The following is a 46,964-nucleotide window of genomic DNA, read 5'->3' on the forward strand; positions in this document are numbered from 1 at the left end:
GCGGTCTTGATCTGTATCCGGTTCAGGCTACCCATAGGAAAGTCGGATGAACCAAAAATTAGGGCGCTGATTTATGAAGTGAGGTGACAGGATGGCGCATATCTTTACAGACTTTCGCTTGACAAAGGATATGAGGTCATCGGCGCATCAAGAGATGCCATAGCCTCTTCTTTCAGCAACCTGAAGAATTTCGGCATTTTGAACAAGGTGACCACTGCTTCGATGGCCATTACTGATTTTCGAAGCATCCTTCAAACCTGAATCCGCCACATATTATTGGCTCGGCGTGCTCAAGTAAAAATTGAGACAATCATTGATAACATGTGCATCTCGGCCAGTAATGTAATTCCCGCTTACTCACCATCAATTATTCGGTATCATTTTTCAACTATTTCTTCACTGACGGCCATATCTACCAAGACTGTATGGCTGGCTATGAATATTGTCAGGTATTACCTTCTATGCAAAAAATCGCTCTAATCACTGGTGTGACAGGACAAGACGGCGCTTACCTGGCCGAATTTCTGTTGAAAAAAGGCTACATCGTGCATGGCATCAAGCGCCGTGCTTCTTTGTTCAACACAGACCGCATTGACCACTTGTATCAAGATCCTCATGTCAGCAATCGCAATTTCATTTTGCACTACGGTGACATGACTGACTCAAGCAGTCTGATTCGCATTATTCAGCAAGTTCAACCAGACGAAATATATAACCTAGCCGCGCAAAGCCATGTGGCTGTGTCGTTCGAAGAGCCGGAATATACTGCCAACTCCGATGCATTAGGTGCCTTGCGTGTGCTTGAAGCCATTCGCATTCTGCATTTAGAAAAGAAAACACGTTTCTATCAAGCTTCGACCTCTGAACTATATGGCTTGGTGCAAGAATCGCCACAAAAGGAAACCACTCCATTTTATCCACGCTCACCTTATGCAGTGGCCAAATTATATGCCTACTGGATAACCGTCAATTATCGTGAGGCCTATGGCATTTATGCCTGCAATGGCATCTTGTTCAACCACGAATCTCCCATACGCGGCGAAACCTTCGTTACCCGCAAGATTACCCGCGCCTTGTCGCGCATCAAGCTGGATCTCCAGGATTGCCTCTTTCTGGGAAATTTGGATTCCTTACGTGACTGGGGACATGCCAAAGACTATGTTGAAATGCAATGGCTGATGCTGCAACAGGACAAAGCTGAAGATTTTGTCATCGCCACCGGTGTGCAATACAGTGTGCGTGATTTTGTGATTGCGGCAGCAGAAGAACTCGGCATCCAAATACATTGGGAGGGAACGGGCGTAGATGAGAAAGGCTATGATGCAGCAGGAAAATGCATCGTGGCAGTTGATTCACGCTATTTTCGGCCGACCGAGGTCGAAACCTTGCTGGGGGATGCGACCAAGGCGAAAGAGAAGCTGGGATGGACGCCAAAAATCACTTTCAAGGAGCTGGTGGCCGAAATGGTAAGAGAAGACCTCAAGGGCGCTGAACGAGACGAACTGGTCAAGAAGCACGGGTTCTCAGCGTATGATTATCACGAATAATCCGATCGACAAGCAAGCCAAAATTTATGTGGCTGGCCATCGCGGGATGGTGGGCTCGGCTATTGTGCGCCGTTTGCAGGCTGGCGATTACGCCAATATTTTGACCAGAGCACACGCTGATCTGGATTTGACGAACCAGTCTGCAGTTGCTGAATTTTTTCTGAAGCAAAAGCCTGATTACGTTTTTATGGCTGCCGCCAAGGTGGGGGGTATTCATGCAAACAATTCCTGTCGCGCCGATTTCATCTACCAGAATTTAATGATGGAGGCGAACATCGTGCATGCGGCCTGGCAGGCTGGGGTGCGACGTTTACTGTTCCTCGGCTCCAGCTGTATTTATCCACGAGATTGTCCGCAGCCAATCAAGGAGGAATACCTGTTGACCGGCCCTCTGGAGCAAACCAACGAGCCTTATGCGATTGCCAAAATTGCGGGCATCAAGCTGTGTGAAAGTTACAACCGCCAGTATGGCACCCAATATGTTTCGGTGATGCCCACCAATCTCTATGGACCTAATGACAACTATGACTTGAACAACAGTCATGTACTGCCAGCGCTAATTCGTAAGGCGCACGATGCCAAACTGAGTGGCGACAAAGAACTCGTGGTGTGGGGTAGCGGCAAGCCGATGCGGGAATTCCTGTATGTAGAAGACATGGCGGATGCTTGCGTCTTTCTGATGGAAAATGGTGTTGCCGATGGCTTGTTCAATGTAGGCACGGGTGAGGATGTAACGATTCGTGAATTGGCTGAAACCGTGATGAGTGTGGTTGGGTTCAAAGGCGGGATCGTGTTTAATACTTCCAAACCTGATGGTACACCACGCAAGCTGTTGAACGTCGATCGGATGCGTGCCTTGGGTTGGCAAGCAAAGACTGAATTACGTGAAGGAATTGCCAAGGCATATAAAGACTTTACGACACATGACAGACAATAAGATATGTCTATTGATTCACTAGTTGCAATCGTCATTCCATCTCAACTATCAATTCTAAAGCTGATCTTCGGCACCTAACCGCGCTTCACTTTTGCTTTTGTTGGATCCACTAATAACGTCTCTCATTTTGCCCAGGAAAATCTCTTTCGAGAACATCTGAGCGCGCGCTTCACAGGCATCCCTCATCTCAAGTGCCACGCCCTGTGACAGGCGACTCACAGCCGCACACATGGCGCTGACCGACACTGGCGCAGGCAGCAAAAATCCAGTCTCGCCATCCACGATAGTCTCAAGCAGTCCACCTTCGGCCACGCCAATTACCGGTTTACCGGCAGCCATCGCTTCGATTGGCGACATGCCAAAATCTTCGTCGACGGGAACATAAATTGCAGCCAGAGCGTTGCCGATCCAATCCAGCAACTGCGCCTCGGTTTGCCATCCGGTGAAATGAATATTTGGCACACCGTTTGCCAATTGACGCAGCCGCTCATTTTCCGATCCACCCGATGCCACTACCAGACGTTTGTCCGGCATCTTTCGAAACGCTTCGATGATCACATCAACCCGTTTGTTTGGTTCCAGCCGCGCCAGAGACAAATAATAATCACCGGTCCCAAGCCAGTGAAACCGTTTGACATCAACCGGCGGATAAATCACTACTGAATCCAGTCCAAGATAATTCTTCAGCCGTCCCTGCACATTGTGCGAGTTCGCGATGATCTGGTCCATCTGATGCAAGGACAACTCGTATTCCCGGCGCACCAAGCCAAAAAATACCTTCAACATCGGCCGCATAAACCATGATGCGCGCGCAAGATATACATCTCTCAAATCGTACAAGTAGCGCGGCGGCGTATGGCAATAGTATATTTTTTGGCCGGTTCGCTGATTTTTCACCGCCAGGGGCGCATAAAAACCGCTATATATAACCGTTTCGGCATCGCGCAAAAAACCGGTGCGAAACCTGAAATTTAACATCGCGCCGGCGATACGTCCAAACCAGCGATCCACGCCGGACGACAATGAAATCGCATCAATACTTTCCTCGCCGCTCATATGCAAAAAATCCGGATAGCAGCGCGATATCACCACACGATAATCGGCAAACTCCTCAGCCAGCATTACCGTCACCCGCTCTGCCCCGCCAGCCACCTGGAAATAGTCATAAAGAATGAATCGACCGCTGTATGGGGGCTTTCTCATATGGTCATTCTTCAAAAATACGTGTTCAGTCCCAACCATACAGGATGTCTCTGTACGCCAGCACACGATGCTCCCACGAGTAGCACTCAATGGCCACGCGGTCAGCGCAAAAAGAATTCTGGAGCTTGCCGTTGCGCCAATCATTACGAAGAATACTGAGTACGTCGGCAATTGCATCTTCGGTGTTTTCAACCACTACCCCGGCCTTCACGGTCTGTATCAATTGCGCGCCCGGATCATCCCTCCCCGTCTTGATATGCAGCACAGGTTTTGCCGCACCAAGATACTCATATATCTTTCCCGGCAACTGATAGGCCTGCAGGTTCCCGATATTCAGCAGGACATCGGCTTGATGCTGCAATTCTACGCACGCGAAATGATCAATTTTTCCTATGAAGCGAACATTTGGGATGCCGTAGAATATCTTTTCAAACGCGGCGTTGTCACCGACAATCGTCAAGCTCACATCGCTCGCAGATAGACGCCTCATTGCTCTTGAAAAAATTTCCGGGCTGCGAAAGTCGGAATAAAAAGTACCGGTAAATACGATATTCATGCTGCCGGCCGGCAATACATCAACTGTTCGGCTCGCAGTCGCACTCTGCACGGAAAATCCCTGCGGCACACAAATGAATTTTTGCGGGTCCGTAATGTGATGTCGACTTCGAAGCAGATCCTGCACATGCTCATTCGTCAAAACAACCCGATCAGCCTGTTTCAACGCATAGCCCTCGAAGGCGGAATCCGCCTTGCGGCGCCAGCGCGGCGTATACGGCGCGAGAATCGGATCAGCCAGATCAATAATCCATTTGGCGCCGGATTTTTTCCGGGCAAACAATCCAAGAAGAATATCCACCCCAGGTTCATGCGAACTGATCACTGCATCAAATTGATGCTGAGCGAGCAGGGCAGACAACTTGCTGCGAGCGAATGGATACCACTCTGTACGCAGATCCGGAAATATCAACGCATTCAAAACGCGCCGCAACAAAATGGATATGCGCGATGTAAATGAATTTCTCGATGAGGGCAGCAATGAAGTTTCAACCCGCGCCAACGGCTGCACGTCGGCAACTGCGGGAAGCGGTTTTGATTGCGTCAAGCGCCGCCGCTTCAGTTCTTGGGCAATCCCGGTAAAAGGCCCGGGCCAGACCCGATGCAAGACAATCTTGTCGTGCAGACCAACTGGGAAATCTGGCATTGCAGACATTTCCGGGCAAAGAACATGCAGCTCTATTCCCAATTCGGCAAGACCGTTCGCTATATAAAACCATCGAATGGACTGCGCCGCAATAATCGGAGGAAATTCGTACGCAATTAACAGAACTTTCAAGTCAACGGCCCGGCCAAAGCGTCCTTCAAGATCGCAACGATGCGCGCTGCCGCATGACCATCCCCATAAGGTGAGACACCCCGCGCCATAGCACGATAGGCAGATTCATCATCCAGCAGACGCTGCGCTTCTAAAACGATTGCGTCGAAATCAGTACCGACCAGTTTCACCACGCCTTCTTGAACAGCCTCTGGACGCTCGGTCTCGTGCCGAAGCACCAGCACTGGTTTCCCCAAAGCAGGTGCCTCTTCCTGCACACCACCCGAATCACTCAGTATCAGATACGCACGTTTCATTACCGCCACAAAAGGCAGGTAATCCAAGGGATCGCATAACACCACACGGGGGTGTTTCCCCAGCAACCGATGAGCAATCTCATGCACATTGGGGTTCGGATGCACGGGATACAATACCTGTACATCCGGATTGCGCTCCAGCAATGTAAGCAGCGCACGACAAACTCGCTCGAAAGGTTCGCCAAAATTTTCCCGGCGGTGTGCCGTTACCAGAATCAACCGCTTGGTCGGGTCAAGCACAACCGGCAGTTCCACATCCCGGTCCGCCACACTGAGCAGTGCGTCAATCACCGTGTTGCCTGTCACTGCAATATCCGCATCCGATACACCCTCACGCAACAAATTCTGACGCGAGCTTTCGGTAGGTGCGAAATGCCACTTCGCCAGCCGCCCGGCAATGACGCGGTTCATTTCTTCCGGGAACGGATTCTGCATATCCCAGGTACGCAGGCCAGCCTCTACATGTCCGAATGGAATCTTGTGATAGAAACAGGCCAGAGCCACCGTCATTACGGTAGTTGTGTCACCTTGGGCGAGAACAACAGCGGGATTTTCTGCAAGTAGCACATCATCCAGATCGAGTAACAGTCGTGCCGTGAGCGTAGTCAATGCCTGATTTGGCCGCATGATATCGAGATCAATATCAGGTTCCACATTGAACACCTTCATCACTTGATCCAGCAAGTGGCGGTGCTGTGCAGTTGCCAGCACACGCACATCCAATGTTGGTTCTCGCTTGAGAGCGAGAATGATGGGTGCCATCTTGATGGCCTCGGGTCGTGTTCCAACGACACAAATAACTTTATGGTTCATAGGCATTATCCAGTGAAGCGAGGCCGCTCAACTATGAGTTGCGGTCAATTTTTTTGTCGTTCTAAAACAGCCATATTGCCAAGTAAGAGCGGGGGCTCATCCGCGTTAAAGCCTACTTTTTTGGGTCTTTCGGTAGCAAATATCTGCATTTTTGAAATTCGCCAACATAGCTCACAGCACCCGCGTAGTAAAAATATCCATCAGGTTGGCTAACTCTGGTCAAAACAGCATAATCAGCAACAGCCAGCTAACGGGTGTCCCATGGATCCAAGAGCCCAACTCCTGTTGCCTGAAAGTCGGCGATGTTGCGAGTGATCACGGTCATGCCATGCACCAGCGCCGTGGCAGCTATCAGAGCATCGCGGTCGGAGCAGGGATCGGGCACGTGCAATTTGACGCAGCGCTGCGCGACCAGCACATCGACCGGGAGAATCCGCCCCGAAAACGTCAGCAATACCTGGCCCTCGTGCCAAGCCCGCAACAGGGTTCCCTGAGTAGGATCGCGCCGCTCGACCAACTGGATGCTAATTTCTAGTTCCAGGATGGTGATGACCGACAGAAACAGGCTATTCGCAGACACGCTGGCTGCCCACGCGATAACGTTTTTGTCGGCCTTGCCCGCCTTGGCTTTGCGCAGCTCGGAAACGACGTTGGTATCGAGCAGGTACATCAGGACAGGTCCGCCGGTTGATACAAGGGGCCGCTCAAGCGGGCAGGCTCAAAGTCGATGTCGCCACCCACGGGCATCGCCAACAACTCAACGATGCTGGACTGGCTGTGGGTGAGCCGGCGGTAATCCTCAATGGTCAACAGTACATGCGCGGGACGGCCGCGATCGGTAATGAACACCGGACCGCTACGAGCGGCCTTTTTGGCCCGGCTTGCATCGTGGTTAAACTCTCGGCTAGAAAGGGTAGTGATAGTCATGGTGGTAACCTCCTGCATTAATGTAGATACGTTACTACATCATGGCGTCGAAAGCAATTGACTTCTGTGTTTCGTTGCTACAAGGGTAGCTCGGATGGTTTGATAGAGTTTAATTCGTCCCAGCCACCTTTTATCGTAGTCTTCTTTAGCGCGAGGATGACTGGAGCCATTTTTATGGCCTCTGGTCGTGTTCCAACGACACAAATAACTTTATGGTTCATCACCACCCCTTTTGTTGTGATCACCACCGAGTCAATTACCCTGAATGCGCTTAAAAACAAGCACACCAATCGATGGCATGTCCTTAAACAACACGAAACCTTTCCCGATCATTCTCTGCGACAAACACCGATTTAATGCTTCCATCTGCATTTGCCCGAGATAGCTTGTGGCACCGGACACCGAGGTTACCTGTCCATCAGAGGCAGCACCCGAAATCACCAAATAATCTGCACTGTCCATATCAATAGGGTACATGGAAAGAGACCTCGACCTGTAAAGCACAGGCATCACCCCCTCAATGGCACTTACCCTTGAACCTTGTGGAATAAGCGCATCCAGAGATCTGAGTAAACCTGCCGCAAATCTCTCGTAAGAATGCTGCGGGTCAGCGTAATAACGAGAGATTGTTCCAAGAACACCGCTTTTAACGGAAGCAAGAAAACTCTTTTCGAATTTTCCCGTATAGGGATTGAGGTAACCAGCTACCAGAAGAACGTAGACACCAACTATAAGCGGCAAGGCAGCGTGCCAGATACCCGCATTAAAACGGTTAATCAGCCGCAGGTAACCAATCGATGCCACAAAGATAAGAAATGGCAAATACATCGCGTGATAATGCGTCGACCATCCGTTCAGTTCCGCACCGCCAACGGTAATCAGAAAACTTGGAATCATTACCGCAATTCCAAGGGCAAAATAGCGGAAGCCAGAAAATGGAGCAAAAATCCCCATGAAGAGCAGATTAACCAACATGAATGGCACCAACCCCGGGGCCTGCAGCCTCTGCAGGGGATCGTGCAAAATCACCATGGCGTTGTCGAGCAGCCCCCCACCTCCCTCAATACCTTCAAAAACAAACCTGAAATAAAAGAAAAGGTACGCTCCAAGAAGCATGAGAAGTGCCAGCATGGAATTCCTGATTTCGGTGGACTTTCGCACCTGTGGGAAAAAAAGCAGGAAAAATACGATCTCACCCATCATCATGATGGCGGCGCGTTCCGTGAACAAGGCAGCCACAATAGTCGATGCAACAAAACCTGCCAGTAGGCGCCTGACCGTCTCCTCCTCATCCCTGCAAACAATAGCGTGCATAAAATAAAGCGACAACAAGGCAAACGGCATGTACAACCTGTCAAGGTAATAATCACCAACAGCCGAATAAGACCATGCCGGATAGAGCGCCACGCACAGCACAAAAGCCAGGCTGGGCAATCCCTGCCCCCCCTGCTTTCTTAAAAAAACAAAAGGTATGATAAGTAACAGAACATGTGCCAGCGCGTTCAAGAATGCAAACGTAAGTTCAGGGCCAGCGAATGCAGTAAGGAGCGAGATCGGATAAAGGGCGGTATAGGCATGGTTATCGAGGACGTTATATGCCAGCGGCTTCTTCATTTCTAAATCTGACTGACAAAGCGTTTCGACGGGCACTTTCAATGTCTTCAGCGCATCGGGCCAAGAGGCTACCGTTCTGGATGTGGGTTGACCGCTCTCGAGAACGCTCAGGGAACTTTCAAACAGGAAAACGGAATCTAGGTGTTTAAGCGCCGTGATGCGATAGAAAAAATTTGAAAAGACTACAACAAGAACCACGCACGTTGCCGCGACCACCCACTTCTCAATGCTTTTCATAACAATCTGTTCCTGAGCTTGTAGAAAATTGTGACGAACGCGAACCGCTCATCGGCAATTGCCGCTCAACAATGTACAAAGGCCTTTCTTTCACGTCGTCGTAGATACGCCAGAGGTATTCTCCGATTATCCCGAGCATCATCATAATCAAACCGCCCACAATCAAAAGTGTAACCATGATGGGCGCCCAGCCGGCGAATGGCGTCTGACCCTGAAACCAAGCGCCTACAATCACCACTGCATATATCAAGCCTGCCGATGCTGTCAGGAAGCCCAGACTGGACATCAAGCGGATAGGCAGATATGAAGAATCGAGAATCAGGTCGGTAAAATATTTAAACTTTTTCGCAAACGTCCACCCCGATTTGCCATGTGTTCTTCGCTCGCGTGCATAGGGTATGAAAACAGTGGGCAGGCCAAGCCAAAGTACATCGCCCTGAAAAAAACGATGCCGGCCATTGAAAGAACGCAATAGCTTAGTTGCTCGATAACTCAGTAGCAAATAATCGAACCCACCTGCAGGGATGCGCGGATTCGCTCTCCGCGCAAAACCGTAAGCGATCCGAGAAAACAGGGTAGCGGCCACATCATCGTCCCTACTTTCCCGGTGAGCAATCACGATTTCCTGCCCCGTTTCCCACTGGGAAACCATCTGCACCATAACCCCGACAGGGTCCTGAAGATCAGCCGAAATGGTAATGACAGCATCCCCTTGGGCAGCCTCATAACCCGCGAGAATTGCACTAACCTGTCCGAAATTCCTGGAAAGTTTAACCAGGCTTACATGATCCGGGTTTCCCGCCCGAACACGCTCCAACTCCTCCCACGAACCATCCTGAGACCCATCATCTACGAATACGATTTCAATATCCAGATGAGGGAAACTTTGCTCCCTGACTTGAAGAATCCGCAGACAGGTTTCGCTCACAGTCTCGCGGTTCTGGTAAACCGGAACGACAACTGAAACTCGCTTTCGCTGGCCTAAGGAAGTGATACTAGAATTATTTTTATTCATGCAGACCTGAAAGAAAAATGTCGGTGACCAAAATAGGAAAACACCGTCACGATTAGCACAGAAATGGCCTGAGCAACCATCAGTCCCATCCCCAACTCCACAAAGAGAATCAACAACAACGCATTGCTCGCCATTCCAGAGAGATTCACAATAAAAAATCGCAAATATTCGTTCCACCATGGAGCGGTCGAACGAAACACAACAAAGCGTTGACCAATGTAAGCATGTGTAAGAGAGAGCATAAAACTTATTCCAAGTATAACTAGGTAGTGAGTAGATTCACCCAGAATATAATTTACTAGACCAAAAAGTAGATACCCTACGGCGGTGTTGTAAAGACCGATGAGCAGATACCGTACGGTACGGGCATTTATGTTTACAAGTTTCACAATATTACCTGCTGGATTGTTCCAGCTCCTGCCGAAATTGTCGCTCCAGCTCTAATAAATCTGTCTTGCGTTCCTTGGTCCGTCGCGCTGGGACGCCAGTATATATACCAAAAGGATTACAGTTTTGATTTACCAGCGTTAGTGCGCCAACAGCAACCCCTTCTCCAATCGTAATGCCCGGCAAAATTACCGCACCGCTACCGACAATTGCATGTTTGCAAATCTTCACATCCGCGACCTGCATGTTGGTATAACGGGCAGGCACCATTGGATTTGTCATTGCTGCTCCCGAATAATCATCGTTGCTCGAGTAAATGCTGACACGTGAGGAGATATTAATAAAATCCTCCAGTATCACAGCACCGCCTCCAATAATCGAACTATACACGCCAATATGGATGTAATCCCCCAGCAAGACCCCGCCCTCACCAGCCGATAAAACACAAAAATCATCAATTCGCACATGATTGCCGATTGAAATATTATTGGCCCCATACACTGAAGCCTTGCGAGAAAGCAGAACGCCTTCCCCGACAGAGCGAAAACCTAAAGACTGTAATTCGTCTTCTAAATAGTAGGACATCACCTTCCGCCCCGTATGATGTCCAGAATCCTATCCTGATCGGATAAAGAAAGATCAGGGTAGATAGGCAGGCACAAAATGTGTTCTGAAATACACTTTGCAACGGGCAGTCTGCCTGGTGCAGCCGACGGCAGACCGCGATACATCGGCATCTCACTGATCAACGGGTAGAAATAGCGGCGAGACAGAATCCCCTGATCTTTCAATAACTGGTAAAGAGCATCCCTTGACATCGGATAAGCATCATCCACGAGAATCGGAAAATACGAGTAGTTCTGCGTACTGTCAGTGACTGACTTGAAAACCGATATACCAGCAATATCGGCCAGTCCATTCCGGTATCGCTCATCAACGTGCTGCCTTGCGCTGATCGCCGAATCGATATATCGAAGCTGAAGCAAGCCAAAGGCGGCCTGCACCTCATTCATCTTGCCGTTGATTCCGGGGGCAACCACAGTCACCTCGTCAGCAAAACCAAAATTCTTCAGATAATCAATCCGCTGTTTTGTCTTCGCATCAGGGCAGACGATGGCCCCTCCCTCAAAGGTATTGAAGACCTTGGTTGCATGAAAACTCAGAACAGACAAATCGCCATGCTTGAGCAGCGATTCTCCCTTGTAGCGAATTCCAAAAGCGTGTGCTGCATCGTAAATGACCCGCAACCCATAGGCATCTGCAATTTTCTGAATTCGCTCCACCTCGCACGGATTCCCATAACAGTGCACAGGCATGATCGCAGTGGTCAAGGTGGTGATCGCCGACTCGATTTTTTCCGGGTCGAGGTTGAACGAAACCGGATCAATATCCACAAAAACAGGCTTGATGTTGTTCCACAAAAGAGAATGCGCGGTCGCTACAAATGAATAAGGCGTGGTAATCACCTCACCAGTGATACGTAGTGACTGCAATGCAGTAACAAGGGCAATCGTACCGTTTGTAAATAGTGATAAATGCTCAACACCAAGATACTCAGCAAGTTCGCGTTCAAGCTGCTGATGGAATGGGCCTGCGTTGGTCAGCCACTTCGACTCCCATATCTCGGAAAGGTAGGGAATAAACTCCTCCAGCGGCGGCATAAATGGTTGAGTTACATATATATTTTTTTTCATTTCAACAACCCTCGTAAGTAGACATTAACCGTGAAGGCTTTCCATTGCTAAAACTGTAGCCAGTTGTCTTCCAATCCTGTCAGCATTCGCCATGATTGTAAGCGTATGCGATTTCTCTGTAAGCGTTGGCAAGCAAGCTCCATCAACAACAAAAATCCCGTCAAGTCCCTCAACCTCACCACGCTGCGATGTCTCCCCGATAAACGGTGACTCTCGCATCGGAAGCGTCCCTGCATAATGAATGTCGCCCCCAGGGGGGCCGATCGTAAAGCTGCCTGGCAGTAACACGGCACCCATACTCCAATATGCCTTGCGTAGCTTCTTGGCGGCCTCGTCCATAAGTGGCACGACGGCATTGCAATATTTACCCGTCACGCTCAGGGAATCATCCGGCTGTAATTCGGCCTCTGCGGCAGTCAAATGGCCCGGCAAGAAGACATTCCCAACCACACAGGAACTCAATAGCTCCCGTAGTAGATCAATGCCATACCGCCGCCGAAGTGGTACGTGCCGCACGAACTCAGATAACGGAATACCTGTCGTTGCAAAGGTAGAGCCAAAAGCGGTGATGGTGTCTTGGAGATTCAGGGAAAAAGACAATTGACCCAACCCGAACCCAGGCATCCTCGGAGCGCCCAATAGTCGCGGCAGCCAAAGCATGAACGCAGCAGTCGGGCATGATAGCAATGGAACGGGGTGCCTGTGATTCAATGTTTTCAACACTATTCGGGTAGTAGCCAGTGTGCCGGCAGCCAGAACGATCCTGCTTGCAGTAATTGATCTTCGCTCACCATCCGAAGATGTTTGGCCCTCCACAGCCCAATAGCCGTCGTAGCGGGTCAATCCATCCACCACAAAGCCAGAAAGTTCACTAAAGTTCTCATGCTTGCGAAGACTCGGCAGATCGCCTGTTGAGGAATACATCGAGTGCCGCCGACATCCCCATAAACAGTTCCCCGAGAGATTGCAGGCCTGACGACTAGCGGTATCTTCACTTAGTACAGCAACTCTCGACCGCCCCAGCCTGAATCCTTGCGCATGAAGTTTTTTCCTGTGGTTCAAATAACGCTGAGACAAGCGCGTATGCAGCGCATCCATCGGTATCGGTGGTTGCGAGTAATCATCCAGCCCAAAGTAGTCTGACATGTCATCATCAACTCTTCCGCTGATGCCGATTCGTTGGCTGACCTTTGCGTAGGAAACATCCAGGTCAGATGCGGGAAATGGAAACGCAGCGATTTCTCTAGCCGAGAAACGAGCCACTCCGCATCCCCAGGCATTCGACAGGCCGCCTGTTGCCAACGAGCCGACCGTGATGAAATTTTTTCCTACGACATGGTTGCGTGCCTCGAACTCTTCAAAGGCATAGGCATGCGAAGGCACCCGCAGCTTCGGCGAAACAGCATCACGCTTCTTCAGCGCATGGGAATCCCCACCGACCATCCACTTCCATTGCTCGGTGTCGTTGATGCGTGCTGAAAGAAAATCCGCTTCTGGCGGCAGCACGCCAGGCTGTTTGCCTCCATCCACAATCAAAACGCGAAGGCCAGCATTCACCAGTGGAAAGGCCGCTGACACCCCAGAGGGGCCACTGCCGACGATGATGATGTCGAAATCGGGGGTCACAAAGCTCCCTTCGCACGCCCCAAGGCAAGGCGGACTAGCGGGAAAAAGATCACCCGTAACATTCGCCAGAATACCTCGCATGCCACCGCGCTCGTCATCGAAAACAAACTACTTAGCACCCCGTGTTCATGGCCAAGGCCGAGAAAGCGATAAGCCCCAGTTGGAGTTGCCTCAGCCAGCATGGTCGCGGTATCCAGCCGCCAAGAAAATTCTGCCGATGCCGTTTTGCTAGCCCATACGGACTTGTCAAGCAACGACAAGAAAATGGGATAACCCAGAAAAAACCTGGGCAGACCCAATGCCTGCCCACCGCGCAACTGCTCTATTGCACAAATGTAGCGGCGCAAGACAGCACTGCCCGGTGGTTCTTTCAATACATAAATAAGCAGTGCCCGCCCCTCCCGCAGCAAACATCTTCTTCGATCATTACCTGATGGATGCATCCCGGAATGTAGTGGGCGCAGCGTAAGTCCAAGCCGCTTGAGGTCAGATGCAGTCTCCATGACAGGCAAGTCGAAAAGTGAACGCAAGCGTTCCAGCCCTAGCCGAGTTCGCAATGCCTCGCCCAGGACAGCAGCAAGTGCATTGATAATCACGACTGGCACAGGCACAAATCCTCGCCAGCAACGAAGCCGTGATTTGGCAATCCCATCAAGAAATTTTGAGAATGAGATAGGTTCAGGTGCGGCAAGGCAATATACGCCGGGAGGAACATCACCCCGTTCGGCAATTCGCAGCAGACCCTCTGCGAGATCATCTACGTGAATCGGTTGAACCTTGGGGGTCGGCACAAACGCAGGGAGTATCGATAATTGCTGGACAGTCTTGACCAGCATCCCAAACAGTCCGCGTAACTCCCCACCATAGACCTGCCCTGGCCGAACCACCCAACCACCAGCAGACAACACCTCCTGTTCAATATGCCATTTTGTTCGTCCATAGGCGGTCGGTGCATCAGCCCGCGCTGTTTGGCTGGATACAAAAATAAATTTTGCACCCACTTCCCGGGAAGACTTAATTAACCTTTGTGCGGCAACTAGCTCGCACTCATTTTTCAAACGATTGGTGTATGTTGTATTGGCCGCAAGATGCACAACGGCATTTGTATTTATGGGAAACACGATCGAATTGTCTGATGACAAATCAAAAGGAAGCCATGATGCCGGAAAAGTTGATGGTCTTTGACGAGACGCTATTACAACGTCATGGCCGCGCCTCGATGCAAGACAAGTCAGACACGATCCAATGTAGCCCGTGGCACCGGTCACCACCACCCTCATACACCGACTCCAGTGGAATTTTTCCTCTCTGGGTGTTTCTGCTGCCCAGTGAAAATAAAGTGCTTGCTTAAAGCATAAGTCAAAGCAACGCAAATAATATCAGCAATAAATTTCGCAGCAACTGGCTCGGCAATCCATACAAGCAGCAGTGCGAGAATCGCTGAAGCCGCAGGAATATTTAGCGCCAACAATACAAAATATCGAATAGCCTGAGGTCTTATGGCAGAGCTTTCCGCAACACGAAAAGTAAAATTTCTATGGACAATGAAAGCAAAAATCCCTGCGGCAAGTTTAGCCAAAACATTTGCCATAATCGGCCCAGACAATCCTGATTTTAAAACGATCAGAAATAGCCCCATATCTATGCCATAGGCCAGCAGTTGAATGGCGACATACCGCACGAAAGTCATGCAACTACCTTACGAATAACAATGATGTGGTGCAGCGCGATCCATCTATTGAGCGGAGAAATCAACTTTTCCAACAACCCTACAAACCCAGTGAATGAATCCGGCAGAAGCTGCCGGAAGTTCAACCCCCCAGAGAGCAGGTATTTCAAATAATTCCCAGCTAGTTCATTGTGCACGATTCTGAGTGACGGATGTTTTCGCTCATACTCATTTCGATCGCGAATAAACACGATGTAACTAAGTGCCTGATTTGCGCCATTCATTGGGCCTGACACCGGCGTTTCCCAAGACTGATAGGTTTTATCAAAACCCTCCGTGCGAAACAGTCGTTTGAACAGGAATGTTGCAAGCGGCCCATAGTAGGGTTCAAGTAAAATGGCGCCGCCACCGGGAATTAGCACTCGATCCAGTTCACGCAAGAATTCATCTGGGTGAGGGAAGTGGTGAAAGCAATTCTGTCCATACATTACTCTGACCGAGCTGTCCGCGAGATCCATTGCTTCCGCATTGATTACCCGATCCAAGTGGGGAGCGTAAACAATATCGGTAGCCAACACTTCGGGATAAGAATCCCGCATCGGCGAAACACCAGAACCCAGCTCAACCTTGATACCATCGCCAGACAAGAACTGACGATCTAGCTTCCTGAACAAATGATGAAACTCGGTGAACACCTCTCGCAACATGCGCTTTTTCTCAAGCATTTTGCGGTGCAGTGCCAAGCGATTCTCCCCGTCGACATCCATGCCGACGAGAAGCGGGTCGCACAGAAAATCAAGCAGTCGCCTCATGTTCTTCCCCCCTTAACCGGAATACGCCGCATACCAAGTCCCCTATGCCTCGGCCTGCGTGGCACCGATGCAATGTCATAACCCAGAAACGCCAGCACAAATTGCGTTCCCATAAGAATGGGTAGTGCAGCCAGCATGACAGTGCCTGCTGGTGTAGCAGCCCCTTCACGCGCCGACTCAAGCCAGTGATACCCACCAAAGCTAGTGCCTGCTACTAGCAGCACCAAGCCCAAAGGCAGCTCTATCGACGCCATGGATAGATCGCGTAAATAGTAGTTATAAAAAATTCGCTTCATGAAATTCAGTACATGCTTGACGAAGAATTCACCCATGATTTTTGAAATTTTAAGATTGCTTTCTTCATCGCCATATTTGGCGTTCATGGGCACATCAATGACCACCGCGCGCAATATATTAAGCCGGAACAAAATGTCGGTTTCAAAGAAATAGCGCTGACTGATTTTCGAAAAGGGCAAATGCCTGGCAACGTCGGCATGAATGGCCGTATAGCCATTGGTGGGGTCAAACAAATCCCAGTAGCCGGATGAAAGCTTCGTCATGAATGACAATACTGCATTGCCGAACAGGCGCACTTTGGGCATGGCTCGAATTTCATCGAGATCGAAAAAGCGGTTACCCTTGGTGTAATCGGCCTCTCCAGCCAAGATTGGCTCGATGAAGTTGGGGATAAGGCTTGTGTCCATCTGCCCATCCCCGTCTACTTTGACAATCACCACTGCACCGTCGGCAATAGCTGCACGATAACCCGTCATCACAGCACCGCCCACGCCTTGGTTGCTTTCGTGATAAACAACCCGAACACGCTGATCCAAACAATGCGCTTCAACGTATTCCCCAGAGCCATCCGGGCAAGCATCATCAACAACGTATATCCGCCACACCTCATCCCCGATGCTGGAGATCACTTCCATAACGTGCCGTGTGACTCTGTAGCAAGGAATAACGACAGCGATGTAACTGTCGGCTTGATTCTTCTCTTGGCTTGATGTCGTAATATTCATTGTCGCAATGAGTTGCCTTTAAATTCTAAAGGTATTGATGTATGCCCGGTAGTATAAACCACAGCATTAGCGGCATTTGGCGGTGCCGTCACTTCCATTGCATGTTCAACCCAAGCTGAGGAACACTCGAAGGTCTGAATGTCAGTGCTGACAAACTGCCCATTGGCATCAAGCCAGTTAATCTGAATACGGCCCAATGTCGGCTCTTTAGCGCAACGAGCGATAACGGTATTCAGATAACGTCGGCCAGAAGAAACCGCGACTGCTTGAGTCGCAGAGGAAGCAACATTTGTCAAAACAACGCCTGTAGCAGCATCATATTTTGCCTCAGGAGCCAAAGCCCAACCCTTGATTGATGTGAAATCCGGATTGCCAAGCAACTCAGTTTTAAAACTATAATCAATTTTGACTTTTCGAATACTAAGGAAGCCATACTCCGCCAGCTTTTCAGTTACTTTTTCGATAAGAGCCCGTGTTTCCGGCCCCCTCACTCCACCTACACCATTCCAGTTCGAATCCAGAATGATAAAATTGACGCCCCGCTTCAGTAAAATATTAGTGACATCCTGCTCTGCATGGATTGAGGCAATTTCTCCCTGAAACATATAATTGTACCAATTTGGATAAAGCGCATCTGCTGCTAAACCTGCGGTCATGGGAGCAGAAAAAACAGCCACAGGTTTTCGTCCGATGTTAAGGTGATTGACTAATTCAACGGCATTTCTGATGGGCAAACGATCCAGCAAATACCTATCCCTGGCGGATGAATGAAGAATCGGTTTGAGCGCAAAATCTCGGTAAAACGCACCTGCATTTAAAAACAGAAGATTTAAAGCCACGGCAGTCACGACCGCAGCATACCACCCATTTCTTATGAACGATCTCGTCGAAAATGCGGCACTTAGCGCCACACCCATGGCTGCCACCAAGATTGCCCATGAGGGAAAAACATATCTTAAATAGCTCTGCGAATGGAACACCGCTGCAACAGCAAATGTTCCAACCAAAAGCAACGCGACGCCCCTAACCTGCCTAAGTGCAATCAATGTGACCGAAGCAGGAATAAATAATAATAACCACTGAAAGCCCGAAGCTCCAGCATAAGCTTCAAGGTATTTCCCTGATTCGAATGTCACACGATAAAGAACATCCCACGTAATGCCTGCACTAAATAATGGGTTATCAAAATTTGAGGCAGAGGGGTAATAAGGTGATTGGAATATCTTGTTAAACAGCGGAAAAACGGGGTTCCCCGTCAACCGCCAAGCTGTCGCATAAGGGATGATGCCAATCGCCAGAAAAAGACTTAGGCCAAGCACCAACAACAGCAAGCCAGCATTTTTGTACCACGACCTGTATCGCCAAACCAGCAGCAACAGCAACACGGGCAGTATTGTGAAGGTCACTGCTTTTGCAGCCAGCGCGCACCCTAGAAGCAACCCAGCAACGGGCAACTCAACTTTGGGATTACCCGAAGCTGTAGAAACTCTAAGAACAAGCAATGTACCTGCAACAACAAACGATGCCCAAACCGATTCAATAAATAGGCTGCTACCCTCAGTAAAGGTCAGTGGTGTCGATAAGAAAACAAGAACTGCCCACCTTGCACCAATAGCCGAGCCACCTGCCCACAATACAAGACCTCGTACCAGCCAGCCGAGAATGAAGATAAAGCCCACATTGATTAGTCGTGCCGCCGTTTCGCCAGCCAGCATGTAGCCAACAGAAAAAATCCAGTCCCCGAGCATAGGCATCACTGCCCATACATAGGTGCTTGCATCGAAACCCCATTGATGACGCAGTGCCAGGTGCGCAGAAACAAACAGGTGCATCGCCAAAGCGTCGAATCCGACTTCCGGCATCAAGGCAACAACGAAATAAACCAATGCGACAACCGCAATCGCAACATCAAGCCCATCAACATTGAACCCGGCATGGCTCCTTTGCGCCACCAGAGCCAAAAGGTTTTTAACTTGTTCTACAACCACACGCCAACCTAGTATTAGGGGCAATGAAAGAGCCACACCATATACGCCTGGATAGTTCACAGGAAAATGGGCAAGTAGCCCGACCGCCGCGCCATAAGTGCCTGCCCCAACTAGAAAACTAACCAACCAGTTATCTTCCTCGGTTCTTATACTGAGTAGTGCAAGAATATATCTCCCAAAAATGGCGGAGGCAGCAGCAAACCATAGCATTACCAGCAAAGGCCACAGCGCGCCAGCCAGGATTGCGAAACCCACAGCAACAGCAGCCCCTACGAGCAGCGCGCTCTTTCTGCTCCACCAGGAGCCGGCAAAAACCAATACCGCACAAACAAACAAAAACCCAACATAGCGTAATAACGCACCCTTATCAGACCACGGCAAATCCTGTGGCCAGTGCAGATGCGCAAGCCCCCAAATGGTTAGCAATGCGCCAACAAGCAAAGAAAACAATATAAGTGTTGCAGTTAAATTTTTCAAAGTAATATACACCCCTTGCGGGTTGATTGAAGCTCAACCTCCAATTCGTTCTGGTCTACCTTAAGCAATGGGGATTCAGGCAAGGCATCTTTTAATTGCATCATCGACCTTATCTGCTGAACACGATGCTTCCATGTATTGTCCAATGCAAATTGCCGTGCCGCCACATCCAGCTTCATTGAAGTTCCTAACAAAATATTGCGGACCAAATCTACAAATTGTCGATGATTATTAGCGATGTGTACCGGCGCATATTTCAAACACTCAGCCAAGTTAGTCGTTACCACTGGCTTACCCGCACTGAAATATTCGAATAGCTTGACCGGTGAGACCGCATCTGTAACCGCATTCTTTACGAACGGAATCAGGCAAACATCAAACCGTTTGAGGAACGGTATCAATTCAAGCTGCTTGCGAGCGGAGAGCACAACAATATTCGCATGGCATTGCAAAAGTTTTTCAACCCGTTTTGATACGCTCGCCGTAACCGGGCCAATTAGTACGATGATAGAATCTGGAAATTCTTCAGCTAAGTTGTCCAACAAATCAAAATCCACCCACTCGGCTATCGCCCCGTAATACCCCAAGATTGGACGATCATTGAAAGCCTCCAGCTCAACTGGTGGCTGATCGCATGCATCAACTGCATCAATGAACTCGTGAGACACCGCGTTGTTGACCAGCAACGCCTTGGGTAACACATGCTTCGGCAATTGATCCATCAACTTGTCAGCAGAAACAGTCACCAAGTCCGCTCGATTCAACATCGTTAGGTGATCGCGTTCCAGTTCATTTGATGGCAATTCGAGCAACGACAATTCATCCATATAGTCATACAGAAGATACGAGTAGGGCAGATATTTCAGGTGCTTGACGTTATTGGGCCAGAGACAGTAGTAAATGGATTCATCCGGCTTGAAGACATGGGAAATAAAAGTGAAGTAATGTTCGTTCAGCAGATACAGATCGTCTGCAACTTGTTCAGTGATGGCCACCTTATCAACTTGGTCATTGAGCGTACCATAAATCACCACATACCCTACCTCGGCAAAGGCTCGCGCTAGATGCTGCGGACGTTGAGCCATGTAGTGAAAATCCACCGTTGCCGGGAAGATAACCAACTTCCGACCATTTAGCGTTTCACGTATGACATTTAACCTTTTTAGAGCTTCTTGCTGCACCCTCGCCCCTCGGGTGCAGCCAAATCGATGCAAAATCCTGCCAGATACCATGCGTATATAACGCAATTTTTCGGTATTGGTTCCATAAATTACATTACGTTTAAAATTGTGCCAACGAGTTTGCCATTTCGCATGTATGGCAACACGATGACCAGATGTGGCACGAATATTAGAGGGAACACTGGATAATTCAACATAGTGAACCTGCACTAACAAATGTTTGAAGTTTTCGTGCCTAACTATGATCCTTTCAATTTCAGGAGAGACTACTTTGCTGTTCTTAACATAAGCCAACAAATCCCTATCTAGCTTTTCCCAATAAGAAAAGGCGATATCCGTCAGTGTCCATTCGATACCATGCTTTTCCCGAAAGTAGGCTTTATTCTTCTCAAATAATGCACAGTGACTCTCTGCAGCCAGCTTGCCGAACGACACGCTGCCCTTGTGATAGACGAAACAGTCCTCGACGACTGCAAAAGTGAAGCCGGCCTTCTTTGCCCGTATGCAGTAGTCGTCATCCTCAAACATGCCTATGCCAAACTTCTCATCCAGGTAGCCTATCTTCTCTAGCAGCGTGCGCCGCATCGCTACGCAAAAAAATCCCAGCTTTTCGGTAGTGAACCACACCCCCTTCTGTCGCTCCACATAGGCGCCGGCAATTTCTTCGAAATTCTTCTCGTTCAATCCCTCTAGTTCAATACGCTGTTCATTTCCTGCGGAGTTAGTCACCGGCCCGACCAGTCCCACACCAGGTTGTTCGCTGAATAACTTGAGTAGCCTGTCCAGCCATCCGCCAGGAACCAGCGTGTCGTTATTCAACAGAACAATATATTGGCCCTGAGCAAGCTTGATGCCGTCGTTGTTGCCGCCCGCATACCCCTTGTTGGTGTCGTTCAGTTGAATACGAACATTTGCGTGCTGCGCTGCGAAGGTCTTCAGATAGTCTGCTGTTCCATCAGCCGAATCGTTGTCCACTACGATCAGTTCGTAGCTGTCCACAGGGGTGTTGGCTATGATGCTTTCCAGGCAGGGACGTGTTGTCTCTTCCAGACCGTTATAGCAAAGCACCACTATGCTCGTGCGAAACATTGTCATCTTAAATGCCCCGTCTTTGAAGGAAACGAAATAAGCGATAACAACGCGAACGCAACATCTCATCCATTTCGCGCTTCATACGCTCATTGTCCTGTTTTAAACCGGTTGCCCAGTCGGACATTTCCATCAAAAGTCGTTGCTTCTCTGCCAATTGCACTTCAATAAGAGCTTTACCTTCAATCACCACAGATCTCTGCTCTGCGTCACGCAACTGATAAAGCGCATTGGTCATATCGTTGATACGGCCCGTAATTCGCTCAATGATTGCTCTTTCGCCATTCTTTTCGACAGATGTGAGGTCGCCACGCATCTTGACCCAGATACCAAACGCTATATCCGTATATGTCCATAAGATGCCGTGCTTTTCGAAAAAGTAGTTTCGATTTTTATTGAATATTTCAATGTAGTCACTGGTCGCTAATTTTTTAAACGACACGCTACCCTTGTGATAAACGAAGCAATCCTCGACAACTGCAAGCGTGAAGCCAGCCTTCTTTGCCCGTATGCAGTAGTCGTCATCCTCAAACATGCCTATGCCAAACTTCTCATCCAGGTAGCCTATCTTCTCTAGCAGCGTGCGCCGCATCGCTACGCAAAAAAATCCCAGCTTTTCGGTAGTGAACCACACCCCCTTCTGTCGCTCCACATAGGCGCCGGCAATTTCTTCGAAATTCTTCTCGTTCAATCCCTCTAGTTCAATACGCTGTTCATTTCCTGCGGAGTTAGTCACCGGCCCGACCAGTCCCACACCAGGTTGTTCGCTGAATAACTTGAGTAGCCTGTCCAGCCATCCGCCAGGAACCAGCGTGTCGTTATTCAACAGAACAATATATTGGCCCTGAGCAAGCTTGATGCCGTCGTTGTTGCCGCCCGCATACCCCTTGTTGGTGTCGTTCAGTTGAATACGAACATTTGCGTGCTGCGCTGCGAAGGTCTTCAGATAGTCTGCTGTTCCATCAGCCGAATCGTTGTCCACTACGATCAGTTCGTAGCTGTCCACAGGGGTGTTGGCTATGATGCTTTCCAGGCAGGGACGTGTTGTATCTTCCAGACCGTTGTAGCAAAGCACTACTATGCTCGTAAGAAATTGATTCACGCTGAAATTACTCCGCCACCATCAGAAAACCAACACGTACTCTACTACCTGTATCAACATCTGCAACTGAAACGGATTGAGTGCTCTGAGTTTTCAAGACGGCGAAGGGAATGAGCCCGGTTATCAAATCATCTGTCACTACCAGCCCATCAGCAACATGATCACCAATACGCAATTCCAAATTGACCCCTGGTCGCACATATGCGACCTTTAGCCACATTGCAGATCGCCCATCAGCCTGCGGATTGACAACCCCACCAACACTCATCGATTTTGGTCCCCAGTCTAATACCTTAACAGGGATGTGTGTCATGCGCGCGATGATTGGTAAAGACCAAGGACTAGGCCAATAAATCCCAAACTCAAAATAGGGGTCTTTCATGATCTGGACATCATTGAACCCTGCCTGTTGCAAATCCTTCAGCAACCCGGATTCTGAAAACACCCGCATCTCGATAGTCTCACCCTCGCCACCATGAAAAACGAGTTCTGAAAACTCCTCAATACGTCCGTCTCTTGTACGGTTAATCAGGGTACGTTTGTCATCTCTTGTTTCTAGCTTAAACTCATGAAGATTTGGAAAGTGCTCCTGCGTTTCTCCTTGCAGCCCATAAGGCACGCTAAAGACAAAGGCGCCCCCAGGTTTCAGCATTTTTCTCGCGTTTTCAAAAGCAATGCTCACCGGTGGTGCAACATGCTCAAAAACATCGGTGGAAACCAGAAAATCGACACTCTGCTCATCATCGCGAGATATGTTTGTGACATCCAGCTTTGGCGCCTTATGGTAGTAGGTATTTATATACCCCAGCTTCTTCGATAGTGGTTTTGCGTATCCATCCCAATCGCTCATGCCTTTGCCGAGAAGGTCTTTCCTTTCCGGGAATTCAGGCAACGTAAGCGCACGCCCAAAAAGCGCAATCGATAACGCATGCATCATTCCCCTCATGCGCACGGTTGAGCCGCACGATTTGCAGGAAACCTCTTCGCGAGACAGCGCAGCCGCCTGAGCCTCGCACATTGTTCCGCATATATTGCATTTGAAAGTAAGTGTGCCAGGCTTGTTCATGATTTTTTGGTTTGTTAGAGATAAGTTTTAAAAATTTCAGATTCCAAAATAGCGCTGACCCGTGCATCCCACGAATTTTCACTTGCAAGCTTTAGTCTGCGCCCTATCAATTTCTCATCTTTGCGCTCATTATAAGCTCGCTCAAGCTGTGCCAAGAACTCGTCCGGATTACAAGCCAGGTAACAGTCCTCTTGGTAGGAAAGAAGCTCCGGCAACTCAATCGAAACAATCGGTTTCCCCGAACTGAGATACTCGTAAAATTTAACTGGATTGGTAGCCAAGGTCAGCGGGATGACCTTGAAAGGAATCGTACACACATCAAAATACGCCAAATAACCAGGAAGTTCCTTATATGGCTTTTCCCCCAAGAAATGTACATTCTTCATGCCCTCGACCGGCTGTAAATCTGCGCCGAATGTTGCGCCAATCAAGACAAAATTCCAGTCTGGTCGTTGCGAGGCACAATGAGCCACAAGTTTCATATCGAACCAGTCGGAGATAGCCCCGTAGTAGCCAATTATCGGACGATCGCAAAAGTGGTCCAGATATCCGTTCTGAGTCGGGTTTGTAAAATGATCAAATTCGGTTCCATTTTTGACTTGAATGGTATTGGGATTTAGAACCTTCGCCCGTTTTTCCAGTAAATTAGAAGATGCGACAACCAGGTCGGCATTTTGCATCAGCACTTCTTCAGTTTTTAGTGCCTGCGCCGTATTTGTACTAAATCCACCATGATCATCCATGCAGTCGAAAACAACCTTGCCGCCCAACTTTTTTTGCAAATCCTGCGCAACGGGCCCCCAGCCTGGAAACTGGACCAAATAAATAATCGATTGGGGGCGCAAGTCTGAAATAAGCGCATTAAGCCCTATCGAAATATTATGCAGATCATCACCTTCGATAGGGTCAGTGTAAATATTAAGTTGCTTACTACTGTTTAGCCATATCTGGTTGACGTGCGGTGCCAATTCATTGAAACAAATCTGCGTAAAAGCCTCCTTGCTGCCTCGTAGTCGGTGGCCAAGTGCTGTAAGGGACATGGCCACATACAATACAGAGAAGCCACGGTTCCGAAGCCGCGAAACAATATGCTGAGGACGCTGCCAACGGAAATCCCAAGTGATAATCGGAAAGGTAATAATCAGTCTCCCTCGATTATCCAAAACAGATTGCCGAATAACCTCTAGCGATACTCGCTTTTCGCGAAAATGACGGCTGTCCCGCACATGTCGTACCATGTCGCCCAAGAAAGACTGTGCAAGTTTTTTCCTGGCTAATACACCGCCTCGTTTAGCTGATTTTTCAAAGCGGGAAACGATAGAAGCATTGCGCCGATTAAGCTCCAGCATCATTCCATGTGCCCAATCGGACATTTTCATTAATTCAGCCTGCTTGTCAGAAAGCGCCTGTTCCAGAGAAATATTTTTCTCATGCTGCAATCTTCCCCAGCAAGAAACCTCCTCAATTTTTTGGTTGAGGCTGGTGACCTGAGCATCCCCTTTGACCACTGCGGCTTGCTGCGTCGCACCCCATATAGACACTTCTTCAATCGTCTGGTTGAGTGCAGCAATCTGTGCATCCCGTTCGACCACCGTGGCTTGCTGCGTTGCTCCCCATACAGACACTTCCTCAATCTTCTGGTTAAGTGCGGCAATCTGAGCATCGCGCTCGACAAGTTGCCGCAAACTCGCGGTAAAATACTGCCGCTGCGCATCTTCCATTAGCACCCGGAAGGCATCATCCGCCGCCTCAATGTTGTTGCTTGTTACGGGCGCGATTATGTGCGGTAACGGACTACGTGAAGCAATCACAAATTGCCGATAGTAGGGAGGACGGAAATCATAAGGATATAGCTCGCGGTTAAACTTCTCGCTAATCGCTAGAACGACATTGCTCAGGCTTGGGATATCCCACACGCAAATCACAAAGCCCAGCAACTCTCGCAGCCAAGGCGCGTGACCGTGACCAACTGTCTGACAATGCCAACCCAATTGACTTAGCTGCCCCACAGTTCCAGCCATGGATGGAAGCCCGTACCGGTAATGCTCTTCCAGCCAAGAGTATTCATGACCAAAAATTGCGCTGTACTGATCGTCGATTGCCTTGTCCGTCTCCAACGCATCGGATGAGTCCGAAGTGGGGAAGCCGAGAATTAATGTATTCTTGCCTAGTGACGACATCCGCTCCAAGAACGCCTGCCTGTGTTCGGAGGGGATATGTTCCAATACATCGACTGCGGACACGAAATCAAAAGATTGCCCGTCCAGTTCTCTGACAAATATATTGCCTGTAATATGCCCTTGCCCGGATCCGCTCGGAATCAGTGGATCAACGTAAGTCATCGCTGCTTCCGGCATGAATTGTCCAAGTAGACATTCTGGGCCGCTACCAACGTCAAGGACAGAACTGTCCGCGACAAAACCCGTTTGGCGAAGTAAGTCTGAGCAGGCTTTATAGCGGCTGTATTGGTCGAATATCATATAGGCAGCCATTTTTTGAGATCGAGATCCTGATTAAGCGATATTAAATTATCAATTTAAGATTAAGGAAAAATCTATATCAGGATAGCGTTGAGCGATTTCAAAAATTCTCTTTTTTTGACAATCGTTCAACATTCTCCTGCCGCGTCCTGATATTCCGACATTCAAACGAGTGTCTTCACTTTTTAGTTCCGCCAATGATCCCAAAACTTTCTCTTTATCATCATAAAAACCGAACTTAGAAAGCAACTGGAATATGGTTCCATTTTTGTCATTGATCAATTCATCATAAGTGATCCACAAAAAATCATTAGAATCCAAATAGGTATTTACTTGCGACCACGAAGCATAGAAATTCAAGTACCAAGGCGTTACAACATCTACTAAAAAATCAAGCCTCTGCTCAAATGTGAGAGTTCTATAATTTTCATTTAGATATCCCATTGGCATGTCCAATGATTCTGAGAGAAGATGGTCATGCAGACTGATTAGTGTGTCGAAAATATTTCGAGTTAGGATTACAACTTTGAAACCATAGTTTTTTATCAACCTTAGGTTAGTATCTGTCGCTCTCACATGTTGCTGTGTGATTGTATCCATTGAGTAAGCATCAATTATGGATGGCAAAAATAGATCCTGTTCATTTCCCCCGTATTCAAAAACCATTGGCCAGTTTTGAAAACCAGTAATTTTACAGAGGGATTTGAGAAGTAACGTTGAGCCGCTTTTTGGAAAGCAGCTGATTAGAATGTGCCTTCCCCTAGCGGCCAAAGTGGAAGGAGCTTCCGAGAAAAAAACTTTCTTTGGACCAATGAAAGTTACCATTGCTTCTACAATATTTGAACGCACATCAGTACGTGTATCAATCAAAAAAATATATAGTTGCTGCTCAAGCGTGAGGATGTCTTGAGGCACCTCCACTGTCGCCAGAGTTCCGTCCAAACTAATTACCGTTTTAGTTAAAATTCGATTGTTGATACACACAACAGTTGAATTGTTAAATCCAGTCCCTAGAAACCACATATTACTTGGCTGGTTGGGTTGAATATTAATAAAGTTTTCGACGAAAATCGTGGCTGGACCGAATTCTGAAATATGCATAATAAAAGGAGATTAAATGGGGCTAATTATAAAGAGTTACCATTTATTATCGAGACACCTCTCTGAATAAAGTATCGAAACGAAACGGAGTATGCATGGGCAACGAACTTGTTACTCCAAAGACAATTGCATTAATGATTCGATCAGCAATTTTTATTGTTTGGTCAATGTCTTCATATGCCACTCCAATCGTGAAGGCATATGATCCGGGATAAAGCAATGGTAGTTTTATCTCAATTTCTACTGTAATAAGTTGATCGCGCTTTGGTGATAGAATTTTGGTGTGCTCCATATCAGAGTTCGAACTGGCGATATCTTCACCATTTCTGTTTCTTAGGCTATATCCAAAGACTAAATTTTGATCCTCATCTAATTTTTTATTCATAGCAGTAACTCGAATAACAACTGAAGAATTATTTGATATTATTGATATTACATTTCCTTCTAAATCATAAAGACCTGCACCAAGAATTTCACATTTCTCATCCCCAAAGCGGCGATCAATATTGGGTATTGATGTTTCAAAATGCACATTTTTTGGTGTTTCCCGACCAACCGATATCGAACCTGCTGGTACTTCCCTCTGCCCAAATAGGTGAGCGAGGTACGTATCAACAACCCTGGATGAGTCACCCTCTTCCTTTATACCACCATCAACCAGCCACATCGCCCGAGAACAGAGACTTCGAACTGAGCTTGCATCATGAGAAACAAACAAAATCGTGGTTCCCGATTTTTGCAACTCGTTAAATCGCAACATACAACGATGCACAAAATAGGCATCACCAACAGCCAGCGCCTCATCCACAATCAGGATTTCAGGATCGACATTCGCCTGAATCGCAAAAGCAAGCCGAACGAACATGCCGCTTGAATAAGTTTTAACGGGCTGCTCAATGAAATCACCAATATCCGCGAATGACGCGATATCATCAAAACGCGCATCAATTTCTTCCTTGCTCAATCCCAACACAGCAGCGTTCATATAAACGTTCTCGCGCCCGGTAAACTCCGGGTTGAACCCTGAGCCGAGTTCTAACAGCGCCGCTATACGCCCATATGTTTCTACGCTCCCGCTGGTAGGCGATAGCGTGCCGCAGATGAGTTGAAGCAGGGTGGATTTTCCTGAGCCGTTGCGCCCAATGATACCGACTGTTTCGCCTTTTTTGATCTCAAACGACACGTCTTTGAGTGCCCAGAATTCTTTATAGAAAGTGGGATCACTTTTGGAAGTGGGAAGTGCGGAGTGGGGAGAGCGCAGCGAGGGGCCGGGGAAAAACTTCCTCAGAGCTGGTATGGCTCGGCACAGCTTCGGCATGACAAACTGTTTGAGCCTGTCGCGTGGGTTGTCGTAGAGCTGGTAGCACTTGCTGAGGTTGCTTACGCGGATGGCGATGTCGCCCGCACCTTGGGGAGTAGTAAGAGGGGAGGGGCAAGTGGGCATGCTCTGGTCAGTAGCTTGTTTCATCATATCTGGCAATTCTCTTATTGGCTCTTTGGGTAGTAACCACCCGTTTTAGGCGCACCACGATACTCGATTAGCTGATTGTCTTTTAATTGTTTGAGCCAGCGTTCAATGGTTCGCCGCGATAAATTAAAGGCAGTCGCCATTTCACCCGCTCGCTGCCCCGGGCGTGACTGGATGTAAGCGAGTAAGCCATTTACTCCGCCATTTACTCCGCCATTTACTCCCTCACGCCGGGCAAACGTCACCATCACCCCGCCGGCAAATTCTTTGATTTCAAATTCGATCTCGGGGTAGTCGCGCAGTGCTTTGCGAATTCGGATGAAGCCGCTACCGTATTTTTCGATGTTGCCGGTGAGGTAAAAGCCTTCCGCAACCAATTTGTTGCGCAGGCTGGAGCGGTAGTTATCGGCCTGGATGTCGGCCACGCTGATGCCGCCGTAAAAGGTGCCGGGGCTGAAAATCGAGATTTTGTCGTCGAATATTTTGATCTGGATGTCCGATCCGTCGGTGTAATTGCGGTGAATAACCGCATTGAGCAGTGCTTCGCGCAGGGCGGATAACGGATAGGCAAAGCGCTCTTTACGCTGGAGACTACCGTCAAACTCAAACGCGACGCTGATGTAAGAAATGATGAATTTCATCGACTGATCGACCACTTCAAAAAGTGTGTCGGTAAATTGGCGGTCATCGATGATCATGCTGGGCGTTTTGAATCGACCAATATGAATGTGGTGACGCAGGGGTTCCTTGGCAAATAGTAGCAAGGCCGCCCAAGTGGGGTGTCCGTTGACGATGTATTTGAGTTTTTCCAACGCAGCAAGCGGCTCGCTTTCTAGCGCAAAGCGTCCGCTATCGTTCACTTGACTAATGAAGCGATTAATTTTTGGCAAAGACAATGCATCCAGGGATTCATTAGGTGCCTCGTAAGCATCCCACGAAAGCTGAAGTGATTGCATATAAAGGTTTGCTATTTCAGCCAATCCGAGTTGATGGTTAGAGCTGGCCACACGCTTGAAGTACCGTCCACGGGTGCTGACTGGCTTGACCGGAAACTCACTCACATGAATGATCACCACGGTTTTGCCATCGATATTCTCAGCCACCAGGTCTGGAATAAGGGATGGGCTGGTGGCCGATTTGATCTGCCCCAGCCATTCATTGAGCGTTTCTTTGCCCAACGCTACGCCGTGAATCAAACCGACATCGCTAACGCCTACGAGTACTTTTCCGCCCTGTGCATTGGCGAAGGCAACCAGTGATTCAACCGTGGTTTTGTCAAAACTGGTCTTGAATTCCAACGTTTGGGATTCGCCGGCAAGAAGCAATTTGTCAAAGGACATCGGCAAATCCCTTCCTGGTTTTTTGGAACCAGGCGTAACCTGCCCAAGCAATAACTGTAGCAGCCAAGGTGTAGATTCCCAATCCGACCCAGTTCGGCAAATGTCCCCAGATCAGCACTTCTCGTGCTTGTTCGATGATGAAGGTGAGTGGGTTGGCCATGATGAACTGACGGAATCTTTCCGGCACTGCGGTCACTGGGTAAAAAACGGGGGAAAGAAACATCAATACGGTGGTAATGATGCCGATGGTTTGCCCGACGTCGCGCAGGAATACACCCAGGGATGCGAGCATCCAGGAAAGGCCAAGGGTGAGCATGATTAATGGCAGTAGCACCAGCGGGGTGAAAACCGCCGTCCAGTGCAGATAACCGTTAAACAGCACAAAAGCAGCCAGCAACACTCCAAGGCTGATAAGGCTGTGGAACAATGCTGCGCCCATGGCAATGACTGGTAGTGTCTCCAACGGAAACACTACCTTTTTGACGTAATTGACGTTGGAAAGAATCAGGGCCGGAGCGCGGTTCAGCACTTCGGCAAATAATCCATGCACGATCATGCCGACAAACAGCACGACGGCGAACTGAGTTTTGCTCTCTTCGCCACCCACTCCCCAGCGTGATTTGAAGACCTCGGAGAAGACAAAGGTGTACACGGTCAGCATGAACACTGGGTTGAAGAAGGACCAAGCCAAGCCCATGGCAGAGCCTTTATAGCGCCCCACCACTTCGCGCTTGGTCATTTGCGCGATGAGCTGGCGGTTGCGCCAGAGGCTTCTGACCAGAGCCACGAGAGATGTGGGTTGAGCGGCGTGGGGGTTGGTTCCCTGGTGAGGGGTTAGTGGGGAGAGCGAAGTGAGGGGCCGGTTAGTGGGGGTCACGCGAATTGCTCCGCTTCTGCCAATGGCTTGGCTTGTTGGTCTTTTGTGTACAAGGTGGGTTCGCCTTGAATGGGCCATTGGATGCCAATAGCGGGGTCGTTCCAGGCGATGCTGCGCTCGAATTCGGGTGCGCTTTGAGTTCCTACACACATATAATGTCAGCCTCTTGCTGCACCAGCCATAGCAACAATTCCTTGCTGCAGGCAGAACGAATTCCGTTGAGGTTAATGCTGATTACGCGCACTAAAGTTCTCCATAAGCAAAGCATATAATTATAATGGCAGCACGTCTAAATTTTTGATCTATTTGCCATGTCTCATTTTCGACAGGATTTCATCCTTTTCACCATTGAGCAAGAGGTGTTGTGTTTCGGTGAATTCAAAACCAAGGCTGGCCGCTGGTGATGATGGGGGCTTGTAAAGCACATGCCAAACTATCCTCACATGTATATTTTGGAAGAGATGAAGACGGTTTTGGATGCCTAATATTAAAGTGCAAAAAATGAAAGTGGCTATAATTCATGATTGGCTAACAGTCTATGCGGGAGCCGAGCGTGTTCTGGAACAAATATTATTATGCTATCCAAATGCTGATTTATATGGCGTGGTAGATTTTATCCCACCGGGGGAACGAGGTTTTCTGCTGGGAAAAACGGCAACAACTTCGTTTGTGCAAAACTTGCCCTTCGCCAGAACTAAATACAGACAGTATTTATCCTTAATGCCTTTGGCTGTCGAGCAGTTCGACCTGTCCGGGTATGACTTGGTAATTTCCTGCAGCCATGCTGTCGCAAAAGGCGTTATTACAGGGCCGGATCAGCTTCATATCAGTTATGTTAGTTCGCCTATGCGTTATGCGTGGGATTTGCAGCATCAATATTTGAGAGATTCGGGTTTGGACAAGGGCGTAAAGGGATGGGTCGCCAAATGGCTATTGCACAAAATGCGAATATGGGACGCGAGAACGGCAAATGGTGTTGATTGCTTTATAGCAAACTCACAATTTATCAGACGGCGAATTTGGAAAACCTATCGCCGCGATGCTGCGGTAATTTATCCGCCAGTAGAAATTTCGAGATTTACCTTACGCGAAAACAAGGAAGATTTTTATCTGGCAGCTTCTCGCCTGGTGACTTACAAAAAAATTGATTTGATCGCGGAAGCTTTTACGGCCATGCCGGAACGAAGATTGGTAATCATTGGCGACGGACCGGAAATGCAGAAAGTGAGAGCGAAGGCAGGACCAAATGTAACGGTGCTGGGATATCAGCCTGATGATGTTATGTGCAATTACATGCAGCGCGCCAAAGCGTTTGTATTTGCCGCAGAGGAGGATTTCGGCATTACACCATTAGAAGCACAGGCTTGTGGTACGCCAGTAATTGCGTATGGCAAGGGCGGTGTGCTGGAAACAATTCGCGGCCTGGATGATGAACAATCGACCGGGGTGTTTTTTGCGGAGCAATCCATTCAAGCCATTAAAGCAGCAGTGATTTCTTTTGAACAGGAAGCCGCTCGTATTTTGCCAGTGTCCTGTCGTAATAATGCCTGCCGTTTTGCGCCCGAGAGATTTCGTGCAGAGTTTATGGCGTGCGTAGAAGATGAGTGGCATCGATTCCAGCAGTCACTGACGACTGCCGCGCCGGACAAGATGTGGTTGCCATGAACTCGCGCAGCCTGCTCAAGGAAAACGCTGGCATACTTGAATTAGCCCAGCGTTTCCTGGACCCTTTTGTGGTGGTAGCCACCGGAATGATGCTTTACGCGATCAGGTTCGAGACCTGGGATTTTCCGAGGAATTACGTTTTTGTGCTAATCGGTGTGTTTCTGTTTTGCCTCGCAGTGTTTCCATTTTTCGATATATATCGCCCCCGTCGGGGGGCCAGTCTGTGGGCTGAAATACAGGTATTGGCGAGTGCCTGGACGGTAGTTTGCGCTGGATTAATCATCGTGCTATTTGCCACCAAGTCCAGCACAGATTTTTCCCGTATATGGATTGGCCAGTGGGCAGTGGCAGGGTTCGTCTCTTTGATCGCCTTCAGGGTGGTGTTGCGACTCGGACTGCGTTTTTTCCGTCGCCGCGGTTTCAATCTCCGTTTTATCGTTATCGCCGGCGCAGGAAAGCTTGGGCAAGATGTGGCGCACCGCCTCGCCGCTTCACCGTGGACGGGCTTGAAAGTAGTAGGCTTTTATGATGACGATCCGCGGATGCAGAGGCAGGTGTTTGAAGACATTCCGGTTCGTGGTGGCCTGCATCGTCTTCCCCAAGAAGTAGCGGAGCTTGGTATTGATCAAGTATGGATTACCCTGCCGTTGCAACACGATAAGCAAGTCAAATCACTGGTGGCGCATTTGAGTCATTTGCCGGTGCAGGTCACCTTCATTCCAGACATTTACGGGGTTCATTTGCTCAACCATTCCATTGGCGAGGTGGCCGGTTTTCCGGTCATCCATCTGATGGAATCACCTTTGTCTGGAGTACAAGGCATCGTTAAAGCCGTCGAGGACAAAATTCTGGCGGTATTAATTCTGTTGGTGGCTAGTCCCCTCATGTTGCTTATCATAATCGGGGTTAAACTCAGTTCTCCGGGGCCCATTTTCTTCAGGCAGCTACGTGGTGGGTTGCACGGGGAACGCATCTGGGTTTGGAAATTTCGCACAATGAAGCATCATGTCGAGCCGTCTGAAAAAGTGCCTCAAGCGATGCCCGGCGATCACCGCATTACAGCCTTTGGCGCTTTTCTGCGACGCACAAGCCTGGATGAATTACCTCAGTTTCTTAATGTGTTAAAGGGTGATATGTCGATTGTGGGACCGCGCCCGCACGCGGTGGCGCATGACGAATTTTACCAGCAGCAAATCGATGCCTATATGCTGCGACATCACGTCAAGCCGGGTATTACGGGTTGGGCGCAGGTTAACGGCTGGCGAGGCGAAACGGGAGAGATCGAAAAAATGGAAATGCGAGTAAAATACGATCTGTATTACATTAACAACTGGTCTTTATGGTTCGATCTGCGAATTATTTTTATGACGGTTTTTATGATGATCACAGGCAGAAATGCGCATTAAGTATTAAGTTTCACATGTATTTTAAACCAGCTATGTCATGTTTTCATTGAAGATATTATGGTATGCCCATCCAACTTGACCCCCACTCTGTACCCTCTCAAAAGATCCTGCGTCAGGAGTGGCTAGTTGCACCTCTGCTATTTTTTGCGAGCGCATTGATTCTGTCGCTTGTCTACCTTCAACATAGCTGGCCAGGAAAATGGATGAGCGGCGCCAAGCCTTTAAGCTGGAACGGCGCGACACTAACCCTGAACAAGGGCCAGGGTTATAGCGACCAGGGCAAACTGGTAATCAAGGGGCTGACGGATCAGGGCATTGCTGTTGCTTCACTATCCCCGCCAGTTTTTCAGGCAGAGGATTACCCTACCATTGTCTGGTCTGTTTCAGGCGCCACACCAAGCGTTGAAATGGAGTTTTTGTGGCGCACGGCGGAGAATCGTGTTTTTGTGCGTCCGCTTGTTTGGGCGGCTAATAGTCTGGAACCATTGGAAGCAGCGGCAGACGAAAATTGGCGCGGGCAAATTATAGACTTGGCTATCGTTGTTAAGGGAACACTGGCTGCGCCGATTTTGGTAAATGGTGTTTCACTTGAGTCTGCGTCTTTGCCAGGAGCGCTACCAAATATGGTGAAAAAATGGTTTGCGCTTGACCGATGGCAGGGAACTTCGATCAACTTTGTAGACGGAGATGCCACCGACAAAAACGTCCCTCCTGTTTTAGCCATCGCCGCGATTATATTGCTGGCACTGGCCTTGAATTTAATCTTGGCCATAGCAAAAATCATGCCCCTAAATGTTGCCATGGTGTGGGGCATGGTATTTCTCGGCTGGTTCACACTGGATATCCGTTGGCAGGCAAACTTGTTTCAGCAACTGGAGCTGACGCACCAGCAATTTGCCGGTAAAACCTGGGAAGACAAACATCTTGCTGCCGAAGACGGCGCCTTGTTCGACTTCATGAGGAAAGTGAAAGCAAAGTTGCCTCCTGCTAATGGCCGCATCCTTTATTTTTCCGATGACGCCTACTCGCGGGGAAAGGGCGCTTACCATTTATATCCTCATAACGTGCTAGCTCTTAATGACCTGCCTCCGGCATCGCAGATCAAAACCGGGGACTATATTGCCCTGTTCGCAAAAAAGGGCGTGAAATATGACCGTCCACATCAATCATTAATGTGGGGTGAAGGACAATCTCTAAAAGCCGACTTGCTGTTCTTGGCTGAGGGCAATGCTTTGTTCAAGGTGCGTTAAATGGAATTATTTACGTTAGTGGCTGGCTTGTGTTTGCCTTGGCTATTGGGGGTAGTGTGGTTGCGTACACCTTGGCTCAGGGCCACCGGTATCACATGGCCGACGCTCTTGGGGTATGGCTATCTGGGCGGAATATTATTAACCACGCTTGTGATGCGTTTGCTGGATGCGCTGGAAATCCGCCTTGGGTTCTCCAGTATTGGTCTTGCACTTTTATTATTGACAGTGGCCGGTGCCTGGCTTGGTCGTAAGGAACCTTGGCGAATCAGGCGGCCCGGAGCAGATTGGCACAGCTTGGCCGGGTGGCGAAAAATCGTTTATGCCGTCGTGTTGGCCGCTATTGTGATACGGCTGGCAGGGCTAGGGCTGGAGATTGTGTGGCGTCCGCTGTTTCCTTGGGATGCCTGGTCGCAGTGGGCGACCAAGGCTCGAGTTTGGTATGAACTTGGGCACTTGGCTGCATTCGTGCCCGCTGACGTTTGGCTTGGCGGCGAATTAGCAGGCGCTTACACTGATGCAGCCCCCCACTACCCTCCTGCCATACCGCTAATACAAGTATGGATGAGCTACAGCCTGGGCAGATGGGACGATTCTCTGATGAACTTGCCTTGGCTACTATGCGCGGTCGCCCTGGGCTTGGCATTTTATGGTCAGGCCAGGCAATGGCAGGTATCACCATTGTTTGCTCTGATGTTTACCTATTTCCTGCTTTCACTTCCTATTCTGGATGTTCATGTGGCTTTGGCAGGATATGCGGATTTATATATGGGAGCGTTTTACGGCTTAGCAGCAATGGCTTTTTTTCACTGGACCAGGAAGCGCGATTTCTGGCAGGGGGCCATGGCATTGCTGTTTGGGTTAGGGTGCATCTTGATCAAGCAACCTGGCATTGCATGGGCGTTGACTTTTCTTCCCGCGTTGTTGATTGTGTTCATGCCGCGTGCTGGGCTAGTGGGGACGTCCGTGCTGGCAGTAGCAGGCGTGGCAACTTTGTTTGTTCTTGAAGAAAAAGATTTTCATTTGTTTGGCTATCACGTGCATCTGCGCTTCGCGGCGGAGTGGCAGCCATTTTGGCAAAACATGATGGTGATGGACAACTGGCACCTACTCTGGTATCTGGTAGCGGCGGCGCTTGTTTTGTCGTTTCCGCGGCTTCTTGCCCCCTCTTTTAGAAGTATGACTGTTCTGCTGCTCAGCGCTGTTTCGTTTCTCGCGGTAGTTTTCTTTTTTACCCATGTTCAAGCATGGGTGGAAGACTATACTACGATCAATCGCGCTTTATTGCACATTGTGCCCATGCTTTTGTTTTATGTGATGGTGCTATTCAGGGAAGCTGTCAGTTTCCCGATGGTCATGGCTACCCGCCGAAAGTTGACGTGATTGGCATGACGAAAAATGGGTTGTGGCTGTAAAATTTAAAGGTCACGGTCGAGAAAGAGAAATATTGACTTGCTGCTGGTGTATTGCGAACACTGCGTCATCGCTATTGGTTTTTGTCAGAACAAACCGCAGGAACATAAGGACGAATTTGCGACAGTGTAATTCGCCTCGCTACGCAATGCGCTCAACCCTCTTAATGCCGAGCTGACTCTATCTGTTCGCATATCCGTTTTGCACCAAGCAGAATGCGCGGCGTGGAGCGGCTGATCAGGTCGGGGTGAATGAAAGCCATGCGACCTTGTCGGACAGCAATCAACGGCAACCCGCGCCATATTCTTTTCGTCTCTTCTTCCTGTTCATGCGTGGCGGCGACAGCCAGCATCACCTGCGGATTTTCTTTTACCAGTGCCTCGTTCGAAATGGCAGGAGTCAACAAGGGCACAGCGGCAAATACGTTCTGTGCACCGCACAATCTCAGCACGTCACTGATGATATGTGCATCGTTCACCGTAAGCAGCGGCGCTGCGGCAATTTGAAAATAGGCGCGCACCTTAGTGCGCCCAGCATATTGCCGGCGCAAGGTATCAAGCTGCTGCACGAAGGCGTGCGCAGCAGCTTCGGCTACAGCCTCAATGCCGGCGACGCGTCCCAGCAAGCGCAAGGCCTTGGGAATATCATCAAGACGGCGTGGTTCCAGTACCAGCACTTTCAACTTCAGCTTTTCAAATGTGGCGCGGTCACGCGATGACAGGCCGCTGCCCCATGCAAGCACCAGATCGGGTTTTAACGCAACCAAACGTTCCCAGTCGAGTCGAAATGCATCGCCTACTTGCGGCAGTTGTTTGGCTTGCTGTGGATAGTCACTGTATGCCGTAACAGCCACCATATGACTGCCCATGCCTGCGGCATAAGCCAGTTCGGTAAGGTTGGGGGCTAAAGAGATAATGCGCTGCGGCGGTGTGGCAAATACTACTTGCGTGCCACTAGCATCGGTGACAGTAAATGGCGTCGTGGCCTGCGAAGTTGCGCAAAACAGCAGCAGGCAGAAAAAAATGGCACGCTTTACAATAATAAAATTACTTTTACCCTCGCTTCTCACACTCATCTCCGGCAAGCGGGAAGAATAAAGCGAAGGGAACGAAACAGGCTGAAGTGCAAGGCATCCATTCACTGCGCAAAACGTTGCGCCAATGCCACACGCTTCAGATACGCATCGCGCGCAATTTGTACATCCTCAAGGAAGTGCGGCAATTCTTTCAGCAATAATGCCTGTGGCCCATCCACCAGAGCCTTTAAGGGAACTGGATGAAAATCCACCAGCACCATGTTGGCGCCGGCCATCACCCCCTGCGCGGTGATATGCATCAAATCGAGAATGCCATCTGGCGCGGCACTGCGCGTGCCAACGGAATGCGATGGGTCAATGCATACTGGCATCCGGGTCAGACGCTTGACCACCGGCACATGCGCAAAGTCCACCAAGTTGCGGTGCGGATCGCCCATGTTGGTCTTCATACCACGCAAGCCAAACACCACATTGCGATTGCCTTCAGATGCCAGATATTCGGCGGCGTTGAGTGATTCATCCAGCGTGATGCCAAAGCCGCGTTTAAGCAGCACCGGGAATTCCTGCTGGCGCCCAACGATTTTCAGCAGCTCGAAATTCTGTGTATTACGTGTACCAATCTGTAACATCACGCCAGTGGGGTTGCCGGTCTGCTGCAATGCTGCGCGGATTTCGTTGAGATGCGACTCATGCGTAATTTCCATCGCAATCACCTTTATGCCGTATTTCCCCGCCAAGTCGAAAACAAACGGCAAACAATTCTTGCCATGCCCCTGGAAAGCATAGGGGCTGGTGCGCGGCTTGTACGCGCCCATACGCGTGCAAACCTGGCCATTATCGCGCAATGCTTTTAACATGATTTCAACATGTTCGGCGTTGTCCACCGCACAAAGTCCGGCAAACACGTTGAGCGTGTCCTGGCCAAAGCGCACGCCGTTATAGTCGAAATGCGTTGGACGCGGGTCATCTTTATGCTGCCCAAGGATACGATATTCCTCCGACACGCGCACCACACGCTCGACACAGGGCAAGCTTTGCATGTCCTTGATGTCTAGCGGCTTAGTGTTGCCGATGAGGTAAATCTCAGTTAATACCTGCTCAGTACCGCGCTCAACATGCACGCGTATCTGAACACCCATCAACCCGGTGAGATACGCAATCAGCTGCTGATAGTCTCCGCTCTGCTGGTTGGTATTGGAAGCAAGAATCAATATCATGGTGAAGCTCCTGTTATTTGCATACCAATCATTTTCGAGAAAGAATGACCCATTGCTGCGACCACTGTGTCACCGGATCTCGCACAAAGCCGCTCTTGCCGATTTGGCGGCCATGCTTTCTTCTTCAATTCAGCCGCGATAAAATGCGCGGCAACTTCATCACATCGCGAATCTTCACATCCACATAAGCTGGTAATCGGGATGTAGCATTCACCCACACGGTAAACATTCCCAGACGTTTGGCAGTCTGCAGGTTTTCCGCACTATCTTCCACCATCACGCAACGCGCCGGATTCAAGCGATGCTTGCGTAACAATCGTATAAAACCTGCTAACTGTGGTTTGGGCTGGTAACGCGTATGCTCAATGGCGAACACATCGTCGAATAAATCATCTATACGCAACAATTGCAGCACGGCATGTGCATAGTGCTGCGGTGCGTTGGAAAATACCAGCTTCTTGCCCGGCAATCTTTTCAATACATGGCGCAAGCGCGCTTCACACAACACCATCTGCGGTAACTGTGAAAACTGGTGTGTATGCCACAGAAAATGATCGGGGTCGGTAGCATGGTGCCGCATCATGCCACTTAGAGTCGCGCCGTAACGTTGCCAGTAATGCATTCTCAATTCGTTCGCCGCCTGTACATCCAGCTTCAGATGCTGTTGCAGGTAAGCGGTCATACTGCGGTTAATATGCGGAAAAATGTGCGGCACGGCATTGTGCAATGTGTTATCCAGATCAAAAATCCAGACGATACGACTCATTTACTTTTAATCAGCGTGCCCACACCTTCGTCGGTCAGAATTTCCAGCAACAGCGCATGTTCCACACGGCCATCAATGATGTGCACCGACCTCACTCCCCCGCGCGCGGCATCCAGCGCCGAACTGATCTTCGGTAACATGCCGCCGGACAGCGTACCGTCCGCCACCAGTTCGTCGATCTGTTTCGGTGTCAGGCCGGTGAGCAGCTTGCCGCTCTTGTCCAGCACGCCCGGCGTGTTAGTTAACAGCACCAGTTTTTCTGCTTTCAGCACTTCCGCCAACTTGCCCGCCACTACGTCGGCATTAATGTTCAGTGTCTCACCATCCGGCCCTACAGCAATCGGCGCAATGACTGGAATAAAATCGCCAGAATCGAGGAAAGTTATGATGGATGGATCAATTAAATTAATTTCTCCCACTAGACCGATGTCTAGCATCGTGCCCGGCTCATCGCGGCTTTCCAGCAGCATCTTGTCCGCACGGATAAATGAGGAATCCTGCCCGGTCAGCCCCACCGCCTTGCCACCATACCGGTTAATCAAGTTAACGATGTCCTTGTTGACCTTGCCCAGCGCCATTTCGACCACATCCATGGTCTCTTCATCCGTGACGCGCATGCCTTGAACGAATGCCCCTTGCTTACCAATGCGCTGAAGTAGATCGTTGATCTGCGGCCCGCCGCCATGAACGACTACCGGATTCATGCCGACCAGCTTGAGCAATACCACGTCGCGCGCAAAACTTTCCTGCAGCTTTGGATCGGTCATGGCATTGCCGCCATATTTGATTACGATAGTTTTATCAAAAAACCGTTGGATGTATGGCAACGCCTCAGACAGCGTATGAGCTTTCTGGACGGCGGTGGCAGGGGTAAGTGACATGATGTTTTCCTTCGCTAAACAGGCGCGCATTTTACCCCAGAAGTCCACCATCATTGCAGCACGAAACAAACGGGCGGCACCAAGCCGCCCATTACACGCGCAGCCCCCGTTTACTCAATGATGATTAATACTAATGGTTATGATGCTCGTGCTCATTTCTGCTTGCGGTGAGTGGTTTAACTTCGGCATTCACATTAATCTTCTCCTTGTGCTTATCGGCGAACTCAACGGTAATGGTAAGTGGCACACTGTCACCCGCTTTAAGCGGATTCTTGAGGTTAAGCAACATCACATGATTACCGCTCACTCCCAGCTTAACCATCTTGCCTGCAGGTAACGGCAGAAATTCAATGGCACGCATTTTCATAACCCCGTTATCATGCGTCATGCTGTGAATTTCGACTGCACCCGCAACCGGGCTGACAATCGCCATCAGCCGTGCTTCTTTCTTGCTGGTAATGGAAAACCGTATTGCGGCGCTTTCTTGTCCCGGTGCCGTGGCGCGCGCCGATGCGTCGCTTACTACCACATTTTCTGCCCATGCTTGTGCCGCACAAAACAACATGACGATTGCAATTGCGTAACGCATTTGAGTCTCCTTAATTTAAAAGATGTACAGTAAGATACAGGAATTGCGCGAAAATAGGCAAGCATGCCCTCTACAATAGAATCCAGAAAACCGAACATCTACATGAATTTAGCGAAATATAAGCTTTTTCCGACAGCAATTTGGCTAAAATGTTAGCCGTAAGCATTTCGCACTTTACAATAACGAACAGAATAAACTCGAGGAATAAAACATGTCGACCAACAGCACACATATAGCTCCCAGCAACCAAAATATTGATCTTAGACAGGCTGTCAAACATATTGATGCGCTGCCCGCCATGCCGGTCATTGCGCAAAAGCTGCTGGCACTACAGATAAATTCCGACGAAGACGAACGGGTAATGTTAATGCTGATCGAGCAAGACCCGCAAATCTCAGCAAAAATTATCGGGCTATCCAATTCAGCAATGCTTGGCTCCGCACGAAAAACAACATCAGTAAAAGAGGCTGCGATATTGCTGGGCATAAACCGTGTCAAATCGATTGCGACTAGCATCGCGATCATGTCCTTGTCGACCAAAGTAGCCACGGGTAAGTTTAAGACACAGGATCTTTGGTTACATAGCTTTGGCATCGCGTTTGCCATGCTTGCCATCGCTCGTGCCATGCCCGCAAAGATCCGTCCTAAGGATGACCAAGTTTTTTTAGCCGGCATACTGCACGACATAGGCTATCTTGCGCTCGCTTTCCTGGATCCCAAACGGAGCGATGACCTGCATGTCCTGTTGTCAGCAGAATCTGATAGTCCTGTGCTGAGTATCGAACGGGAAATGCTGGAAATATGCCACGACGAATTGGGGGCGGAACTAGCGCGCCACTGGAATTTGCCGGATGAAATTATAGCCGTGCTACGCTACCACCATACACCGGATGAAGTCGAGGCGGCAGCGGGACAACCAATAGTGCACATGATTAGCTTGGCAGAAAAATTGCTGGCTTCCTTTGGCATTCATGAACACGTCGATGCCAACATCAGCGACAAGGATTGGGAAGTTTTGGGCATAGATCCGAGCAAGGCTGAGGAAATTGGCGTACAAGTAGCTGAACAAGCGGAGCAAGCTTCAGCAATATATTGATTAAGATACGCGGTTTTCCGGCGCATTTAACCTAGGCAATCAAACTCACCCCATAGCCCAACCAATCCCACACGTCTATAATCACGGTTTTGGTTACTGGTCTCAATATGAAGTTTACGCTGTCGTTTCTCATCGCTCTGTTATTTCCATTGTTTGCCCAGGCGCAGCTAGCCAACCTGCCGCCCGCTCCAGTGCTGGCAGCAAAATCCTATCTGCTATACGACTTTACCAGCAATCAGATTCTGGTCGACCAAAACGGCAATGAACGCACCGAACCAGCATCCATTACCAAGCTGATGACGGCCTATCTGACCTTCAACTCCCTAAAGCTGAACAAATTCTCGCTGAACCAAACAATAATCCCTTCAGAAGAAGCACTGCGCGCCCAAGGCTTGGAATCACGCATGTTTCTCGACAAAAATAAACCAGTAACAATTGCTGAATTACTGCGCGGCCTCATCGTACAGTCTGGTAACGACGCAGCGCGCGTGTTGGCAACCACCATAGCTGGCAGCGAGGAAAACTTCGCCAAACTGATGAACCAGGAAGCGCAACGATTGGGCATGAGCAACACGCATTACATCAACGCCACCGGAATGCCGCATCCACAGCACTATTCCAGTGCGTATGATACAGCGCTACTCGCCGCCGCCATAGTGCGCGACTTTCCCGAACACTATCCGCTCTATAGCTTGCGCGAATATCAGTACAATAATATCAATCAAGCCAACCGCAACCGCTTATTGTGGATGGATCCCTATGTGGACGGAATGAAAACAGGACATACAGAAAGTGCAGGATTCTGTTTAGTGGCTTCGGCCAAGCGCAACCAGCGGCGACTGATATCAGTGGTGCTGGGCGCATCCACCGACAACTTGCGAGCAACCGAAAGCCAGAAACTACTAAATTACGGGTTCCAAAATTTTGAAACAGTGCGCCTATATCAGAAGAACGAACCGGTAGCCAGCTTACGTTTGTGGAAAGGCACCGAGAGCAAGGTCAAAGTGGGATTCCGCAGCGACCTGTTCCTGTCCATCCCTACGGGACAAATGGCACAATTGAAGGCAACCATGGAAACACAACAGCCTCTTATTGCGCCGATTGCTGGTGGGCAAAAAATCGGCATGATAAAAATTACCCTGGGCGGCAAACCATATGCCGATTACAAGCTGGTCGCGCTGGAGCCGATGCCGCTGGCCAATGTATTTTCGCGCGGTTGGGACAGTATCCGTTTACTTTTCAAATAAAGGCTTCTTTAAGGATCATAAAATGACAGTCTATTTGAACGGGCAATTCATGCCCATTGAAGAAGCCCGCATTCCTGTGCTGGATCGTGGCTTCATTTTCGGCGATGGCGTATATGAAGTTATCCCGGTGTATTCACGCTTTGCTTTCCGTCTGGCCGAACATCTAAAGCGCCTGCAATTCAGCTTGGACGGCATACGCCTGACAAACCCGCACAGTGACCTGGAATGGACTAAGCTCATCACGGATCTGATCGAATGCAACACAACCGAAGATCAGTATTTATATCTGCATATCACGCGCGGGGTGGCCAAACGCGACCATGCTTTCCCCAACCCTTCGGTCCAGCCGACCATATTCATGATGAGCAACCCGCTTCTCACACCACCTGCCGCGTTACTTACCAGCGGCGTGGGGGCAATAAGCGCGCCGGATAACCGCTGGCTGCGTTGCGACATCAAGGCCATTTCACTTTTACCTAACGTGCTGCTACGCCAAATGGCTATAGACGCTGGCTGTGCCGAAACTATTTTGATCCGTGATGATGATTTCATGACTGAAGGCGCAGCCAGCAACATTTTTTTGGTAAAAAATGGCGTCCTTCTCGCCCCGCCTAAAGACAATCTTATGCTGCCTGGAATCACCTACGACGTATTGCTGGAAATCGCCGCTGCCAACAGCATCCCTCATGAAGTTCGCAAGATTGCCAAGGACGAAATATTCAACGCCGACGAGCTATTACTCACCTCCTCCACCAAGGAAGTGCTTGCCATCACCACACTGGATAATAAACCGGTAGGCGATGGCAAACCGGGGGTGATGTTCGCCAAATTACATAAGCATTATCAGGACTACAAGCGCGACGTGATGCGAAAAACGTAGTAGAAGAGCCCGACATTCCCGTGCAGTCAGCCAACAACTTGGTAGATAGCGGGGTAATAAATTTGATCGAACTGCCATCAAATAAGCAAGCTGGATCCCTGCCTTCGTGGGGATAGAAGAACCTAAACTTACCAAGTTATCCATGGCACTTACTGACAGCCTTATCGAATACCCATGCGACTTTCCAATCAAGGTGTTAGGGCTATCGCACCAAGGCTTCGCGCAAGCAGTGGCGGAAGTAGTAATCCGTTACGATCACGACTTTAACGCCGCCACCATGGAAATGCGCCCCAGTAGCGGCGCACGCTACATCGGCCTGACCTGCACCGTGCGCGCCACTTCACGCGAACAACTCAATGCGCTGTATCAAGAACTGTGCGACCACCCACAAGTAGTGATGGTACTTTAGTGAAATGGTACCGCTGATTAAACATCTAGGTCTGGTCGAATACCAGCAAACCTGGCAAGCAATGAAACAGTTCACCGGTGCACGTAACGCCGACACGCGAGACGAAATCTGGTTACTACATCATTTTCCAGTCTATACCCAAGGCTTGGCAGGAAAACCGGAACATCTTCTGCATGCCAGCGATATACCGGTGGTCAAGATCGACCGCGGCGGCCAGATTACCTACCACGGCCCCGGCCAGATCGTCGCCTACCTTATGCTGGATTTACGCCACTGGAAACTTAACGTGCGCGGGCTGGTACGGCTAATGGAACAGGCTGTGATAGATTTGCTTGCACCATTCGGCGTAATAGCACAGGGGCGGGAGGAAGCACCGGGCGTGTATGTAGATAACGCAAAAATTGCCGCACTCGGATTAAAAATTCGCAATGGATGCTGCTATCACGGATTGGCGTTCAACGTAGACATGGATCTTGCCCCGTTCGCTTACATCAACCCATGTGGCTTTGCCGGGTTGCGTGTTATCCAGGCAAAAGACTTGGGTATCTGCGCTCCGCGGTCCGAACTGGAACTGCAACTTGCACAGAATTTGATCGAATTATTGCAGCAACATAAATCAGAGAAATCCGCCCAATCATGCACATTTGCAGAAGCAGGCTCCTGCGAATCATCAAGATTTCACACAAGGCATGCTCCTACAATAAAATAAACAATGGCTTATGTAAGAGCACGCCTTGCATGCAAACTAGCAAAAAGGAAAAATCATAATGACTATAGAAAAGCAAACTGGCGCAGCTAAAACAACACGTAATCCAATCAAAATTGTTCAGCTAGAGCAACGACTACGCAAACCAGAATGGATACGCGTTAAATCCGGCAGCGGGCAAGGTTATCACGACGTCAAGCGCTTGCTGCGTGAACACAAATTGCACACTGTGTGCGAAGAAGCATCTTGCCCCAATATTGGCGAATGTTTCAGCAAAGGTACGGCCACTTTCATGATTCTAGGTGACCTCTGTACTCGACGCTGCCCCTTCTGCGACGTAGGGCACGGCAAACCGCTGGCGCCAGATGCTAACGAACCGGCACATCTGGCGCAATCCATTGCGATACTCAAGCTCAAATACGTGGTTATCACCAGCGTGGATCGCGACGATCTGCGGGATGGTGGCGCACAACATTTCGTCAATTGTCTGACTGCCATTCGCGCTACATCACCACAGACCAAGCTGGAAACACTGGTACCGGATTTTCGTGGCCGCCTGGAAAACGCATTGGACATTCTGGCGAATAGTCTGCCTGACGTACTTAACCACAATATGGAAACCGTGCCGCGCCTCTACAAACTAGCGCGTCCCGGCGCAGACTACACTCATTCGCTCAAATTATTAAAAGATTTCAAAACGCGCTTTCCACAAGTAATTACAAAATCCGGCTTGATGCTGGGACTGGGCGAAACTGACGAGGAGGTGCTACAGGTAATGAGAGACATGCGCGCACACGATGTACAAATGCTCACGCTGGGACAATACTTGCAACCCTCCGACAGTCATCTGCCGGTGTTACGTTACGTCCATCCGGACACCTTCAAAATGTTCGAACAGTCCGCGCTGGAAATGGGATTTTCACATGCAGCCTGCGGGCCGATGGTGCGCAGCAGCTACCATGCAGATGAGCAGGCACATCAGGCTGGCGCTATATAATTTTCAATATTCAAGAAAAACTATTGGGATTCTATAGACTAAATCTTCAATTACTTAGGGAAACGCTGAATAATTCACCGCACAGCAGAGTCCGGTGCGTAGTTTCCG

Annotated in this window: 42 protein-coding genes; 12 read left to right on the forward strand and 30 right to left on the reverse strand. The window is 49.3% G+C overall.

The window, feature by feature from the left end; genetic code table 11:
• Nucleotides 1–461 precede the first annotated feature (461 nt).
• Both gmd and fcl read left to right on the forward strand, forming a co-directional pair.
• Nucleotides 462–1,547, forward strand: a complete 1,086-nt coding sequence (gmd, locus tag MJ768_RS04765) for a GDP-mannose 4,6-dehydratase (protein WP_239288456.1) — start codon at nt 462–464, stop codon at nt 1,545–1,547.
• Between the two features lie 4 nt (nt 1,548–1,551).
• The gene (gene fcl / locus MJ768_RS04770; RefSeq protein WP_239288528.1) at nt 1,552–2,484 is read left to right on the forward strand and encodes a GDP-L-fucose synthase; all 933 of its coding nucleotides are present in this window, start codon (nt 1,552–1,554) and stop codon (nt 2,482–2,484) included.
• Between the two features lie 54 nt (nt 2,485–2,538).
• Here the strand turns inward: fcl and MJ768_RS04775 are convergent, their stop codons facing one another.
• The 25 genes from MJ768_RS04775 to MJ768_RS04895 all read right to left on the reverse strand — a co-directional run bounded on the left by MJ768_RS04775 (nt 2,539) and on the right by MJ768_RS04895 (nt 31,453).
• Complete coding sequence (locus tag MJ768_RS04775) at nt 2,539–3,687, reverse strand: glycosyltransferase (RefSeq protein ID WP_239288457.1); 1,149 nt, start codon at nt 3,685–3,687, stop codon at nt 2,539–2,541.
• Between the two features lie 25 nt (nt 3,688–3,712).
• Nucleotides 3,713–5,020: a glycosyltransferase gene (locus MJ768_RS04780; protein ID WP_239288458.1), complete on the reverse strand. Its 1,308-nt coding sequence runs from the start codon at nt 5,018–5,020 to the stop codon at nt 3,713–3,715.
• The gene (gene wecB, locus MJ768_RS04785) at nt 5,017–6,129 is read right to left on the reverse strand and encodes a non-hydrolyzing UDP-N-acetylglucosamine 2-epimerase (protein WP_239288459.1); all 1,113 of its coding nucleotides are present in this window, start codon (nt 6,127–6,129) and stop codon (nt 5,017–5,019) included. Before wecB ends, MJ768_RS04780 begins: the two co-directional genes overlap by 4 nt.
• Nucleotides 6,130–6,376: 247 nt before the next feature.
• Entirely contained in the window at nt 6,377–6,799 is a 423-nt protein-coding gene (locus MJ768_RS04790; protein WP_239288460.1) for a type II toxin-antitoxin system VapC family toxin, read from the reverse strand.
• Nucleotides 6,799–7,056 (reverse strand): type II toxin-antitoxin system Phd/YefM family antitoxin, encoded by a 258-nt coding sequence (locus tag MJ768_RS04795; RefSeq protein ID WP_239288461.1) that lies wholly within the window; start codon nt 7,054–7,056, stop codon nt 6,799–6,801. Before MJ768_RS04795 ends, MJ768_RS04790 begins: the two co-directional genes overlap by 1 nt.
• A gap of 252 nt (nt 7,057–7,308) precedes the next feature.
• Nucleotides 7,309–8,907 carry a hypothetical protein gene (locus MJ768_RS04800; protein ID WP_239288462.1) on the reverse strand — a complete coding sequence of 533 codons (1,599 nt, stop codon included), beginning with the start codon at nt 8,905–8,907 and terminating at the stop codon, nt 7,309–7,311.
• Complete coding sequence (locus MJ768_RS04805) at nt 8,894–9,922, reverse strand: glycosyltransferase family 2 protein (protein WP_239288463.1); 1,029 nt, start codon at nt 9,920–9,922, stop codon at nt 8,894–8,896. Before MJ768_RS04805 ends, MJ768_RS04800 begins: the two co-directional genes overlap by 14 nt.
• Entirely contained in the window at nt 9,919–10,311 is a 393-nt protein-coding gene (locus MJ768_RS04810) for a GtrA family protein (RefSeq protein WP_239288465.1), read from the reverse strand. Before MJ768_RS04810 ends, MJ768_RS04805 begins: the two co-directional genes overlap by 4 nt.
• 4 nt (nt 10,312–10,315) lie before the next feature.
• Nucleotides 10,316–10,894 carry an acyltransferase gene (locus tag MJ768_RS04815; RefSeq protein ID WP_239288467.1) on the reverse strand — a complete coding sequence of 193 codons (579 nt, stop codon included), beginning with the start codon at nt 10,892–10,894 and terminating at the stop codon, nt 10,316–10,318.
• Nucleotides 10,894–12,003, reverse strand: coding sequence for a dTDP-4-amino-4,6-dideoxy-D-glucose aminotransferase VioA (gene vioA / locus MJ768_RS04820; RefSeq protein ID WP_239288471.1), 1,110 nt, complete (start codon nt 12,001–12,003; stop codon nt 10,894–10,896). Before vioA ends, MJ768_RS04815 begins: the two co-directional genes overlap by 1 nt.
• A 24-nt stretch (nt 12,004–12,027) precedes the next feature.
• Complete coding sequence (locus MJ768_RS04825) at nt 12,028–13,629, reverse strand: GMC oxidoreductase (protein ID WP_239288473.1); 1,602 nt, start codon at nt 13,627–13,629, stop codon at nt 12,028–12,030.
• Complete coding sequence (locus MJ768_RS04830) at nt 13,626–14,909, reverse strand: NAD-dependent epimerase/dehydratase family protein (protein ID WP_239288474.1); 1,284 nt, start codon at nt 14,907–14,909, stop codon at nt 13,626–13,628. The genes MJ768_RS04825 and MJ768_RS04830 overlap by 4 nt, the downstream gene beginning before the upstream one ends.
• Complete coding sequence (locus MJ768_RS04835; RefSeq protein WP_239288475.1) at nt 14,906–15,319, reverse strand: GtrA family protein; 414 nt, start codon at nt 15,317–15,319, stop codon at nt 14,906–14,908. The genes MJ768_RS04830 and MJ768_RS04835 overlap by 4 nt, the downstream gene beginning before the upstream one ends.
• Entirely contained in the window at nt 15,316–16,110 is a 795-nt protein-coding gene (locus tag MJ768_RS04840) for a class I SAM-dependent methyltransferase (protein ID WP_239288477.1), read from the reverse strand. Before MJ768_RS04840 ends, MJ768_RS04835 begins: the two co-directional genes overlap by 4 nt.
• Nucleotides 16,107–17,132, reverse strand: a complete 1,026-nt coding sequence (locus tag MJ768_RS04845) for a glycosyltransferase family 2 protein (protein WP_239288479.1) — start codon at nt 17,130–17,132, stop codon at nt 16,107–16,109. The genes MJ768_RS04840 and MJ768_RS04845 overlap by 4 nt, the downstream gene beginning before the upstream one ends.
• On the reverse strand, nt 17,129–19,597 hold the full coding sequence (locus MJ768_RS04850) for a hypothetical protein (protein ID WP_239288481.1): 2,469 nt from the start codon (nt 19,595–19,597) through the stop codon (nt 17,129–17,131). The genes MJ768_RS04845 and MJ768_RS04850 overlap by 4 nt, the downstream gene beginning before the upstream one ends.
• On the reverse strand, nt 19,594–21,873 hold the full coding sequence (locus MJ768_RS04855; protein WP_239288483.1) for a glycosyltransferase: 2,280 nt from the start codon (nt 21,871–21,873) through the stop codon (nt 19,594–19,596). The genes MJ768_RS04850 and MJ768_RS04855 overlap by 4 nt, the downstream gene beginning before the upstream one ends.
• A 1-nt stretch (nt 21,874) precedes the next feature.
• Nucleotides 21,875–22,969, reverse strand: coding sequence for a glycosyltransferase family 2 protein (locus tag MJ768_RS04860; RefSeq protein ID WP_239288485.1), 1,095 nt, complete (start codon nt 22,967–22,969; stop codon nt 21,875–21,877).
• A 7-nt stretch (nt 22,970–22,976) separates the two neighbouring features.
• Nucleotides 22,977–24,035: a methyltransferase domain-containing protein gene (locus MJ768_RS04865; RefSeq protein WP_239288487.1), complete on the reverse strand. Its 1,059-nt coding sequence runs from the start codon at nt 24,033–24,035 to the stop codon at nt 22,977–22,979.
• Between the two features lie 14 nt (nt 24,036–24,049).
• Complete coding sequence (locus MJ768_RS04870) at nt 24,050–26,527, reverse strand: glycosyltransferase (RefSeq protein WP_239288488.1); 2,478 nt, start codon at nt 26,525–26,527, stop codon at nt 24,050–24,052.
• A gap of 39 nt (nt 26,528–26,566) precedes the next feature.
• On the reverse strand, nt 26,567–27,616 hold the full coding sequence (locus tag MJ768_RS04875; RefSeq protein ID WP_239288489.1) for a sulfotransferase domain-containing protein: 1,050 nt from the start codon (nt 27,614–27,616) through the stop codon (nt 26,567–26,569).
• 46 nt (nt 27,617–27,662) lie between these two features.
• Nucleotides 27,663–29,087, reverse strand: coding sequence for an ABC transporter ATP-binding protein (locus MJ768_RS04880; RefSeq protein WP_239288490.1), 1,425 nt, complete (start codon nt 29,085–29,087; stop codon nt 27,663–27,665).
• Nucleotides 29,088–29,101: 14 nt separating this feature from the next.
• Nucleotides 29,102–30,424, reverse strand: a complete 1,323-nt coding sequence (locus tag MJ768_RS04885; RefSeq protein WP_239288491.1) for an RNA-binding domain-containing protein — start codon at nt 30,422–30,424, stop codon at nt 29,102–29,104.
• Entirely contained in the window at nt 30,414–31,301 is an 888-nt protein-coding gene (locus tag MJ768_RS04890; RefSeq protein ID WP_239288492.1) for an ABC transporter permease, read from the reverse strand. Before MJ768_RS04890 ends, MJ768_RS04885 begins: the two co-directional genes overlap by 11 nt.
• On the reverse strand, nt 31,298–31,453 hold the full coding sequence (locus MJ768_RS04895; RefSeq protein WP_239288493.1) for a dTDP-4-dehydrorhamnose 3,5-epimerase family protein: 156 nt from the start codon (nt 31,451–31,453) through the stop codon (nt 31,298–31,300). Before MJ768_RS04895 ends, MJ768_RS04890 begins: the two co-directional genes overlap by 4 nt.
• Before the next feature lie 349 nt (nt 31,454–31,802).
• Here MJ768_RS04895 and MJ768_RS04905 point away from each other — a divergent pair, with 349 nt between their 5' ends.
• The 4 genes from MJ768_RS04905 (at nt 31,803) to MJ768_RS04920 (ending at nt 37,002) form a co-directional block, all read left to right on the forward strand.
• Nucleotides 31,803–32,966 carry a glycosyltransferase family 4 protein gene (locus MJ768_RS04905; protein ID WP_239288494.1) on the forward strand — a complete coding sequence of 388 codons (1,164 nt, stop codon included), beginning with the start codon at nt 31,803–31,805 and terminating at the stop codon, nt 32,964–32,966.
• Entirely contained in the window at nt 32,906–34,372 is a 1,467-nt protein-coding gene (locus MJ768_RS04910; protein WP_239288499.1) for an undecaprenyl-phosphate glucose phosphotransferase, read from the forward strand. The genes MJ768_RS04905 and MJ768_RS04910 overlap by 61 nt, the downstream gene beginning before the upstream one ends.
• A 203-nt stretch (nt 34,373–34,575) precedes the next feature.
• Nucleotides 34,576–35,622 (forward strand): hypothetical protein, encoded by a 1,047-nt coding sequence (locus tag MJ768_RS04915; RefSeq protein ID WP_239288500.1) that lies wholly within the window; start codon nt 34,576–34,578, stop codon nt 35,620–35,622.
• The gene (locus tag MJ768_RS04920) at nt 35,623–37,002 is read left to right on the forward strand and encodes a hypothetical protein (protein WP_239288502.1); all 1,380 of its coding nucleotides are present in this window, start codon (nt 35,623–35,625) and stop codon (nt 37,000–37,002) included.
• 193 nt (nt 37,003–37,195) lie between these two features.
• On the opposite strand, the gene MJ768_RS04925 is transcribed toward MJ768_RS04920, so the two are convergent.
• From MJ768_RS04925 to MJ768_RS04945, 5 genes are all read right to left on the reverse strand, one after another.
• Nucleotides 37,196–38,101: a helical backbone metal receptor gene (locus MJ768_RS04925; protein WP_239288504.1), complete on the reverse strand. Its 906-nt coding sequence runs from the start codon at nt 38,099–38,101 to the stop codon at nt 37,196–37,198.
• Between the two features lie 68 nt (nt 38,102–38,169).
• Complete coding sequence (locus MJ768_RS04930; protein ID WP_239288506.1) at nt 38,170–39,285, reverse strand: 3-deoxy-7-phosphoheptulonate synthase; 1,116 nt, start codon at nt 39,283–39,285, stop codon at nt 38,170–38,172.
• Between the two features lie 124 nt (nt 39,286–39,409).
• Complete coding sequence (locus MJ768_RS04935) at nt 39,410–40,051, reverse strand: pyrimidine 5'-nucleotidase (protein WP_239288508.1); 642 nt, start codon at nt 40,049–40,051, stop codon at nt 39,410–39,412.
• Nucleotides 40,048–40,932: an acetylglutamate kinase gene (gene argB, locus MJ768_RS04940; protein ID WP_239288510.1), complete on the reverse strand. Its 885-nt coding sequence runs from the start codon at nt 40,930–40,932 to the stop codon at nt 40,048–40,050. Before argB ends, MJ768_RS04935 begins: the two co-directional genes overlap by 4 nt.
• Nucleotides 40,933–41,062: 130 nt before the next feature.
• Nucleotides 41,063–41,521, reverse strand: coding sequence for a copper chaperone PCu(A)C (locus tag MJ768_RS04945; protein ID WP_239288512.1), 459 nt, complete (start codon nt 41,519–41,521; stop codon nt 41,063–41,065).
• Nucleotides 41,522–41,732: 211 nt separating this feature from the next.
• Between MJ768_RS04945 and MJ768_RS04950 the strand changes: the two genes are divergently transcribed.
• The 6 genes from MJ768_RS04950 to lipA all read left to right on the forward strand — a co-directional run bounded on the left by MJ768_RS04950 (nt 41,733) and on the right by lipA (nt 46,856).
• Complete coding sequence (locus MJ768_RS04950; protein WP_239288514.1) at nt 41,733–42,617, forward strand: HDOD domain-containing protein; 885 nt, start codon at nt 41,733–41,735, stop codon at nt 42,615–42,617.
• 107 nt (nt 42,618–42,724) lie between these two features.
• The gene (locus MJ768_RS04955; RefSeq protein ID WP_239288516.1) at nt 42,725–43,864 is read left to right on the forward strand and encodes a D-alanyl-D-alanine carboxypeptidase family protein; all 1,140 of its coding nucleotides are present in this window, start codon (nt 42,725–42,727) and stop codon (nt 43,862–43,864) included.
• A 22-nt stretch (nt 43,865–43,886) separates the two neighbouring features.
• Nucleotides 43,887–44,744 carry a D-amino acid aminotransferase gene (locus MJ768_RS04960; RefSeq protein ID WP_239288518.1) on the forward strand — a complete coding sequence of 286 codons (858 nt, stop codon included), beginning with the start codon at nt 43,887–43,889 and terminating at the stop codon, nt 44,742–44,744.
• 142 nt (nt 44,745–44,886) lie between these two features.
• Nucleotides 44,887–45,153 carry an HP0495 family protein gene (locus MJ768_RS04965; RefSeq protein ID WP_239288529.1) on the forward strand — a complete coding sequence of 89 codons (267 nt, stop codon included), beginning with the start codon at nt 44,887–44,889 and terminating at the stop codon, nt 45,151–45,153.
• 4 nt (nt 45,154–45,157) lie between these two features.
• On the forward strand, nt 45,158–45,862 hold the full coding sequence (gene lipB / locus MJ768_RS04970; RefSeq protein ID WP_239288520.1) for a lipoyl(octanoyl) transferase LipB: 705 nt from the start codon (nt 45,158–45,160) through the stop codon (nt 45,860–45,862).
• 58 nt (nt 45,863–45,920) lie between these two features.
• Entirely contained in the window at nt 45,921–46,856 is a 936-nt protein-coding gene (gene lipA, locus MJ768_RS04975) for a lipoyl synthase (RefSeq protein WP_239288522.1), read from the forward strand.
• Nucleotides 46,857–46,964 lie beyond the last annotated feature (108 nt).

It is taken from the genome of Candidatus Nitrotoga sp. 1052 (assembly GCF_927312905.1).
Classification (GTDB): Bacteria; Pseudomonadota; Gammaproteobacteria; order Burkholderiales; family Gallionellaceae; genus Nitrotoga.

Coding starts and splice junctions, on each gene's coding strand:
- gmd (WP_239288456.1), top strand. CDS start 462: ATGCAAAAAATCGCTCTAATCACTGGTGTGACAGGACAAGACGGCGCT.
- MJ768_RS04775 (WP_239288457.1), bottom strand. CDS start 3,687: ATGAGAAAGCCCCCATACAGCGGTCGATTCATTCTTTATGACTATTTC.
- wecB (WP_239288459.1), bottom strand. CDS start 6,129: ATGAACCATAAAGTTATTTGTGTCGTTGGAACACGACCCGAGGCCATC.
- MJ768_RS04790 (WP_239288460.1), bottom strand. CDS start 6,799: ATGTACCTGCTCGATACCAACGTCGTTTCCGAGCTGCGCAAAGCCAAG.
- MJ768_RS04795 (WP_239288461.1), bottom strand. CDS start 7,056: ATGACTATCACTACCCTTTCTAGCCGAGAGTTTAACCACGATGCAAGC.
- MJ768_RS04800 (WP_239288462.1), bottom strand. CDS start 8,907: ATGAAAAGCATTGAGAAGTGGGTGGTCGCGGCAACGTGCGTGGTTCTT.
- MJ768_RS04805 (WP_239288463.1), bottom strand. CDS start 9,922: ATGAATAAAAATAATTCTAGTATCACTTCCTTAGGCCAGCGAAAGCGA.
- MJ768_RS04815 (WP_239288467.1), bottom strand. CDS start 10,894: ATGTCCTACTATTTAGAAGACGAATTACAGTCTTTAGGTTTTCGCTCT.
- vioA (WP_239288471.1), bottom strand. CDS start 12,003: ATGAAAAAAAATATATATGTAACTCAACCATTTATGCCGCCGCTGGAG.
- MJ768_RS04830 (WP_239288474.1), bottom strand. CDS start 14,909: ATGAGGGTGGTGGTGACCGGTGCCACGGGCTACATTGGATCGTGTCTG.
- MJ768_RS04835 (WP_239288475.1), bottom strand. CDS start 15,319: ATGACTTTCGTGCGGTATGTCGCCATTCAACTGCTGGCCTATGGCATA.
- MJ768_RS04840 (WP_239288477.1), bottom strand. CDS start 16,110: ATGAGGCGACTGCTTGATTTTCTGTGCGACCCGCTTCTCGTCGGCATG.
- MJ768_RS04845 (WP_239288479.1), bottom strand. CDS start 17,132: ATGAATATTACGACATCAAGCCAAGAGAAGAATCAAGCCGACAGTTAC.
- MJ768_RS04855 (WP_239288483.1), bottom strand. CDS start 21,873: ATGACAATGTTTCGCACGAGCATAGTGGTGCTTTGCTATAACGGTCTG.
- MJ768_RS04865 (WP_239288487.1), bottom strand. CDS start 24,035: ATGAACAAGCCTGGCACACTTACTTTCAAATGCAATATATGCGGAACA.
- MJ768_RS04870 (WP_239288488.1), bottom strand. CDS start 26,527: ATGGCTGCCTATATGATATTCGACCAATACAGCCGCTATAAAGCCTGC.
- MJ768_RS04875 (WP_239288489.1), bottom strand. CDS start 27,616: ATGCATATTTCAGAATTCGGTCCAGCCACGATTTTCGTCGAAAACTTT.
- MJ768_RS04880 (WP_239288490.1), bottom strand. CDS start 29,087: ATGATGAAACAAGCTACTGACCAGAGCATGCCCACTTGCCCCTCCCCT.
- MJ768_RS04885 (WP_239288491.1), bottom strand. CDS start 30,424: ATGTCCTTTGACAAATTGCTTCTTGCCGGCGAATCCCAAACGTTGGAA.
- MJ768_RS04895 (WP_239288493.1), bottom strand. CDS start 31,453: ATGTGTGTAGGAACTCAAAGCGCACCCGAATTCGAGCGCAGCATCGCC.
- MJ768_RS04905 (WP_239288494.1), top strand. CDS start 31,803: ATGAAAGTGGCTATAATTCATGATTGGCTAACAGTCTATGCGGGAGCC.
- MJ768_RS04915 (WP_239288500.1), top strand. CDS start 34,576: ATGAGCGGCGCCAAGCCTTTAAGCTGGAACGGCGCGACACTAACCCTG.
- MJ768_RS04920 (WP_239288502.1), top strand. CDS start 35,623: ATGGAATTATTTACGTTAGTGGCTGGCTTGTGTTTGCCTTGGCTATTG.
- MJ768_RS04930 (WP_239288506.1), bottom strand. CDS start 39,285: ATGATATTGATTCTTGCTTCCAATACCAACCAGCAGAGCGGAGACTAT.
- MJ768_RS04935 (WP_239288508.1), bottom strand. CDS start 40,051: ATGAGTCGTATCGTCTGGATTTTTGATCTGGATAACACATTGCACAAT.
- argB (WP_239288510.1), bottom strand. CDS start 40,932: ATGTCACTTACCCCTGCCACCGCCGTCCAGAAAGCTCATACGCTGTCT.
- MJ768_RS04945 (WP_239288512.1), bottom strand. CDS start 41,521: ATGCGTTACGCAATTGCAATCGTCATGTTGTTTTGTGCGGCACAAGCA.
- MJ768_RS04950 (WP_239288514.1), top strand. CDS start 41,733: ATGTCGACCAACAGCACACATATAGCTCCCAGCAACCAAAATATTGAT.
- MJ768_RS04955 (WP_239288516.1), top strand. CDS start 42,725: ATGAAGTTTACGCTGTCGTTTCTCATCGCTCTGTTATTTCCATTGTTT.
- MJ768_RS04960 (WP_239288518.1), top strand. CDS start 43,887: ATGACAGTCTATTTGAACGGGCAATTCATGCCCATTGAAGAAGCCCGC.
- MJ768_RS04965 (WP_239288529.1), top strand. CDS start 44,887: ATGGCACTTACTGACAGCCTTATCGAATACCCATGCGACTTTCCAATC.
- lipB (WP_239288520.1), top strand. CDS start 45,158: ATGGTACCGCTGATTAAACATCTAGGTCTGGTCGAATACCAGCAAACC.
- lipA (WP_239288522.1), top strand. CDS start 45,921: ATGACTATAGAAAAGCAAACTGGCGCAGCTAAAACAACACGTAATCCA.